At 53.1% G+C, this 57,671-nt stretch carries 45 protein-coding genes (1 of these 45 running past the window's edge); 23 read left to right on the top strand and 22 right to left on the bottom strand.

Annotated elements, in window-relative coordinates; translation table 11 throughout:
- Window positions 1-1,355, top strand: the 3' portion of a protein-coding gene (ftsH, locus tag CKL79_RS14145; protein WP_276300329.1) for an ATP-dependent zinc metalloprotease FtsH. It extends 688 nt beyond the left edge of the window; only the last 1,355 of its 2,043 coding nucleotides appear in the window; its start codon lies off the left edge, out of view; it ends in the stop codon at window positions 1,353-1,355.
- A gap of 118 nt (window positions 1,356-1,473) precedes the next feature.
- On the opposite strand, the gene CKL79_RS14140 is transcribed toward ftsH, so the two are convergent.
- On the bottom strand, window positions 1,474-2,127 hold the full coding sequence (locus CKL79_RS14140) for a M23 family metallopeptidase (RefSeq protein ID WP_121970228.1): 654 nt from the start codon (window positions 2,125-2,127) through the stop codon (window positions 1,474-1,476).
- 417 nt (window positions 2,128-2,544) lie between these two features.
- Window positions 2,545-4,944 carry a GAF domain-containing hybrid sensor histidine kinase/response regulator gene (locus CKL79_RS14135; protein WP_121970227.1) on the bottom strand — a complete coding sequence of 800 codons (2,400 nt, stop codon included), beginning with the start codon at window positions 4,942-4,944 and terminating at the stop codon, window positions 2,545-2,547.
- 311 nt (window positions 4,945-5,255) lie between these two features.
- Between CKL79_RS14135 and cobN the strand changes: the two genes are divergently transcribed.
- On the top strand, window positions 5,256-9,164 hold the full coding sequence (gene cobN, locus CKL79_RS14130; RefSeq protein WP_121970226.1) for a cobaltochelatase subunit CobN: 3,909 nt from the start codon (window positions 5,256-5,258) through the stop codon (window positions 9,162-9,164).
- 16 nt (window positions 9,165-9,180) lie between these two features.
- Here the strand turns inward: cobN and CKL79_RS14125 are convergent, their stop codons facing one another.
- The 10 genes from CKL79_RS14125 to CKL79_RS14080 all read right to left on the bottom strand — a co-directional run bounded on the left by CKL79_RS14125 (window position 9,181) and on the right by CKL79_RS14080 (window position 20,734).
- Window positions 9,181-9,798 (bottom strand): Uma2 family endonuclease, encoded by a 618-nt coding sequence (locus tag CKL79_RS14125; protein ID WP_121970225.1) that lies wholly within the window; start codon window positions 9,796-9,798, stop codon window positions 9,181-9,183.
- Between the two features lie 57 nt (window positions 9,799-9,855).
- Window positions 9,856-10,680 (bottom strand): DUF2993 domain-containing protein, encoded by an 825-nt coding sequence (locus tag CKL79_RS14120; protein ID WP_170944067.1) that lies wholly within the window; start codon window positions 10,678-10,680, stop codon window positions 9,856-9,858.
- Window positions 10,680-12,509 carry a proline--tRNA ligase gene (locus CKL79_RS14115; RefSeq protein WP_121970223.1) on the bottom strand — a complete coding sequence of 610 codons (1,830 nt, stop codon included), beginning with the start codon at window positions 12,507-12,509 and terminating at the stop codon, window positions 10,680-10,682. Before CKL79_RS14115 ends, CKL79_RS14120 begins: the two co-directional genes overlap by 1 nt.
- 335 nt (window positions 12,510-12,844) lie before the next feature.
- On the bottom strand, window positions 12,845-13,318 hold the full coding sequence (gene ybaK / locus CKL79_RS14110; protein ID WP_121970222.1) for a Cys-tRNA(Pro) deacylase: 474 nt from the start codon (window positions 13,316-13,318) through the stop codon (window positions 12,845-12,847).
- Between the two features lie 37 nt (window positions 13,319-13,355).
- A complete protein-coding gene (locus CKL79_RS14105) occupies window positions 13,356-14,918 on the bottom strand; it encodes a diguanylate cyclase (RefSeq protein WP_170944066.1) in 1,563 nt (520 codons plus the stop codon).
- Between the two features lie 356 nt (window positions 14,919-15,274).
- Window positions 15,275-16,546, bottom strand: coding sequence for a SufS family cysteine desulfurase (locus CKL79_RS14100; protein ID WP_121970220.1), 1,272 nt, complete (start codon window positions 16,544-16,546; stop codon window positions 15,275-15,277).
- A 42-nt stretch (window positions 16,547-16,588) separates the two neighbouring features.
- Window positions 16,589-17,947 (bottom strand): Fe-S cluster assembly protein SufD, encoded by a 1,359-nt coding sequence (sufD, locus tag CKL79_RS14095; RefSeq protein ID WP_121970219.1) that lies wholly within the window; start codon window positions 17,945-17,947, stop codon window positions 16,589-16,591.
- A 2-nt stretch (window positions 17,948-17,949) separates the two neighbouring features.
- Window positions 17,950-18,729, bottom strand: a complete 780-nt coding sequence (gene sufC, locus CKL79_RS14090) for a Fe-S cluster assembly ATPase SufC (protein WP_121970218.1) — start codon at window positions 18,727-18,729, stop codon at window positions 17,950-17,952.
- A gap of 125 nt (window positions 18,730-18,854) precedes the next feature.
- Window positions 18,855-20,294 carry a Fe-S cluster assembly protein SufB gene (gene sufB / locus CKL79_RS14085; protein ID WP_121970217.1) on the bottom strand — a complete coding sequence of 480 codons (1,440 nt, stop codon included), beginning with the start codon at window positions 20,292-20,294 and terminating at the stop codon, window positions 18,855-18,857.
- A gap of 74 nt (window positions 20,295-20,368) precedes the next feature.
- Complete coding sequence (locus CKL79_RS14080; protein ID WP_170944065.1) at window positions 20,369-20,734, bottom strand: ferredoxin-thioredoxin reductase catalytic domain-containing protein; 366 nt, start codon at window positions 20,732-20,734, stop codon at window positions 20,369-20,371.
- A gap of 256 nt (window positions 20,735-20,990) precedes the next feature.
- Here CKL79_RS14080 and sufR point away from each other — a divergent pair, with 256 nt between their 5' ends.
- The 5 genes from sufR (at window position 20,991) to CKL79_RS14055 (ending at window position 25,704) form a co-directional block, all read left to right on the top strand.
- Entirely contained in the window at window positions 20,991-21,686 is a 696-nt protein-coding gene (sufR, locus tag CKL79_RS14075) for an iron-sulfur cluster biosynthesis transcriptional regulator SufR (protein ID WP_121970215.1), read from the top strand.
- A gap of 57 nt (window positions 21,687-21,743) precedes the next feature.
- On the top strand, window positions 21,744-22,016 hold the full coding sequence (locus tag CKL79_RS14070) for a hypothetical protein (RefSeq protein ID WP_121970214.1): 273 nt from the start codon (window positions 21,744-21,746) through the stop codon (window positions 22,014-22,016).
- Between the two features lie 122 nt (window positions 22,017-22,138).
- The gene (locus tag CKL79_RS14065) at window positions 22,139-22,621 is read left to right on the top strand and encodes a carboxypeptidase regulatory-like domain-containing protein (RefSeq protein WP_121970213.1); all 483 of its coding nucleotides are present in this window, start codon (window positions 22,139-22,141) and stop codon (window positions 22,619-22,621) included.
- Between the two features lie 59 nt (window positions 22,622-22,680).
- Complete coding sequence (locus CKL79_RS14060; protein ID WP_240518862.1) at window positions 22,681-24,021, top strand: NACHT domain-containing protein; 1,341 nt, start codon at window positions 22,681-22,683, stop codon at window positions 24,019-24,021.
- A 36-nt stretch (window positions 24,022-24,057) separates the two neighbouring features.
- Window positions 24,058-25,704, top strand: coding sequence for a tetratricopeptide repeat protein (locus tag CKL79_RS14055; RefSeq protein WP_121970212.1), 1,647 nt, complete (start codon window positions 24,058-24,060; stop codon window positions 25,702-25,704).
- 176 nt (window positions 25,705-25,880) lie between these two features.
- Here CKL79_RS14055 and CKL79_RS14050 read toward each other — a convergent pair whose 3' ends face one another.
- Window positions 25,881-26,564, bottom strand: coding sequence for a methyltransferase (locus CKL79_RS14050; protein ID WP_121970211.1), 684 nt, complete (start codon window positions 26,562-26,564; stop codon window positions 25,881-25,883).
- 241 nt (window positions 26,565-26,805) lie between these two features.
- Here CKL79_RS14050 and CKL79_RS14045 point away from each other — a divergent pair, with 241 nt between their 5' ends.
- Window positions 26,806-27,276, top strand: coding sequence for a hypothetical protein (locus CKL79_RS14045; RefSeq protein WP_121970210.1), 471 nt, complete (start codon window positions 26,806-26,808; stop codon window positions 27,274-27,276).
- Window positions 27,277-27,307: 31 nt separating this feature from the next.
- On the opposite strand, the gene CKL79_RS14040 is transcribed toward CKL79_RS14045, so the two are convergent.
- Window positions 27,308-28,387, bottom strand: coding sequence for an ABC transporter ATP-binding protein (locus tag CKL79_RS14040; protein WP_121970209.1), 1,080 nt, complete (start codon window positions 28,385-28,387; stop codon window positions 27,308-27,310).
- A gap of 120 nt (window positions 28,388-28,507) precedes the next feature.
- Between CKL79_RS14040 and CKL79_RS23190 the strand changes: the two genes are divergently transcribed.
- Window positions 28,508-28,651 (top strand): hypothetical protein, encoded by a 144-nt coding sequence (locus tag CKL79_RS23190; protein WP_170944064.1) that lies wholly within the window; start codon window positions 28,508-28,510, stop codon window positions 28,649-28,651.
- Window positions 28,652-28,671: 20 nt separating this feature from the next.
- On the opposite strand, the gene CKL79_RS14035 is transcribed toward CKL79_RS23190, so the two are convergent.
- Window positions 28,672-29,589, bottom strand: coding sequence for a sulfotransferase (locus CKL79_RS14035; protein WP_121970208.1), 918 nt, complete (start codon window positions 29,587-29,589; stop codon window positions 28,672-28,674).
- A gap of 814 nt (window positions 29,590-30,403) precedes the next feature.
- On the opposite strand from CKL79_RS14035, the gene CKL79_RS14030 reads away from it, so the two are divergent.
- Window positions 30,404-34,321: an Ig-like domain-containing protein gene (locus CKL79_RS14030; protein ID WP_121970207.1), complete on the top strand. Its 3,918-nt coding sequence runs from the start codon at window positions 30,404-30,406 to the stop codon at window positions 34,319-34,321.
- Between the two features lie 78 nt (window positions 34,322-34,399).
- Here the strand turns inward: CKL79_RS14030 and CKL79_RS14025 are convergent, their stop codons facing one another.
- Window positions 34,400-35,140: a rhomboid family intramembrane serine protease gene (locus tag CKL79_RS14025; RefSeq protein WP_121970206.1), complete on the bottom strand. Its 741-nt coding sequence runs from the start codon at window positions 35,138-35,140 to the stop codon at window positions 34,400-34,402.
- A 165-nt stretch (window positions 35,141-35,305) separates the two neighbouring features.
- On the opposite strand from CKL79_RS14025, the gene CKL79_RS14020 reads away from it, so the two are divergent.
- The 3 genes from CKL79_RS14020 (at window position 35,306) to gndA (ending at window position 39,094) form a co-directional block, all read left to right on the top strand.
- Window positions 35,306-35,653, top strand: coding sequence for a translation initiation factor (locus tag CKL79_RS14020; protein WP_121970205.1), 348 nt, complete (start codon window positions 35,306-35,308; stop codon window positions 35,651-35,653).
- A 6-nt stretch (window positions 35,654-35,659) separates the two neighbouring features.
- Window positions 35,660-37,495: a glycoside hydrolase family 10 protein gene (locus CKL79_RS14015; RefSeq protein ID WP_121970204.1), complete on the top strand. Its 1,836-nt coding sequence runs from the start codon at window positions 35,660-35,662 to the stop codon at window positions 37,493-37,495.
- Window positions 37,496-37,684: 189 nt separating this feature from the next.
- Window positions 37,685-39,094, top strand: a complete 1,410-nt coding sequence (gndA, locus tag CKL79_RS14010) for an NADP-dependent phosphogluconate dehydrogenase (protein ID WP_121970203.1) — start codon at window positions 37,685-37,687, stop codon at window positions 39,092-39,094.
- Window positions 39,095-39,437: 343 nt separating this feature from the next.
- On the opposite strand, the gene CKL79_RS14005 is transcribed toward gndA, so the two are convergent.
- Entirely contained in the window at window positions 39,438-40,136 is a 699-nt protein-coding gene (locus tag CKL79_RS14005; protein WP_121970202.1) for a HEAT repeat domain-containing protein, read from the bottom strand.
- Window positions 40,137-40,153: 17 nt separating this feature from the next.
- Window positions 40,154-40,630: a hypothetical protein gene (locus CKL79_RS14000; RefSeq protein WP_121970201.1), complete on the bottom strand. Its 477-nt coding sequence runs from the start codon at window positions 40,628-40,630 to the stop codon at window positions 40,154-40,156.
- Between the two features lie 145 nt (window positions 40,631-40,775).
- Here CKL79_RS14000 and CKL79_RS13995 point away from each other — a divergent pair, with 145 nt between their 5' ends.
- Window positions 40,776-43,400: a DUF3536 domain-containing protein gene (locus CKL79_RS13995; RefSeq protein ID WP_121970200.1), complete on the top strand. Its 2,625-nt coding sequence runs from the start codon at window positions 40,776-40,778 to the stop codon at window positions 43,398-43,400.
- Window positions 43,401-43,484: 84 nt separating this feature from the next.
- Here CKL79_RS13995 and CKL79_RS13990 read toward each other — a convergent pair whose 3' ends face one another.
- The gene (locus tag CKL79_RS13990; RefSeq protein ID WP_121970199.1) at window positions 43,485-44,354 is read right to left on the bottom strand and encodes a peptidoglycan-binding protein; all 870 of its coding nucleotides are present in this window, start codon (window positions 44,352-44,354) and stop codon (window positions 43,485-43,487) included.
- Between the two features lie 122 nt (window positions 44,355-44,476).
- Window positions 44,477-44,659: a hypothetical protein gene (locus CKL79_RS13985; protein WP_121970198.1), complete on the bottom strand. Its 183-nt coding sequence runs from the start codon at window positions 44,657-44,659 to the stop codon at window positions 44,477-44,479.
- On the opposite strand from CKL79_RS13985, the gene CKL79_RS13980 reads away from it, so the two are divergent.
- Together CKL79_RS13980 and CKL79_RS13975 are read left to right on the top strand one after the other, a co-directional pair.
- Window positions 44,658-45,560, top strand: a complete 903-nt coding sequence (locus CKL79_RS13980; protein ID WP_121970197.1) for an ion channel — start codon at window positions 44,658-44,660, stop codon at window positions 45,558-45,560. The two genes, CKL79_RS13985 and CKL79_RS13980, sit on opposite strands and share 2 nt — an antisense overlap.
- Before the next feature lie 48 nt (window positions 45,561-45,608).
- The gene (locus CKL79_RS13975; protein WP_121970196.1) at window positions 45,609-47,243 is read left to right on the top strand and encodes a sodium:proton antiporter; all 1,635 of its coding nucleotides are present in this window, start codon (window positions 45,609-45,611) and stop codon (window positions 47,241-47,243) included.
- Here the strand turns inward: CKL79_RS13975 and CKL79_RS13970 are convergent.
- A complete protein-coding gene (locus CKL79_RS13970; RefSeq protein ID WP_121970195.1) occupies window positions 47,200-47,916 on the bottom strand; it encodes a TrkA family potassium uptake protein in 717 nt (238 codons plus the stop codon). The two genes, CKL79_RS13975 and CKL79_RS13970, sit on opposite strands and share 44 nt — an antisense overlap.
- Window positions 47,917-48,768: 852 nt before the next feature.
- Between CKL79_RS13970 and crtO the strand changes: the two genes are divergently transcribed.
- Together crtO and CKL79_RS13960 are read left to right on the top strand one after the other, a co-directional pair.
- Window positions 48,769-50,436: a beta-carotene ketolase CrtO gene (crtO, locus tag CKL79_RS13965; RefSeq protein ID WP_121970194.1), complete on the top strand. Its 1,668-nt coding sequence runs from the start codon at window positions 48,769-48,771 to the stop codon at window positions 50,434-50,436.
- Window positions 50,437-50,689: 253 nt separating this feature from the next.
- Complete coding sequence (locus CKL79_RS13960) at window positions 50,690-51,160, top strand: pentapeptide repeat-containing protein (protein ID WP_240518861.1); 471 nt, start codon at window positions 50,690-50,692, stop codon at window positions 51,158-51,160.
- 21 nt (window positions 51,161-51,181) lie between these two features.
- Here CKL79_RS13960 and ribE read toward each other — a convergent pair whose 3' ends face one another.
- Complete coding sequence (gene ribE / locus CKL79_RS13955; RefSeq protein WP_121970192.1) at window positions 51,182-51,871, bottom strand: riboflavin synthase; 690 nt, start codon at window positions 51,869-51,871, stop codon at window positions 51,182-51,184.
- A gap of 331 nt (window positions 51,872-52,202) precedes the next feature.
- On the opposite strand from ribE, the gene CKL79_RS13950 reads away from it, so the two are divergent.
- The 5 genes from CKL79_RS13950 to CKL79_RS13930 all read left to right on the top strand — a co-directional run.
- Window positions 52,203-52,694, top strand: a complete 492-nt coding sequence (locus tag CKL79_RS13950; RefSeq protein ID WP_121970191.1) for a bifunctional nuclease family protein — start codon at window positions 52,203-52,205, stop codon at window positions 52,692-52,694.
- A gap of 8 nt (window positions 52,695-52,702) precedes the next feature.
- The gene (locus tag CKL79_RS13945; RefSeq protein ID WP_121970190.1) at window positions 52,703-53,848 is read left to right on the top strand and encodes an aldo/keto reductase; all 1,146 of its coding nucleotides are present in this window, start codon (window positions 52,703-52,705) and stop codon (window positions 53,846-53,848) included.
- A gap of 115 nt (window positions 53,849-53,963) precedes the next feature.
- Window positions 53,964-54,617: a Uma2 family endonuclease gene (locus CKL79_RS13940; protein ID WP_121970189.1), complete on the top strand. Its 654-nt coding sequence runs from the start codon at window positions 53,964-53,966 to the stop codon at window positions 54,615-54,617.
- 315 nt (window positions 54,618-54,932) lie between these two features.
- Window positions 54,933-56,198 carry a ferrochelatase gene (locus CKL79_RS13935; protein WP_121970188.1) on the top strand — a complete coding sequence of 422 codons (1,266 nt, stop codon included), beginning with the start codon at window positions 54,933-54,935 and terminating at the stop codon, window positions 56,196-56,198.
- Window positions 56,199-56,287: 89 nt separating this feature from the next.
- Window positions 56,288-57,671, top strand: a 1,384-nt coding sequence (locus CKL79_RS13930; RefSeq protein ID WP_170944063.1) for an efflux RND transporter periplasmic adaptor subunit, incomplete at its 3' end; no start/stop codon positions are given.

Raw genomic sequence — 57,671 nt, 5'->3', positions numbered from 1 at the left:
TGACCTTTCTCAAAAATCCTGAGCGATTTACCGCAATTGGCGCGCGCATTCCCAAAGGTGTGCTGCTAGTCGGGCCTCCAGGCACAGGTAAAACGCTGCTGGCCAAGGCGATCGCTGGCGAAGCCGGTACGCCCTTCTTCAGTATTTCTGGCTCCGAATTTGTCGAAATGTTTGTCGGGGTTGGCGCTTCTCGCGTCCGTGACCTGTTCAAAAAAGCCAAAGAAGCTTCCCCCTGTATCGTCTTTATCGATGAGATTGACGCAGTCGGTCGGCAGCGCGGCACTGGCATTGGCGGCGGTAACGATGAGCGCGAGCAAACGCTCAACCAGCTGCTGACCGAAATGGACGGCTTTGAGGGTAACAGCGGCATTATCATCATCGCGGCCACCAACCGCCCCGACGTGCTCGACTCAGCCTTGCTGCGCCCCGGTCGCTTTGACCGCCAGGTGATGGTAGATCTGCCCGGCTACAACGGTCGCCTGGGTATTTTACGGGTGCATGCCCGCGACAAAAAAATTAGTGAAGAAGTCAAGATGGAGGCGATCGCCCGTCGCACCCCCGGCTTCTCAGGCGCGCAGCTCGCTAACCTGCTGAACGAAGCGGCCATTCTCACCGCCCGTCGCCGTAAAACTGCCGTCACCATGCTAGAAGTCAATGACGCCATTGACCGGCTGACGATGGGTCTGAGCCTGACCCCGCTGCTAGACAGCAAGAAAAAGCGACTGGTCGCCTATCACGAAGTCGGCCATGCCCTAGCAGGCACCCTGTGTAAGAATGCCAGCCCGCTGAACAAGGTGACGATTATCCCGCGATCAGGTGGCGTCGGCGGCTTTGCTAGCTTTTTGCCTAAAGAAGAGCAGGTAGATGACGGCCTGATCTCCTACGGTGAGATTGTCGATCAGCTGGTGGTCGCGCTGGGGGGTCGTGCCGCTGAAGAAGTGATCTTTGGCCATGACGAAGTCACTGTTGGCGCTAGCAGCGATATTGAGCAGGTGACTCGCATTGCCCGGCAGATGGTCACTCGCTACGGTATGTCTGAGCTAGGGTCTTTTGCCCTAGAAAGCGCTAACTCCCAGCCCTTTTTGGGCCAGTCAAACCTGATGGGCGGCGGCCATGAGTATTCCGACCAGCTAGCCACCAAAATTGATGAAAAGGTGCGGGCGATCGCGCAAGAAAGCCTGGAAAAAGCGATCGCCATTATCAGCAACAATCGCACCCTGGTTGACCGGCTGGTAGATACGCTAATCGAAAAAGAGACTATCGATGGCGACGAGTTTCGTCACATTGTCAGCGAATACATTCAGGTACCCGACAAAGATACCGTCAAACTCACTGAGTCAATAGTGGGTCAATAGCCGAGCCCTGTCAGCTACTGAACAGCCACTGAAAAATTAAGGCCGCTGCTTCTTGGAGATAACACCCAGAGAGCAGTGGCCTTTTTACATGATCTGCTGAAATCTAGACTGCCTGATGTTACTGAGGCAAGGCGGCACGGCGCTGACCATCAGCCATGGCCTGAAGAACCAGCGCGGGGTCTACCCAGTTGCCCTGATAGCGCATTCCCCAGTGCAGATGAGGCCCCGTTGTGCGGCCCGTCATACCAACCCGGCCAATGCGATCGCCGGTCGCTACCCCTTGTCCTTCAGCCAGACGCAGCCCGCCGCCGCTATCAACAAACACCCGGGTGCCGCCCTCATAGGTAACGTAGCCCTGCATGTGACAGTAGACATGCGTCCAATCGCCAGACTCAATGATCACCGAAGTACCGCAGGCGCTGTCATCAGACACCTCTACAACGCGGCCCTCCCACCAGTTGCGGATGTAGCTACCTGAGGGCGAAGCGATATCAAGGCCGTAGTGAAAAGAAGAGCCGCGATAGCCAAAAGCCGAAGTGTAAGCTTGAAACCCTTCTACCGGGAAAGAGGCTATCTGCCAGGGCTCACCCGCGCGGGCAATTTGGGCATCAGGCGTAGCCGTAGCGGCTTTTCTAAAGGGCTGTGGAGCCACTTCGCCCAGCCCAGCCACCAGCAGGCTACCGGCTACTAGCAGGCCGCAATAGACCCGGCTACGCTGACGAGCATGAGGGGCTAACCGCTGACGCAGCGAGGGAGAAAAAAATCGCTTCATACAAATAACACAGTTTGTCGAGTGAAGAACTAAACTAAGTACCATCACTGAGCGGAAGCTAGTTTTTGTGTAGTTTCTGTCTAATTTTTATAAACTACTGGCCCATTTTAGGCGCAACAAAAGACGGTTTCTTCTCAGCACAAGCGGGGCGTTTGAGGTAATGTACCCCGAAATCCTGCTCAGGATAGAGATGAAGCCGTCTTTGATAAGTATTGCTGATTTGAATTAATTTGATTGATTAACAAACGCTTGTCAAAAAAGAGGAAAACTGTTTTTCAGAACACAAATATTGCACAAAAGTCTGCAGGTATCAGCGAAATTACGGAGAGTGCAGTTGATCGGCTTTAAAGAAGCCATAAAGTCACCGCCGAGAGATTCCTGCAGCAGCGGAGCAGTTCTGTACTAGTCAATCCCTGCCTATTTCTGAGTAGTGAGCTGCCGCACTTTGGCCAGCAGTGCCTTAGGATCAATCGGCCTGCTGAGAATATCGTGATGAGCCATAGGAGAAGACGGTGAGGACTGCTGATTGACCAGCGCTAGCACCTTAGCGTTAACTGCCGTCACCGCTAGCTGAATGGCTTTGACTGCGTTGATATCCTGACCTAGCAAAGACAGATTGGCAATCAGCATGACCGGGCGCAGCGAGTCTAGCTGAGCAGCTAACTGGTCGGCCTTAATCAGCCACAGCACCTTGTAACCAGCCGCTATCAGCATGTCGCAGGCGATCGCCGCACTCTCTTCACTGTCTTCTAGCAAAATCACCCGCTCTGCCGTGTCTTCTAAGGTAGAGGGCACCTGGTAATGGCGCGGCAGTTGAGGATCGCGCTGCACCGGTAGCCGCACTGTAAAGGTAGAGCCTTTACCTACTTTAGAGTTGACCTGGATTGACCCGTCGTGCAGTTCTACCAGGCGCTTAGTCATCGCCAACCCCAACCCCGTGCCTGAGTACTGGCGCTGAAAAGGAGATTCTAACTGCTTGAATTTTTCAAACAGAATGCTCTGCTGAGAGTCAGGAATGCCGATACCGGTATCTTCTACCTGAAAGATGACCATCTGCGGCTCTCGCCAAACGCGCAAAGCAATCTGACCGCCTGCTGGCGTAAACCTGATCGCGTTGTGCAGCAAATTAGAAACGATCTGCTGCAGGCGTTTGTCATCGGCTCTGAAGCGATCGCTTTGAGGGTCAGTTTCGGGGGCAATTTGAGAAGCAAGCGATAGGGTAACGCCTTGCTTTTTAACCAGCGCTTGATGGTGGTCGGCAACCGTATTGACTAGCTGAGTAAGCGAAAGGTCGCTAAACTCTAGCAGCGATCGCCCTGCCTCAACCTTGGCAAATTCGAGAATATTGTTGATCAGATCTAACAGCTGCTCGCCACTCTGGTTGATGGTTGTGAGGTAGCTGCGCTGGCGATCGCTCAGTGCGCCAAACGACCAGCGCAGCAGCGTTGCCGACATGCCAATGATGTAGGTGAGCGGCGTTCTTAGCTCGTGGCTCATGGTAGAGAGAAATTCGTCTTTGGTCACATTAGCTGATTCGGCTGCCGCCAGTGCGTCGTGCAAATTCTGCGTGCGCTCAATCACGCAGCTCTTTAAGCTGACAGACTGCTGGCGCAACTGCTGATAGAGCCCGGCCTGACTCACGGCCACAGCCAGATGCTCGGCCACCTGCTGCAAAAATACGGCTTCGTCTTCCTGCCAATGACGATAGTGACGGCACTGGTGGGCTATCAGCAGCCCCCATAGCTGATCCTGAACAATAATAGGAGCAATAATTTTTGATTTGACCTGAGCCTGGTGCAAAAAATTGAGTAGACAGTCCGCATGGGCATACCGCTGATCGACATTGTCCACAGCGATGGGCTGGCCCATCAAATAACCGGCTCGCGCGGGCAGCGATGGCTGAAAGCAGGCCACCTCTGAGGCATGTAAAACTGAAGAAATCTCCGGTGAGAGGCACGACTCGTAAGTGACACTGCCCGACCGAACCGGCTCACCGCTAGCGGCGGGACTTGTCTGGTCTAGATCAGACGACGCAGGAGTCGCTGCTGCACCCTCTGGCTGCTCAAGCTGCTCAAACTGATGGAGCACCAGACGATCAGCGGAAATCAGCGATCGCACCTGATTGACGGCAGACTCTAAAATCTCAGGTAAGTCCTGACTATGGCGAACCTGCGTAATAATTTGATTGAGGAGTTGGCTCTGCTTGAGCTGATGATCAATCGGTGCCTGAGTCGCTGAGGGCTGCTGTTCGGGCTCTGCTGGCGAGGCGGTCAGGCGCTTGGCCCAGCTCAGCATAAAAGCTGCCTGGGGGGTGGCTTCAGCCGCTGTCTCGCGGACACTCGCCGCAGTAAACGCCTCTGCTAAGTGGGCGGCTGGCCCCTGATTTAAAGTCCGGCGTGAGGTGATCTGACGAGGTTCTCGATGCTTGTTTGGGGCGAAGCTGGCGACATTGCTCTGCACCTGCTCGACAAATCGGGCGATCGCGTTTTCATCAAAAGTCAACGTCACCTGGTACTCATCCGCCGCTGTTGTCTCCTTGCGGCCTGCCTTCTTGCACCTTCCCCGCCGCCGAGGCTGACCCACTGGCGCAGCCGTCAACAAAACATTCAGCGCCGGAGAGCGCATCAGCACAAAGCTGCTAATGCCTGAGTGCTCTGCGTCTCCGCTAGCGACCTTTTGAGACCAGCCAGATGGCTGAGACTCTGTCGTTACTGATGTGAATAGGTGCGCCTGCTGCATCAAACCTTCTCTCAGCCGTTGATAGGCTTGCAGAGAGAACGTTTGGGAGGTAGTGAGGCGTTCAGAAGTTGATATCATGGGGGACTTGCGCAAAACGTAGAATGCTTTGACCAAGCTCAAAGCTGTGACGGAATAAAGGCAGCGATCACTTGTCAGCTATTAGCTACGTCATAAAAAATTGTCGAAGGAGGCTTAGTTTGACAGCAAAAAAGTTAAAAGTTTCTTAAGTTAATCAAGCAATAAAATCAGCGGCATCATGCCAGCGGCTGTTAGCTCTTGTAGAGTTTTCAGACAGCTTAATTGATAGTTTTAATTTTACTTTGATGATCGTAACCCCCACTGATCTCTATCTGCCGTTATCTCAATAGTTCTTTTATGTTTCCGACTTTATGCACCGTTTAGCAGCCACACCCGGCGGATGGGACAGCAGCGCAGAAGGCGTCGTTTTCATTGAGCAAACGCCCGCGCCCATCGTTGTATTAACAGCCGCTGATACAGACATCTCAGCCCTGAGCCAGGCGCTGACCGGCTTGCCCGTGGGCTTTAGCGATCTGCGCAGCCTCAATCTATTGCAGCTCCAGCAGCAGCTCACTATTGATACCTACGCCGACACAGTGCTGCGCCATGCCCAGCTGATTGTTTTAAGAGTGTTAGGCGGACGAGCATACTGGTCTTACGGGCTAGAAGTGGTGAAGGCGATCGCCGCAGAAACCGGCGCAGCGCTGGTCGTCATGCCCGGAGATGACCGCCCCGATCTTGACCTGATGGGTCACTCCACAGTGCCGTTAGCGGTGGTCAATCAGCTGTGGCAGTACTTTACCGAAGGCGGGGTCAATAACTTACGCAATGGGCTGCTTTATATCAGCGATCGCACCCTCGCTACTCACTATCAGCCGCCTGTGCCACAGCGCATTCCCCGGATAGGTACATTTGCCACTTCTGAAATTGAAAATGATCCTTTATTTAGTTCAGGGTCCTCACTTCAAAGCATCGAGAAAACGCGATTTAGCAAACAACTTAATGAACAGATATTAAGCTCCCAGCAAAATCACTTACCCGCTTTAGTAGGCGCAAAAGTTGGCATTCTTTTTTACCGGGCGCATTATCTATCGGGCAACACAAAAGTCATTGAAGCCATTGCCGCTGCATTGGCTCAGCGGGGACTGCAACCTGTGCCTATCTACGTGTCTTCTCTAAAAGAAACTGAAATTCAGCAGTCGCTCTTGCACTATTGTCAGGCGGATAGCGATCGCCCCATTGAGCTATTGATCAATACCACTAGCTTTGCTGTCGCCAACCTTACTCAGCCCGCCGCTGGTGCTACTGCATTCGACCTGTGGCAAGCCTTAGATATACCCGTATTGCAAGCTATCTGTAGCGGCAGCCCCCGCGAACAGTGGCAAAATCACCCTCAGGGACTGACGCCGCGCGATATTGCCATGAATGTTGCCTTGCCCGAAGTAGACGGGCGCATTATCACGAGAGCAGTCTCTTTTAAGGCGGCGCAAACGGCAGCGGGGAGCAAACTACAAACTGATGTGGTGATGTACGAGCCAGAGGGCGATCGCGTGGCCTTTGTCGCCGACTTAGCGGCCCGCTGGATTCGGCTGCGGCGCACCTCTCCTGAAAACCGTAAGATTGCCCTGGTGCTGGCTAACTATCCCAACCGCGATGGTCGCATCGCCAATGGCGTCGGGCTCGATACGCCTGCTAGCTGTCTCAACATACTGCAGGCGCTGAAGCAGGCAGGCTACACCGTGGGTGATTTGCCCAAAACCGGCGATGACCTGATGGCACAGCTGGCGCAGGGCGTCACCAACGATCCTGAAAGCTACGGTTTGCGGCCCAGCCATCAAACGCTCTCTGAAGCCAACTATCAGGCATTCTTTGACACTTTGCCCGCAGCGGTAAAGCGCGGCGTGACTCAGCGATGGGGCACTGCCGCCGCAGAATGGCAGCGCTTTTCAGCCGGAGCGCCAGGGCTATCTGAACGCTCAGCACTACCGATTTCAGGCCTCCAGTTTGGCAATATTTTTGTCGGCATTCAGCCTAGCCGGGGCTACGATCTCGATCCGAGTTTGAACTATCATGCCCCCGATTTAGAGCCCACTCATGCCTACCTGGGCTTTTACCACTGGCTGCGCCATCACTTTGCCGCCGATGCCGTTGTCCATGTCGGTAAGCATGGCAATCTAGAATGGCTGCCCGGCAAGGGCATTGCGCTCTCAGCCCAGTGCTATCCAGAAGCCGCTTTTGGCCCAATGCCGCATTTCTACCCGTTCATCGTCAACGATCCGGGTGAAGGGGCTCAGGCCAAGCGGCGATCGCAAGCCGTCATTCTCGACCATCTCACCCCACCGATGACCCGCGCCGAACTGTACGGCCCCTTACAGCAGCTAGAAAGCCTGGTCGATGAATACTACGAAGCCCAAAACCTCGACCCGACGCGCCTACTGATCATCGCCGACAAAATCATCACCCTGCTCAACAACACCGACTTGCAGCAGGACTTGAACTTAACAGCTGCCCCTCAAGCTCAGTCCGACCATTTACAAACCTGGCTACCCCAGATCGACGGCTACCTCTGCGAACTCAAAGAAGCCCAGATTCGAGACGGCCTGCACATCTACGGCCAGTGTCCTGAAGGCAGGCAGCTCAGAGATCTGATCGTCGCGATCGCCCGTCACCCCAGTTCAGCCCCCAGTTCAGCGCACATGGGTTTGAGCAGAGCGATCGCCCAAGCCTGGCAGCTCGACCTCGACCCCCTCACCGCCGACCTCAGTGAGCCTTGGCCAGCCAAAACCCCACCCGACTGCCGCACCGTTGGCGACGTTGTAGAACGCATCGAACAACAAGCCGCCACCTACATAGGCACCCTTCTTGCTTCCCCCCTTCTTTCTTCTCCTCTTCCCCTTCCCCTCCAACCTGTTCTTACCTGGGTCACTCACACCCTCATCCCCAACCTCACCCGCACCACCGACGAAATCACCCATCTCCTCCACGGCCTCAACGGTGGCTACATTCCTAGCGGCCCATCGGGAGCCCCTACCCGCAATCGCCCCGAGGTTTTACCGACCGGACGCAACTTCTACTCCGTCGATATCCGCGCCATCCCCACCGAAAGCGCCTGGGACGTAGGCCGCAAAGCTGCTGAAATTTTGGTTGAGAACTACACGCAAGAAAACGGTGAGTATCCGCGCACGCTCGGCCTGTCAATGTGGGGCACAGCGGCCATGCGCACAGGTGGCGACGACATGGCAGAAGCATTGGCCCTCCTGGGCGTCCGCCCGGTGTGGGATGGCCCTAGTCGGCGAGTGGTTGACTTCGAGATTTTGCCTGTGTCTCTGCTGGGTCGCCCTCGGGTCGATGTGACACTGCGGATCTCTGGCTTTTTCCGTGATGCCTTTCCTAACTTAATCTCTTTGTTTGACCAGGCGGTGAACGCTGTTTCTGCTTTAGATGAACCACCCGAGCAAAATCCGCTGGCCGCTCAGGTGCAAAGAGACTACGCCCATTGGCAGCAGCAGGGGCTAAATGATCAACAGAGTTTAGAGCGATCGCGCTATCGCATTTTCGGATCTAAACCTGGCGCATACGGAGCCGGGCTCCAGGGCCTGATCGAAGCGCAAAACTGGGAGAGTGACGCTGACTTAGCTCGCGCTTATATCAACTGGAGCGGTTACGCTTACACCGGCCAAGCTGATGGCCACAGCGCCTCAGAAGCCTTCAGTCAGAGGCTTTCGCAGATGCAGATTGTCTTGCAAAATCAGGACAACCGCGAACATGACCTGCTCGACTCTGACGATTATTATCAGTTCCAGGGTGGGCTAACTGCAGCGGTGAAGGCGCAGCGAGGAGAGTCGCCAACCACTTACTTCGGCGATAATGCAGTGCCCGAAAATCCGAAGGTGCGATCGCTCAAATCTGAAATTGCCCGCGTCTACCGCTCCCGAGTTGTAAACCCTAAATGGATAGCAGGCGTGATGCGTCACGGCTACAAAGGCGCGTTTGAAATGGCCGCTACGGTAGATTATCTATTCGCTTACGACGCAACAACCGGCTGCGTAGAAAACCATATGTATGAAGGCGTCGCCGATGCCTATGTGTTTGACCCGGCAGTGCGCAAGTTCATCGAAAAATCTAACCCTTGGGCGCTGCGCGATATGGCTGAGCGCCTGCTTGAGGCCAATCAGCGAGGTCTTTGGCAAGGCGCGAGTGAGGAGAAAGTGGATGGGCTGAGAGCGATCGCCCACACTGCCGAAGGCCAAATAGAAGCAGGACTATCCGGCATCGGATGAGGCTTTATCTAAAGTTCTAAATCTGCCCGGTCAGAACGTCTTTAGCCGCTTCTCTAAACTCTGGAAAGACAACAGACTCAATCTGACTATCTTCTTGATACACTTTCTCCTGGTAAGTCTCGTTGACGAGCGTTAGCACCGTCACCTGATCGCGATGCGGATCGATAATCCAGTATTCGGGAATGCACCATTCTTGATATTGCTCACGCTTCCAAACGTAGTCACGCTGGTAGTTAGCGCTACTCTCTGGCCTACTCTCTGGCCCCGGGCTCACCACTTCTGCAACAAATAAAGGCGGTGTCATGCCTAATAGAATAGCCTGCCTCGCCATCTCTAAATGCTCAGGCTGCATTACCATCAAGTCGGGCTTACGATTCACCTGCTTATCACCCACGGGCCGCACCTGAATCTCTTTATTGCCATTGCGAATTCTACTCAGAAGCGCCCTATTGTTCATAAGAGAAAAGCAAACACCTAATACAACAGAAGCCAGTCTCAAATTGATATCATCTTCTGAAGACACTTCAATCAGTTCTCCGGTGCTGAGCAAGCGATAGTTCCGTTCAGCAGACAGCTGATCGTCATCTAGATACTCTTGAGAGTCTTGGTAGCGGCGAGAGACGGCGTAAGTCATGGGCTGCCCTCTAATTTGGAGATTAAGTGGCCTAAGTAAACCGACAGGTGAATGAACTTATTCTAAGTCGGCTGCGCCGGCTGCTGCTACTGCTGGTGCTGTGACGCTCGGATCTACCCGTATCCATAGGGCAAGTTCTAGAGCTTCATCTTGTAAGGCAAAGTCGATTACCCGCGCAGTTAAGCCGCGTCGGTCTAACTGCTGCAAGCTCAGGCGTTCGTTGACAGCGCCTAGCAGGGTGTCTACCAGGCGCTGAGGGGCGGGTTGACCGTTGACGATGAGCGTGGGCTTAGTAAGGGTGAGGCGATCGCCTGCCGTAATCATCAGCCCCGTCTCTGCTTCTAAAAACAGCGTTTCCGACTGAACTAAATCTTCAAGCTCTACGGTAATCTTCAGGCGATCGCTTGCCAAAAACTGAATAGATGGATTGTTAATACGGTAGCGATCGCGCTCCCTCGCCTGGGCTGCATTGAGCCCACCGATCCTAATTTGGCTCAGGCGTTCTGCCACAGCAGGAGACGCTAAAAAAGTATTCAGATCGGCTTCGGTCAGCACTAGCCGCACCGCTCCCTGCAACGGCTGATCGAGCACTACCTGCCCCTGGCGCAAGCTTTTAAACTCCAGGTCAATCGGGTCAGTCTCTAGCTCGGCCACTGCCAAACGCAAACCCGGTACTGGCAAAACTCCCCGACCGGCAATGCGCACCCGGTCAACCCGGCCCTGCAATAATTGCAGAGACGAGCCATTGTCTATCCGCACGTCCAAGCTCTCAACGCCAGATAGACGCGAGCGAATGGCATTTTCAGCCACCTGATCAAGCACGATGCCAACCGGCGAAATCAGCAGCAGCAAACCAGAGAGTAAAACGGTGAGGAGTTCCACTAGCGCACCGCTGCCTCGACCCAGTCCTTGAGCGTATCGACGACTGCCTCTAGCGCTATTTCTTCAGCGTCACCGCCAGCACGTTTGACGACTTCTACCTTGCCGTTCTTGAGCGATCGCCCCGTCACAATCCGAAAGGGAATGCCAATCAACTCGGCGTCTTTAAACTTCACCCCGGCTCGCTCTTTGCGGTCATCTAGGAGGGTTTCAACGCCCGCTGCGTTCAGCTCGTCGTGTAGCTTTTCGGCGGCGGCCATCTGGTCGGCATCACCGATATTCGGCACGACGACAATGGCATGGTAAGGGGCGATCGCCACCGGCCAAATAATCCCGTTTTTATCGTAAGACTGCTCGACGGCTGCCTGCGCTAGCCGTGAAACGCCCACGCCATAGCAGCCCATTTCTAGCGGTACTTCAGTCCCATTTTCAGCGGTATAGGTGGCTCCCATCGCTGTCGAATACTTGTGACCTAGCTGAAAGATATGGCCGATTTCAATGCCCCGAGCAGTTTGAATGGTCTGATTGGGATCGTGGACGGCCCGGTCGCCAGCGATCGCCTTCCGCAGATCCATCCGGTGTGACGGCAGCGTAAACTCCGCGCCCCAGTTACCGCCAACGATGTGATAGCCACTCTCATTTGAACCCGTCACAAAATTTTCTAGCGGTGCCGCCGTTTCATCTACCAGCCGCAAAAACTTGGGCGCTATTCCTGCCGCCTTGGCTTTTTCTGGAGAAATATAGTCATCGGCTAAATTGGGCGCGATGTAGCCCAGCGGCAGCGGTTTCGCCGCCCACTTTGCCTGATTCTCTGCGTCAGGAACTTCCAGAGCTAACACCGTCGCGGCCCCATAGTCAGCCGCCAGATTGGTCAAAGCATTTTGCAGCTTCACCTCATTCACATCCTGATCGCCGCGAATGCTCACCAGCACCAGCACCGACTGCTCACCCTCAGGCTCACGGTCGTAGGTCACCTGATACAAAACGTTTTTAACGATCTGCGTGGGCGAGCAGTCTAAAAATTTGGCCAGCGAAGCAATTGTCGGCGTGTTGGGCGTATCTCGCTTTTCGTAAGTCTTAAACGGCGAAGGAACTGCCTCTGGCGCTAGGGAAACGGCTTTTTCAACGTTGGCAGCATACTTACCATCGGCGGTATAGAGCACCTCGTCTTCACCGGCTTCTGCCAGCACCATAAATTCTGTTGAGCCAGAGCCGCCGATCGCCCCAGAATCCGCATCAACCGCGCGAAACGCTACGCCGCAGCGCCGCAGCATATTGCTGTAGGCCACATACATATCGTCATAGGTTTGCTTCAGGCTATCGGTATCGGTATGGAAAGAATAGCCGTCTTTCATAATAAATTCGCGCCCGCGCAAAAGACCAAACCGGGGGCGTATCTCGTCACGGAACTTGGTCTGCAGCTGGTAGAGATGCAACGGTAGCTGGCGGTACGAGCGGATCATGTCGCGGGCGATCGCCGTGATCACTTCTTCATGCGTCGGGCCAAGCGCCAGCTCTTGCTGACGGCGATCGCCCAGGGTAAACATAATCCCCTCAGCCTTGGTGTACATATCCCAGCGGCCTGACTCCTGCCAGAGAGCAGCCGGTTGCAGCTGCGGCAGCAGACATTCTTGAGCGCCCGTCGCGTCCATTTCTTCGCGCACAATCGCCGATATCTTATCGAGCACGCGCAGCAGTAAGGGCAAATAAGCATAGAGACCGCTAGAGATGCGGCGTATGTAGCCCGCCCGCAGCAGCAGCTTGTGACTTGGAATCTCTGCCTCTGCCGGATCTTCTCGCAGCGTGACAAACAGCATTTGAGACAGTCGCATAAGCCCCCTCTAACCTTAAATACCTGATATGGACAATAATCATCGAGCCGCCCAGCCTGAGCGCTCATCTCAGTCGCGTCTAGCGCCATCAATCTCAGATCAGTCTAGAGCATCCGGCCACGACAAACCTACCCGGTCTCAAACTCCAGCGCAAGACGAAGGGCGACTCAGCGCATTTGACAAGTATCTGCTCACTCAATGATTTTTGTCAGCGCTATATAGCGTTGGTCACTTGGCTTGAATACAGCAAGCAACGCAGGCAAAACCTTTGCATAACAACAGGCCAAGTAACTAGCGTCACCCGAATGCATCCGGGTAACGCTATAGTTCTGAAGCTAGTTCTCATGAGAAATTGCGCCGATAACGGCCCCCGTTGCCCTGATGTAGTCAGCGGTCGATAGCTGGATCATCTGCCCCCGCATTCCGGCGGAAACGGCGATTCGCTCATAGGCCTGAGCCCATTCATCTAGATAGACAGGGTAAGGCTTTTTGCAGGCGATCGCAGTGACCCCGCCGCGAACGTAGCCCGTTAGTGGCTGTACCTGCTTGAGCGGGACGGTATCTACTTTGCGATCGCCACTCAGCCGGGCTAGCGCTTTGAGGTCGAGCTGATAGCCGCCAGGGATGACCGCTAGCGCAATGCCATGCCGGTCGCCTTTCAGCACCAACGTCTTAAACACCTGATCAACGGGTAGCCCTAGCTTTTGAGCGGTTGACGTTGCGGTGAGGTCTTCAAGATCGACTGCATAGGTCAGCAGATCATACTCAATGCCGAGGGTGTCTAGTATGCGAGCAGCATTGGTTTTCATCGGCTCTATCTGAATCTATCTGAACGGATCACAGGTGTCATTGTGATTGATGAGGCCCGATCTCGGTAAAGCAGCAGCGATCGCGACCTTCAAATTTGGCCCGATACAAGCCCCGATCAGCAGCCGCTATCAGCATCTCAGGATGAACCTCCTCAGTAGAGCTAACCGACGAGATGCCCAGGCTCAGGGTAATCTGATTGCTCACCTGTGACTGACTGTGAGGAATAGCCAACTGCCGCACCTGTCGCTGAATTTCCTGAGCAACCCTGGTCACCCCAAGCTGATGGGTATTCGGCAAAATAACGGCAAACTCTTCGCCACCATAGCGAGCCACCAAATCATTAGAGCGTCTGGCAGATTGCTCAATTGTTTTGGCTACCCGTTTCAAGCACTCATCGCCCGCTTGATGACCGTAAGTATCGTTATAGCTTTTGAAGTAGTCGATGTCACACAAGATCAGCGACAGTGACGAGTGCCCCTGGCCAACGTTTTGCCATGCTTTTGCCAAGTAGTCGTCAAATGAGCGACGGTTGGCGACCTGGGTGAGTCCGTCCATATGAGCGAGTCGCGTGAGCTCCTGATTGAATGCCTGTAGATTGGCTTCAGCCCGCTTCAGCTTAGTGATATCGGTGGCCGTGCCAAAAATCTGAGTCGGGTTGCCCTGATCGTCTCTTTGAAATATGGTCTCCCGGCAGAGGAGCCAGCGCCAATGGCCCTGACGATGGCGGAAGCGGTATTCATTTTCTACGACCTCCCCGTCGCTGATAGTGGCCAGTTTGCGCCGCTCTAAGATCATTTTGGCCTTCTCTTCCCAATGAACCAGCTGCTCTAGATAGTGCGCACCTAGCTTACGTAAGTCTTCGGGTTCGTAGCCTAAAACATTGGTCAGCCAGCGACTGATATAGACGTTGCTGCCATCGGCAATGCTATCGACGTAGAGAATATTGGTGCTGGCATCAATAATGCCGTGAATAAAGCGCTGGCTTTCCTGCCACGCCTGCTCAGCTTGCTCACGCTCAATGGTCTCTCGCTTGAGCTGCCGCTCATGAATCTTGACTGCGGTCAACAGTGCCTGCTGCTGCTGGGCCTCAATAGCGGTGGTCATATGCAGAGCGATAGAAAGTACGAATACTCTGTCTAGCGCGGTCCACCGCCTAGCTAGGGCACACTCGCACCACAGCGCGCCAACGACCTTGCCATGACGGCGAACGGGCATTTCTAGCAGGGCACCGGGATGGTGAAGAACGTAGTTTTGCCGGACCAGAACGCCTATCAACCCGTCTGAGCAGGATGCCGCCTCGGCAACATTTTCAACGACTAGCCCAGAGCGATCGCCCAACTGCTCAAAGTACTGGGCGCAATCGGCTACTGCTATCACCGCGCCCGCCACATGGGTATCTTGATCCCGACGATAGCTATCTATTTGCTGAAACTGAGCATCAGCGGTATACATCCAGAGCGTGACCCGGTCTACCGCTAGCACCTCAGCAGCCGTCTGAGTAATCGTAGCGGCAGCGGCAGCTAAGTTGCTACCGTAGAGCGATGGATGCTGTGAGAGTAACTGTAAGCGCTGCTGCCTATCGATTAGCGGCAGCTGCATGAGCGCTTCAGGGGGGGGCGAAACTTCGGATATTAGATCTGCTGACGTGCAACCAGCTTTGATCGTACATTCGTCAGCTATTGGCTCCAGCATCTGAGGCACCGTTTTTTCACCTAAATGGGTTGCCTGGGAGCGGATCTTCAGATGATCTTTGGGGGATGTTTTGAAAGAGGTCTTGAAGAGGCTACGTAACAGATTTCTCCTAAAGCACTGACAGTTTATTTATCCCCGAAGCGACTCTGCCCAGAATTAATCGCATACGGTTAAGGTTCCCCCAGAGACGACTAAATGTTCAAGTTTAAATTAGAGGTACAACTAGCGTCTGGGCGACAAAAGCAGTCTGGTGATTTTATACCTCACTCAAAAATATTGCCAAAAAAGTCGATGGTTTCTTTAAGCGCTGTGATAAAAGCGTCGATTTCGGCGGGCGTATTGTAAAAGTACAGGCTGGCTCTAGCAGTGGAATTGACGCCTAGCAGTTGATGCAAAGGCTGGGTGCAGTGGTGCCCTGAGCGAATGGCAATGCCTGAATGATCTAAAAACGTAGAGAGGTCTTGAGCGTGGACGCCCTCAACGGTGAAGGTCGCGATCGCTGCCCGCCCGCTGCCGTCTGCCTGAGGCTGAGGCCCATATAGTTTGACCTGAGGAACCGTGCTGAGCTGCTCGTACAGGTAAGCAGTTAGCTGATGCTCATACTCAGCAATCCGATCCATGCCGATTTTGTTGAGGTAGTCTACCGCTGCGCCCAACACCACAGCTTCACAAATGGCCGGGGTGCCCGCCTCAAACTTATGGGGCAACTCTGCGTAGGTAGAGTGGTCTAAAGACACATCTTGAATCATCTCACCACCGCCCATAAAAGGCGGCATGGCCTTCAGCACATCGAGTTGGCCGTAGAGAAAGCCTGCGCCGGTCGGCCCACACATTTTGTGACCAGAGGCGACTAGCCAATCGCAGCCAATCGCCTGCACGTCTACAGGCATATGCGGAACGCTCTGGCAGGCGTCAATCAGCACTTTAGCGCCAAATTGATGGGCGATCGCCACAATCTCACTCACCGGATTAATACAGCCCAGCGTGTTAGAAACGTGGTTGACCGCAACCAGCTTAGTTTTGTCTGTGACCAGATGCTTGTAGGCATCCAGGTCAAATTCTTCAGTGGCCGTGAGCGGCACATGCTTGAGGATAGCGCCCGTTCGCTGCGCGATTAGCTGCCAGGGTACCAGGTTGCTGTGGTGCTCCATCACTGACAGCACAATCTCATCGCCGCGCTCTAGCTGGCTGAGGCCCCAAGCGTAGGCAACCAGGTTGATCGCTTCGCTGGCATTGCGGGTAAAGACAATTTCGTCACGAGAAGCGGCGTTAACAAAGGCGGCTACCTTGTCGCGGGCTCCTTCATAAGCTTCGGTTGCTCGGCCACTGAGCGTGTGTACGCCGCGATGTACGTTGGCATTATCTGCCTGGTAGTAATGCACCATGGCATCAATGACGGCCTGCGGCTTTTGGGAGGTCGCAGCGTTGTCTAGATAGACCAGTGGGTGGCCGTTGACTTCCTGATGCAGGATGGGAAAGTCAGCGCGAACCTCGTCGGCCAGGGTGAGGGTGGTTCTTGGGGCAGTCAGCGTCATGGTCTGAAGAGTGAGGGTTAGGGGGGAAGGGGAAAGGGAGGGTTAGCGGGTCCACCGGGTGAGGCGATCGCTCAGTGACTGGCGCAGCGGCGCGAAGGTAATCTTTTCGACAATTTCCATCGCAAAGCCATAGAGCAGCAGTCTTTGAGCTTGTTCAGCAGAGATGCCCCGGCTCTGGAGGTAGAATACTTCGTCGGCCTGGAGCTGGCTGACGGTTGCCCCGTGGGCGCATTTTACGTTGTCAGCGACGATGTCTAGCTCGGGTTTGGTGTCTACTCGGGCTTTGCTGGAGAGCAGCAAATTGCGGTTGAGCTGTGAGGCGTTGGTCATTTGCGCCGCCTGAGAAACCAGTACCCGACCGTTAAAGACGCTGTGCGCCCGGTCATCGACAATGTTTTTCTGAATTTGAGTGGCTTCGCTGTGGGGGTGCGTAAGCGCGATCAGGCTGTGGGTGTCGGCGAGCTGGCGATCGCTCAGTGCGCTCAGTCCGTACAGGTGAGTGTCCGTCTGAGGGCCAGTCTGATAGACCTCTAGATGGTGGCGAGATAGCTTTGCCCCCAGATCGATGGCCGTACATTGGTAACGGCTGTCTGCGGCCTGAGAGACGGCTGTCTTGGCAATGTGAAAGGTCTGTGCGCCTTCGTTTTGCAGGCGAATGTGGTTGACCTGGGCACCGGCTTCTAGCCAAATTTCGGTGACGCTGTTGTTGCAGCGAGTCTGCTCGTCATCGCCCCAGAAAGATTCTACTAGGGTGAAGCTAGCATGGCGTTCGGCAATCACTAGCGTGCGCAGGTGAGCGATCGCCCCTGCCTGAGAAGCCCTGACAATATGAACCGGCTGATCAAGCACCTGATCGGCCCGCAGCCACACGACCATCACATCTGCAAAGCCAGCGGTATTTAGCGCTGTAAACACCTCGCCACCGCCCTGTATCTGGGCCAGTCGCGCCGAGATGCTGCTGCCTATCTGCCGGCTGAAGTCAGGATGGGCCATCAACGCTGAGAGTGGGGCAACCACTGCGCCTTCTGGCAGGTTCGTCGAAACCTGATTATCGCGACTAGCTAGAGACAGCGCTGGCGCATAGTGACCGTTAACACTGGTCAGCCGGCAGTCGTCGCTGTTTAACCAGGGGAGCCCAGACTCCAACGCATCTGCGGCTAAAGTCTCCTCTGCTGCCGCTGGGAAAGGAACGGCCAGCATTTCAGAGAGGTCAGTAAATCGCCACTCTTCGTCTCGGCCCGAAGGAAAAGACTGTTCGCTCACCAGAGCATGCGCCCGGCTACGCAAAGATTCCAGGTCTAGCTCAGATTTTTCGGCGACGGCGATCGCCTGCCCTAACAAATGCTTCAAATAAGCTTCGCGGTCTGCTGTCCGAGTAGATGTTGCGCTTGTCGTACTCACCTTTAAACCACAGCCTCCTCAGCAACAATCCAGTCGTAACCCCGAGACTCTAGCTCTTGGGCCAGCTCTTTACCGCCAGTCTTCACGATTCGGCCCTGAGCCATCACATGCACATAGTCCGGCACGATGTAATTCAGCAGTCGCTGGTAGTGAGTGATCAGCACCGTCGCGTTCTCAGGCTGGCTCAGCTGGTTGACACCATCAGAAACAGTCTTCAGTGCGTCAATATCTAGCCCTGAATCGGTCTCGTCTAGAATGGCCAGCGTCGGCGTTAGCAAAGCCATTTGCAAAATTTCGTTGCGCTTTTTCTCGCCGCCTGAGAAGCCCTCATTGACGTTGCGGTCTAGAAAACTGATGTCCATTTTGACGATTTGCGATCGCTCCTCAACGAGGTCGTCAAAGTCAAACACATCTATCTCTTCTGCGCCATTCGCCTTGCGGTGAGCGTTATAGGCCACCCGCAAAAAGTCGCGATTGCTCACCCCCGGAATCTCCAGCGGATATTGAAACGCTAAGAATACGCCTGCATTTGCTCGCTCGTGGGGCTCTAGCCCCAGCAAATCTTGCCCTTGAAAGACCACTTCGCCCGCCGTAATTTTGTAGTCAGGGTGACCAGCGATCACCTTTGAAAACGTGCTTTTACCCGAGCCATTGAGCCCCATCAGCGCGTGGATTTCTCCCGCCCTCACTTCAAAATCGACGCCCTTAAGAATCTCCGTGCCCTCAACACTGGCATGAAGATTACGAACAGAGAGAATTGTCTTGGCGTTTTCGTTAATCATTTCGCTGAATAGTCAAGGTGTAGATAGGCCAATAAAAGCCGAAGGGTAAAGCAAAAAGCGGACAGCACAGGCATCCGTAGATCGCATCTGATACTGAAAATCGGTGACACACAGCCATTAAAGCCTTAGCCCACTGAATTTTCTAGCTTGAGACTCAGCAGCTTATCGGCTTCAGCTGCAAACTCCATTGGCAGCTCATTAAAGACATCGCGACAGAAACCGCTGATAATCATCGAGACCGCATCTTCAGGCGAAATACCGCGCTGGGCGAAGTAAAACAGCTGATCCTCACCAATTTTCGAGGTCGAGGCTTCATGCTCTACCTGAGCGCTGCTGTTTTGCACCTGAATATAAGGAAAGGTATTGGCGTTTGAGGTATCGCCTAGCAGCATAGAGTCGCATTGCGAATAGTTACGAGCGCCCTCTGCTTTAGGATTAATCTGCACCAAGCCGCGATAGCTATTCTTAGACTTACCCGCCGAAATCCCCTTAGAGATAATCGTGCTGCGGGTGTTTTTGCCGACGTGGACCATTTTGGTGCCCGTGTCGGCCTGCTGGTAATGGTTCGTGAGGGCAACTGAGTAGAACTCGCCCACCGAATTGTCGCCTACCAGCACACAGCTCGGATACTTCCAGGTAATCGCCGATCCCGTCTCTACCTGAGTCCAGGAGATTTTAGAGTTGACGCCCTTGCAAAGGCCGCGCTTGGTAACAAAATTGTAGATGCCACCTTTGCCGTTTTCGTCGCCTGCAAACCAGTTTTGCACTGTCGAGTACTTGATCTCGGCATTATCTAAGGCGACTAGCTCTACGACCGCTGCGTGCAGCTGATTGCTGTCATACATCGGCGCTGTGCAGCCCTCTAGATAGGTCACTGAGCTGCTCTCTTCGGCGATGATCAGCGTGCGCTCAAACTGCCCCGAATCGCCATTGTTAATCCGAAAGTAGGTAGACAAGTCCATCGGGCACTTGACGCCTTTGGGAATATAAACAAAAGAACCGTCGGTAAAGACTGCCGAATTGAGCGCTGTAAAGTAGTTATCCGCAGCCGGAACCACGGTACCGATGTATTTCTTAACCAGCTCCGGGTGCTCTTGAATGGCTTCTGAAATTGAGCAAAAGATAACGCCGTGCTTGGCCAGGTCTTTCTTGTAGGTAGTGGCGATGGAGACGCTGTCAAAGATAACGTCTACCGCTACGTTGGCCAGCCGCTTTTGCTCGTTGATAGAGATGCCTAGCTTGTCAAAGGTGTCTAGCAGCGTCGGGTCAACCTCATCGAGGCTGTCTAGCTTTTTCTCAGCCTGCTTGGGCGCAGAGTAGTAGACAATCTGGTTGTAGTCGATGGGCGGATAGGCGACGTTTGGCCATCTGGGCTCCTCTAGCGTCAGCCAGCGACGGTATGCCTTCAGCCGAAAGTCCAGCATGAAGTCAGGTTCATTCTTTTTGAGCGAAATGGCCCGAACGACCTCTTCACTGAGGCCACGGGGGAAAGCATCGGCTTCAATGTCGGTAATGAAACCGTATTTGTAGGGTTGGCTAACGACAGACTGAACGCTAGAAGTCATTGGCGGTAAAAGTTCTGCTTGGGCAGTAGAGGGGGGCAAAGATTGAAGCTGACAGCGCTGAAACCTGACGGGGTTTAAGACTTGGGGGTGTTAGTCTCTGCGCGAATTTGCTCGAAAGTGATGCTCTGATCTTCACCGGAGAACGGATTGTCTTCGGTGAGAAACAGCATGCAGTGGCACTCCTGGCGCTCCTGCATAGGAACACAAGGGCAGTTCCAATAGGCGGCTTTGACCTCGGCCTCTTTGTCTTCGTAGTGGCGGCAGGGGCACAGGGGCGCACCCAGGTCATCTTTATGCTTGGCTAGCCCTTCAATCACGACAGCGGTAACACCCAAATCTTGACAAAAATAGGTGCCCGTACGCTTGGCGTAACTCTGGGCAAAATTTCGCATGATTTCAAGGCTTTTATCAGAGCCCTGATTGGGATTGCTTGCGCTCATGATGGTTCTAAGGGTGAAGGAGTGCTAAAACGGCTAGGTGAATTTAGGCTGATATTGGCCTAAGATGGGGTAAAGCAACACGAATGTTGTTTAACTAACTTAAGATTACTGTAAGAATCATACTTTAGCAACCAAAGTGTTTCTAAAGTATTGTAAATCAGCTATTGTCAATTGCTCCCTTAAGTCCATAGAAAAATAAGTTCAGCGCTGTAGCCACCTTTCGATATCGCCGTATTCACAGACATTTCGCCAGAAAATGACTTCTCGACAGACATCTTCTCAGCAGACATCTATGCAGCAGACATCTATAAGAGAGGACATTTTGCGCTTTTTGCTGAAGCGCGGCACAGCGACGGCCGGGGCGATCGCTGACCATTTGCAGGTCACGCCGCAAGCCATTCGCCGCCATCTCAAAACGCTGGAAACCAGTGAACTAATCGAGCATCAGACCAGTCAGGAAGGCATCGGGCGGCCCAACCATCTCTATCAGCTCAGCCGCAAAGGGCGAGAGCATTTTCCTGATCAGTACGATCAGTTTGCGCTGTCGCTGCTAAATACGGTGGCGGATACGCTGGGGCCAGAGCAGGTGAGCAAACTGCTGAAGCGGCAGTGGCAGAGCAAGGCAAAGGAATATCGGGCTAAGCTCGGCGATGCACCGCTCAAAGAGAGAATGCAGACCCTAATAAAGCTGCGCCAGGCTGAGGGCTATATGGCAGAGTGTCATCCGACAGAGGGGGATGGGTCAGCGGGGCAGTCTGCTTTTGTGATTACGGAATATAACTGTGCGATCGCCCACATTGCCGAATCTTACCCGACGGTGTGCGGACATGAGTTGGCGATGTTTGCGATCGCCCTGCCTGACTGCTCAGTGGAACGAACGCACTGGCTGGTAAATGGGGAGCATCAGTGTGGCTATTTGGTGGAGGCGAAGGGGGCGATCGCCGAAGACTGACCTACAACCAACTGAGCAGACGCATTAAACTGAACGAAAGCTACCTTTTTCTATGCTATGTCGCCACAGTTTTTAACCCCCGAAGACTCTGCTGCCGTAGACGCAGCGCTGATGACCACGCCCGAAAAGTTTTTGACCCGGCTGACGCTCTCTACGGCCAAGCTGCTGGTCTACATTGCCAAAGACCTGGATACCTCGGTAGAGGCTCTCACCACTGAGCAGATTATCGCCTGGTTTGAAGCCGACTCTAAGCGCAAGCGCACTGAAGGGGTCGAGGCGTCTGTCTTAAACTGGGAAGCCAAAGACCTGACGGATGTGCCCTCTGCGTAGTCTCTTTGCGTGGTCTCTAAGAGTAAATATCTAAAAGCTGATACCATTTGTTTGGTTTCGTCGTCAGTCATCTGCCAAAGATTAGCCATGCTTCAATCCTCCTAATAAACGAGGGCCACGTTATGAAACAGCTACCGTTTTTGATGCTTATGGCTGCGGGTATGGCCGCCATGCCGACCGAGGCATTTGCCCATCAGGTACAGACTAACTACGTCATCGACGCACAAACCCGCAACACGCTAGAAGTACAGTCAGTTTTTAGCAATGGCGAACCGCTCAAAGGGGCTAACGTTACTATTTATTCTCCCGAGCAGCCACATCGCCCCTGGGCCAAGGGCATGACCGATGCCCGAGGACGCTTTACATTCACTCCAGACCAATCCATCAGCGGCGACTGGGAGATTGACATTCAGCGGGAAGGCCACGGCGATATTTTGGTAGTGCCGGTGGACGCAGCGGGGATCGATGCGGATCGGGTTTCTCAGACTGAGGCGAGAGATGTGCACTACGCAGGTTCCTCGCCGTGGATGGCTGTGGGAGGAGTGGCGATCGCTGCTGCCTGCCTCGGCTTCGGTCGGTTTGCGATTAAGCATAAAGCTGAGTAGCTGCGCCTGAAAATATCTGAAGGAATCCCTGGCTCGAACATTTGAGCTAGGGATTTTTGATGCGGGGCTCTACCATTGACCGTGGCGGTATGATGGGGCATGGTTCGCAGGCAATGAACATGGATCGCATGGAGCAGTTTACCAGGGCATATCGAAACCTGAGCCAGTTTCCTCTGTTTTCAGAAAAAGACGTTGAAAAATTTCGGGTGACCTACGGACAGGCAACGCTCGGATTGCTGAGACGTAAAATTTTGGCCATGGCGGACAACGACAAGCTTATTTTTACCGGGCATCGGGGCTGCGGTAAATCTACGTTGTTAGGTCAGCTAGCTCAGCAGATGCGGCAGGATGGGCTTTTTGTGGCGGGATTTTCTATTGCCGCTATGGTGGAGATGTCGGATGTTAACCACATCAATCTTTTGTACTCAATTGCGCTTCAGCTTTTGGAGCAGGCAAGTAGCAAACAGGTTTCTATCCCTGAAAGTACTGCAAATAGGTTGCTTAATTGGTTTACACAGACCAAATCTCGTGTTTACACCGATCAGCTTAAGCAAGAGATATCTGTCGGGGCGAACATCTTTGACTTTTTCAAGGCTAAGCTGCAAAAAGAGGGAGCTTTTAGAGAAGAAATCAAAGAAACTTTCGAGAATAAAGTTTCTGACCTGTCTCAGCAGATTGACTTAATTGCGGGAGAAATTCAGGCGGCGACTCAAAAGCAGGTTTTGGTCATTATCGATGACTTGGATAAACTAGACTTGCCGGTGATTCGATCTGTCTTTCAAGAAAATATTCAGTCACTCATGTCACCCAATATTCGGGTGGTGTTCACCATTCCAATCGCGGTAGTGAGAGAGCCTGGCCTGATGACTACTTTAGATCCTGAAAGGACTGTGCTTTTGGGTGTTCCTAAGTTCTTCCCTAGAGAGACCGCTCATCAGCCGAATGCAACACCTATTGAGGCCAATGTCGAGGTATTGAAAAAGGTGTTAGAGAAGCGCATTCCTGAAGATTTGATTGAGCCAGATATTAAGCGACAGATTGTGCTGTTAAGCGGCGGTGTGCTCAGGGAAATGGTGCGATTGGGGCGGGAGTGCTGCTTAGAATGCATGGTGCAAATGGATGTAGAGCCTGAGACTACCAATATCAAGATAGACAAAGATATTTTGGCTAAGGCAGTGAAGTCGATCCGCAATCAATACGCTCGCCCTTTGGGGAGTAATCTCTATAGTTTGCTGGCTCAGACCTATCAAGCGTTTTCTCCGCCAGATGCGAAGAGTGCAGATTTTTTAGAGATGTTGCATGGGCTATATGTATTGGAGTATGAGAATGATGAGCTTTGGTACGATTTGCATCCTTTAGTTGTTGATCTGCTGCGCCGTCGGGGGCTAATTGATGCGTGAAGAGTTTTGGTAGAGATACTGTGAGAGACTTTAAAGATGCCTGATTCTGATTTAGAGGCTCTGAATCGAAGGGCGCTGCGAAAGCTATTAGTCACAGTAAAGGCAAATGGGCAGACGCTGGGGTTGCTAGTGGCGATCTGTGATGATCGCAATTTACAAGCGTCTATTATCGGTGAGTATGAGGCGGAGCTAAAATCGCAGGGGATTACGCCTTTTCAGGCGCGGCTAGATTTTAAGCGGCCAAGTTTGCGGGCGACTTTGGAGGCGTTGGTGGCGCAGGAGCCGGTGCTACAGACGGGAGAGCCAGCGGTGGTGACGGTGCTGAATGCGGAGGCGCTGTTGGGGGTGCGGCTGAGTGAGGAGAAGTCGGAGCAGGAGAAGTTTTTCTTTTCGTTGCAGTGGACGCGGGAGGCGCTGCTGCGGTTTGAGTTTCCGGTGGTGCTGTGGGTGCCGGATGCGGTGGCGACGCGAATTGGGCAGAGAGCGCCAGATTTTTGGAGCTGGCGGGGCGGCGTGTTTGAGTTTGTAGCGCGGCCAAAGGTGGTGACTGAGGCGGGGCACCCGATGCCGAGGGTTCGTGAAGTGGATACGACGGACAGTCCAGGCCAGCTTTCTATTGCTGATTTGCAGCGGCAGATTGAAGGATTGGAAGAGGCTTCACCAGAGTCTTCGTTATTGATAACGTCGTATAACTCGCTTGGTGAGGCTTATGAGCGGGAGTATGCTCGTGGTGAGGCGTTAGCACTGTACGAGAAAGCGTTGGCTTTGGCACGAGCAAACAACAACTTGGAAGGGCAAGTGAGATCGCTTATAAATTTAGGTAATGCGCTGGAATATAGCGGGCGATCACAACAAGCCATTGAATATTATGAACAGTCTTTGAAGATTGCGCGGGAGATAGGCGATCGCAAAGGTGAAGCCAGTTCACTCCACGGACTGGGCAATGCGTACTTTTTACTGGGCCAGTATCAGAGGGCGGTTGAGTTCTATCAGCAGTGGTTAGAGATTGCGGGGGAAACAGATGATCGCAAAAGCGAAGCTGATTCCCTCAGCAGACTGGGCAACGCATACGATTCACTAGGCCAGCCTCAGCGGGCAATTGAGTTTCATCAGCAGTCGCTAGAGACTGCGAGGGAGATAGGCAATCGCCAAGGCGAAGCCAATTCTCTCGGCAATCTAGGCAACGCATACGATTCACTAGGCCAGCCTCAGCGGGCGATTGAGTTCCACCAGCAGCAGTTAGAGATTGTGAGGAAGATAGGTGATCGCCAAGGCCAAGCCAATTCTCTTGGCAATCTAGGCAACGCATACGATTCACTAGGCCAGCCTCAGCGGGCGATTGAGTTCCATCAGCAGTCATTAACAATTAAGCGGAAGATAGGTGATCGCCAAGACGAAGCCAATTCTCTTGGCAATCTTGGCAATGCGTACTATTCACTGGGCCAGTATCAGCGGGCAATTGAGTTCCATCAGCAGTCATTAGCAATTACGCAGGAGATAGGCGATCGCCGCGGAGAAGCCATCACTCACTTCAACAAAGGCAATGTACTCGCTAGAATCGACCAAAAGTGGAAGGCTCGATCATCCTACGAAGCGGCAAAGACTTTGTTTAAAAGCTTGGAGCTACAAGAGCTGGTTGAGCAGTGCGACCAAGCCATTCGTAACCTGGGCCAAATGATATAGTCGCAGTGCCCAAACAAGCGCCAGCTATTACGCCCTCAAAGCCGCATCACAGGCAGCGGATGCCTCTCATCATCTGGTTCTTGGCAGGGCTGATACTTGTGTTGCTCATCTGGTGGCTGCTCCAGTAGGTTACAGGCGGTTGTTATTATATTGAGTGGAGAGTTTGCGATCGCAGCTCAGCCGTCCTGGCACTCTCGTTGAAATACACCCATCTGAGTTGGCGTCCCCAGATCGTAAAATTCATCGCCAATGCCTTGAAAGGTGACTGTGTAACCGTATTGCTGAGCGGCTTGCTCAGCCCAGGCTCGAAATTCTTGCCGGGTCCATTCAAAGCGGTGATCGGGGTCGCGCAGTTGACCAGGCGGTATGGGGTACAAAATGTTGTATTCGATATTCGGCGTCGTCACAATGACCGTTTTTGGTTGAGCAAAGTTGAAAACGGTCTGTTCCAATGCAGCGATGCCGTCGGGCTCTATGTGTTCGATGACTTCTACTAAAGCAGCAGCGTCGTAACCCCGAAAACGCTGATCTGGGCAGACGAGAGAGCCCTGTATGAGCTGAAGGCGGTTTTGCTGATGGGCGGGCAAATCGCCTTTGAGCTGGCTTTTGGCTGTCTCCAGAGCCTGATCAGAAATATCGACGCCGGTTAACTGTGTAAATGCGGGGTCTTTGATGAGCGATCGCAGCAAATTTCCCTCACCACAGCCTAAGTCAATCACGCGCCGGGCCCCGCATTGCTTCAGTACCTGAGTAACCGTTCTCAGCCGTCGCCGGTTTAAGTTATTCGGATTTTTCGCTGCAATCTTTCGCCAGTCGTTTTCTTTTTCTGGCTCGGAGAGGTTTGAAGGATTACCGGTCATGGCAGGAAAATGCTGTCAATATCAGCAGCAGAGCAGATTAGGCGGCAAAAACCGTATCACTGCCATCTTAAAGGATTCTGGATTGACGGCTTCGGCGTATCAGGTAAAACGAAATGCCGCCGCGAGATGCTGACTAAATCTATCAAGCTATAGATCCAAAAAGGTCGGTGATTAGAGACGATGAAAAGTACTGATCGCAATCGAGAAAACCAAATGTCCATTATTTTAGGAAACCACCGCCGTGACTGAGGTAGAACATAAGCGTATAGCCGTAGGCTTTAAAACAAAGCAGGCACTACAGCAGGCAAAGCGCGCTTTAGAGGCTAAATCGCTCTCACATGTAGAAATGGCTGAGGTGCTAGCGTCTGAGGAAGCGACGACACCTGAAGAGAGAGAACCCAAATCGGGAATTTCTAGCGCTGCGGCGACAGGTGGGCTGGTCGGGGCGATCGCCGGTAGCCTCATTGTCACTATTGCCCTCAGCGTCCCCAATCTGCTCTCCATTCAGGGCAACGAAGTTCCATTTTTCGTTTTAGTGCCGCTGCTCGGGGCCGTGATCGGGGCGGCTGCTAGCAGCTTTATGGTCTTTATGTCGGGTGCTGCGCCGACGCGACTAAGGGTAGAAAAATACCAGCTAACGGTTGAAGCACTGCCCGAAAATACTCAGCTCGTGACAGAAATCTTGCTAGAGAAAGGAGGCCGTTTGCTTTAACGCGGGGTTGTACAGTTGCCCTCCTTAAGGCTTACTGAGCGCTCAGCCTACCAAAAAGTCGCTTTTTCTTTGATCGCTTCCGCTCCGTCTGCTCAGTTGCCGCCCGATCCGCATCTTCTCGGCGCAGACGAATCTGATCCATAAAGAATTCTTCCAGAGTGGGTTTAGCGACCTCTAGCTTGGCAATATGGGCATTCATCAGCCGCGCCGTTGCCATAAATTCAAACGGGTTTTCGTACAAAACGCCTTGCCAGTAGCCGCCTTCAAACGTAATATTGCTCAGCCACTGATCCAAAATGTCTAAGCTACCGCCGTTGCCTTTAACCCGGTAGTAGGTAGGGTTGCCCAGCAGCTTGTGAATGGAGCCCATACAGACCAGTTCGCCCTGATCGAGAATGGCAATGCGATCGCAGATCATCTCCACATCGGAAAGCACATGGCTGTTAAAAAATAGAGTTTTTCCCTGTTCTTTGAGAGATAGGATAATCTCGCGCACCTGAAACCGCCCGGTGGGGTCCAGGCCGGACATCGGCTCATCGAGGAAGACAATTTCAGGATCGTTAATCAGCGCCTGCGCCATGCCGACTCGCTGTAGCATCCCCTTAGAATAGCGGCGCATCTGTTTTTTGTTAGCCGACTGCCGGTCTAGCTGCACTAGATCTAATAGCTCGTTAATCCGCTGCTTTTGGGCCTTACCCGTAATGCCAAACAGACCCGCCGTATAGCTCAAAAACTCCCGGCCCGTCAGATAGTCGTAAAAGTAAGGATTCTCAGGTAAATAGCCAATGCGCGCCTTAACGCTGCGATCGCCAGCAGGTTGACCCATCAGCGTCGCCGACCCAGCCGTTGGGCGAATAATGCCGAGCAGTAGCTTTAGCAGAGTCGTTTTACCGGCTCCATTGGGCCCTAGCAGGCCAAAGGTCTCTCCTTTGTAAATTTCTAGCGAGCACTGCTTGAGCGAAGGGGGCGCGGCCTTTAGCCAAAAGCCAGTGCGATATACCTTGCGCAAATCGTGCGTGGCAATAATTGTGGGCCGATGCACAATCGTCGAAGCGGCGATTGGAGAAGCGGGCAGACTGGCGTTAGCGCTGGGAGGAGAAACCACATTCATAGAGAGTCACGTTTACCTTAGGTATATACAGACGATAAGATGAAGGTGTCTACCGCAGAAATACTAGAGATTTCTATCCGGGTCAGACGCTGAGGTTAACTACTAGCGGGTCGTAGGCTAATGGATCGCTCAAAAATCGTGGCAATCATTACCGGAGCGGTGTCTATTCTGCTGGCGATCGCATACCTCCTACTGGTGCAAATACTCGATTTTCGCGGTGAAATGATTCCTGCGCCAGTGAGTTTTCTAGGATCTCTCATGTAGCAAATGTCACCAGCAGGCGTCTATTCTTTGAGCCAGCCTGACAGGTCGCGCCCGATCAGGTCTTGTAGCCGGAGGATATCTTCACGGTAGTAATCTTGCAGCAGCAGCCGATCTTCATCTGAGAGCGGTAGACCTTCTTTCCCTTGAGAGTTGGCATCAATCAGGCGCGATCGCAGTTTCTGCCGATTTTCTTCAGAAACGACCGTCCTCAGCACCGTTCCAACCGCCGCTCGCAAAGGGTTTTGAGTCTGCAAAAGCTTATTGACAGACTGGTTTTTAGGCACCTGCGCAGTTTGCCCGCGCTCGCTAGTATTAGCCTCAAAGCTGCTGTCTACCCCAACAAAATTGTAGATGTCCCGCATCAGTTGCCCGGCATCTTTGCGCAGATCGTCATATAAAAAGATCTTTACCTGCTCTGAGCCAAACGTCTCTATAAAGTGCTTAGTTCCTTCGTAGTAAAGCCCCTTCAGCAAAGTATGTGAAGAATTCGCGCTGGTTTCTACCTGCTCAGACAGCGGCTTTAGATTGCCCACCACCTGGCGCACATGCATCAAATAGTCCGAATAAGCCCGGCTAATTGGGTTGCGCAGCACAGCAATCAGCTTGGCCTCAGGCACATATTTTTGAATGTTAGGAACAGCCTGCTGATGCAGAAACAAATAGTTAGGTGAAGCTTCCCCAATAGCGACCTCATCAGTCACCCCTTCAAACAGCGCCTGGTAGTCTGCTAGTAACAAAATCTGCTGCCGCCCGCCCCGAGTCAGCTGAGGCACTGCCTTCCCCTGACTGGTGGCGACGCCATCTACCAGTTCACGCCCGAAAAAATCAGTCTCTTTACGCGGACTAACATATACCTGAGGGTGCTGATTTAAGTAGTTATAAATAGAGGTCGTCCCAGCTTTTTGGACGCCAAAGATCAAAAAATTGGGAAGAGCCATACCAAACACTCAAAAAGTAACGCTTTACAGTATAAGCACCCCATCTCCGTACCAATGCCGCGAAGCTACGGAGATTATCAAGACATACATCGTTTGGTCATAACTTGATAAAGCTTCAGCTACAGACGCCCTCGCAGTCCAAATCTTCAAAAACATTGGCGTCATCTACAAACAAACTTCACCTTATTTTTTTGGACGGATTGCTAGTATTACTACCGACGGGCAGCATCCATCCTCATTATTCCCTCCAGCGTACAGGAGTACACCCAGTGCTTTGTGCTTATGGGCCTGAGTAAAACAGGTCAATACTCTACCGGGCCAACACTCCGACTGCGCAGGATGTCAGTATTCAGGATTCTAATAGTTCAAGTCAGCACAGCATCTCTCAGCCAAGACCGCTTAGTGTGACGGCAAGGTGTTGACTTCGTTTATTTCTATTCAGCTATTTATCACCATACAAATCTCAGATTTCTTAGCGCCGGTACGTAGTTCCTGACGGTTTTAGCTGCTTTAAGGCTTTTGGGCTTCCATGAAGCTTTGATCTGCAAACGCCTGCCCAAGTTTGAAAAGACTTCATACTCGACCTCCTGTTATCAGCAGGATGCAGCGGGATAAGTTATCAGAAATCAGTTCACCCAGCATCATTCTTATTTCATCTAGCCGACCTGAAGGGAGATGAGAGGTTTTTCCACGTTGCTTTTTGTCCGGTGGCTATCGAGCCAAACACATAAGCCGAAAACCCGACCCCATCCTCTACTCAGACGGCCAAGCTGACCATCAATTTCTAATCCTGAACTATTTACATAGACTCTCTATGGCTAACATTCGTCTCGAAGCAGAATCGCTAACCTTAGAAAACTACGCCGTTGAAACACAGAATTTTGCCTCGTCAGGCGCGCTAGCTAGAATCACTGACGATACGGGCTCTATCAAAACCACCCTTGGTAATGGCGTAACGGCTGGCAACTACAGCATCGACATCGCCTACTTCGACGAAAGCGATGGGCAATCAAGTATGGAGCTGTGGATCAATGGCACTCGTCAAGATTCCTGGAAGTTTGACAATAGCCCCGGCGGTACTAGAGCTTCTAGTAGCAATCGGGTAGTACGCAGGGTTCCGGTTGATATCGCCCTTAAAGCTGGCGACACCATCGAACTCAGGGGCACTTTAGACGCAGGAGAAGTCGCTCGCGTCGATTACATCGAGCTAATCCCTAAAGGGACGACAACACCCACACCCACACCGGCTAACAGAGTACCTGTGGCCGGTAATGACAGTGCCACCACCCAAGCAGGTACGCCAATTATTATCAACGTTATGGGTAATGATAGCGACCCTGATGGCGACTCGCTCAGCATCGCTGGCGTCAGCGGCGCGGCCAACGGTACGGTCAGCAGCAATACCAACGGCACTCTGACCTACACGCCCAAGGATGGCTTTAGCGGTAATGACAGTTTCAGCTACAGCATCAGCGATGGCAAAGGCGGTAGCGCAACTGCGACCGTTGGCGTAGTAGTCAATCCTGCACCTTCAACCAGCATTACTAGCAACAGTGCTACTAGCGGCAGTGCTGCCACCAGCAGTAGTACTGCTAGCGTCGTGCGTATCGAGGCTGAATCGATGACGCTAGTAGGCTATCAGAAGGAGAGCGCTAGCTTTGCCTCAGGCGGTCAGCTGATCCGTGTTCCCAACGAAGGGGGCAAGAGCACGGCCACCACTCAGTTTACCGGCGCAGCAGGCACCTATGACCTGAAAGTGGTCTATCACGATGAGAGCGATGGTAAGTCAACGCTCAAGATTACGGCTGGTACAGCCTTTAGTACGAGCTTCGTCTTTGATGAGAACACAGGTGACTCGCGCGCCTCATCCGGCAATCGGCGCGAGCGGACGTTCTCAGGGATACAGCTCAAGGCCAACGACACGATTCAGCTTGAAGGCTTCCTGAACGTAGGCGAAGTTGCTCGCGTTGACTACATTGAGCTGATACCCCAGGGCGGAACTGGTGGAACTACGACACCTCCAGCACCGACTAACAAGGCACCTGTAGCCGGTAACGATAGCGCCACTACCCAGGCAGGCACGCCAGTCGCTATCAATGTGTTGAGCAATGACAGCGACCCCGATGGTGATTCGCTCAGTATCTCTGGCGTCAGTAGCGCAGCCAATGGCACGGTCAGTAGCAATACCAACGGCACTCTGACCTACACACCTAAGGCTGGCTTTAGCGGTAACGACAGCTTCAGCTACAGCGTCAGCGATGGCAAAGGCGGCAGTGCGACCGCAACCGTTGGCGTAGCAGTCAATCCTGCGCCTGCAACCGGCGGCACTGGCACCGGTAGTACTGGTGGCGGCACTGCTAGCGTCGTGCGCATCGAGGCTGAGTCGATGACGCTAGTAGGCTATCAGAAGGAGAGCGCTAGCTTTGCCTCAGGCGGTCAGCTGATCCGCGTTCCTAACGAAGGGGGCAAGAGCACAGCGACCACCCAGTTTACTGGCGTATCAGGCACCTATGACCTAAAAGTGGTCTACCACGACGAAAACGACGGCAAATCAACGCTCAAGATCACGGCTGGCACAGCCTTTAGTACGAGCTTCGTCTTTGATGAGAACACGGGTGACTCGCGTGCCTCATCTGGCAATCGGCGCGAGCGGACGTTCTCAGATGTACAGCTCAATACCAACGATACGATTCAGCTTGAAGGCTTCCTGAACGTAGGCGAAGTTGCTCGCGTTGACTACATTGAGCTAATACCCAAAGGCGGAACGACGACGACGCCAACACCGGTCAACAGAGCACCTGTGGCCGGTAATGACAGTGCCACCACCCAAGCAGGCACACCAGTCGCTATCAACGTGTTGAGTAATGACAGTGACCCCGATGGCGACTTGCTCAGCATCGCTGGTGTCAGCGGCGCGGCCAACGGTACAGTTAGCAGCAATGCCAACGGCACTCTGACCTACACCCCCAAAGCTGGCTTTAGCGGTAACGACAGCTTCAGCTACAGCATCAGCGATGGCAAAGGCGGCAGTGCGACCGCAACCGTTGGCGTAGCAGTCAATCCTGCGCCTGCAACCGGCGGCACTGGCACCGGTAGTACTGGGAGTGGAACTGCTAGCGTCGTGCGTATCGAGGCTGAGTCGATGACGCTAGTAGGCTATCAGAAGGAGAGCGCTAGCTTTGCCTCAGGCGGTCAGCTGATCCGCGTTCCTAACGAAGGGGGCAAGAGCACAGCGACCACCCAGTTTACTGGCGTATCAGGCACCTATGACCTAAAAGTGGTCTACCACGACGAAAACGACGGCAAATCAACGCTCAAGATCACGGCTGGCACAGCCTTTAGTACGAGCTTCGTCTTTGATGAGAACACGGGTGACTCGCGTGCCTCATCTGGCAATCGGCGCGAGCGGACGTTCTCAGATGTACAGCTCAAGGCCAACGACACGATTCAGCTTGAAGGCTTTCTGAACGTAGGCGAAGTTGCTCGCGTTGACTACATCGAGCTAATACCCAAAGGCGGAACCACAACAAATCCGGACTCTGGCAGTGGCGGCTCTGGTGGTGGCGATACACCAAGTGGCAACAGCACCGCGGGCGGTGTCATTCTCAATCTCGATGCAGGCGTTGGGCTGTCACCCGAGTTTGGAGCCTTGAAAATGCCTCGGCTGATACCCTTGGGCGACTCGATCACGGCTGGCCAGCATAGCAGTGGTGCTGTACCAGGTGGATATCGCATGCAGTTAGAAGATAGGGCGATCGCTGATGGCCTCTCTATTGACTTTGTCGGTAGCCAAAGGAACGGCGGCTCAGACTTAGCAGACAAAGACCACGCCGGTTTTCCCGGTCGGACAATCTCGCAGACGACCGAGTGGGTTCGCAACGGCAATCTCTCTCAGTATCCAGCCGATGGCATTCTACTGATGATTGGCACTAACGATGCTAACGGTGGAGCATCGGGTACTGCAATGCGCGATCGCCTCAGCACTCTAATTGATGAAATTAGTAAAGCTGCGCCTGCCGCCTACATATATGTCTCTTCAATTCCGCCAGTAGACGCGCCTCGGGGCACTCAGGCAAAGAGAGATAACATCAATGACTACAACTCCCGCATTCCACAGTTAGTAAGCGATAAAGTAGCAGCGGGCAAGAAAGTCTTTTTTGTCAACGCGGGTGGCAGTCTTGATGTGGGAGACATCAACGGCGACAATAGCTACACCACTGACTTCGATGATGGCCTGCACCCTACTGCTGCTGGCTACGACAAGCTGGGCGATGCCTGGTACAAGGAAGTTTTCAATCCGAAATCTCTATCAGGCAGCAAGCTAGTAGGAACTGAGCATGACGATTGGCTGATTGGCAACAGCGGCAACAACGTGATCGAAGGCGGCAATGGACGAGATGAGCTGCTCGGCGGCGGCGGCGCGGATATCTTTGTCTACAAAGACCCCACTCACGGCAAAGACAAAATCGTCGATTTTAGCAGTAACGACATTCTGCAAATCTCAGCAGCCGGGTTTGGCGGCGGTCTATCGGCCGGTATGACGCTCGATAGCTCGTCGTTTATCAGCGGCAGCAACCCTTCTGCCACTAGCAATAAAGCTACCTTCTTGTACAACACCAGCAGCAAGATGCTCAGCTTTGATCGAGATGGAACCGGTGGTGCTTCAGCCTTTGAGATTGCTACCTTCACTAACGGCTTCAGCTTGCAGTCTAACCAGATTGATATTGTCTGAAGTTTGAGGTGAACGCGACAAAGCCCGCGCTGTAATAGTGCGGGCTTTTTTGTTGATTACCGTGTTGACTACTATTCTTTATTCGGGCGGTTCGTTCAACGCTTTTTCTGTGACGGTTTCTGCCGGATAGCCCTGCTCGTCGTTAAAGAGCCCTAGCAGGTAGCCCAAAGCTGCCCCAAAGACAAAGCCACCCGCGTGTGCCCAGTAAGCCACGCCACCATTCATGCCGACATCGGCAGAGACACCTAGGCTGGTAATGCCATAGAATGCCTGCTGCAAAAACCAAAAACCCAAAAACACCAGCGCCGGAACTCGAAAGGCAGTAAAGAAGATCGGAATGAAAGTCAACACTCGCACTTCAGGAAAGCGGAAAATGTAAGCACCCATGACACCAGCGATCGCTCCACTTGCCCCTAGCGACGGCACCGTCGAATCTGGCGAAACATACCACTGACAGAGCGAAGCCAGCACGCCACACACCAGATAAAAAAGCAAAAACTTCAGGTGCCCCAGCTGATCTTCTACATTATTGCCAAACACCCACAGGTAGAGCATATTGCCCCCTACGTGGAAAAAGCCCGCGTGCAGAAATTCAGCGCTAAGGAGCGTACCCCATTCAGAAACATGTGGCGCGCCAAAGCCGGTGTGAAAGCTGGTGCTCAAATCTCTAGGCACCACCGCAAACGTCTCAAACAGAGTTTGCAGATTGGGAGCGCTCAGCGTCGCCTCGTAAAAAAACACCAACACGTTCAGGGCTATCAGCCCGTAAGTCACGTAAGGCGTGATAGTGACGGGATTATCATCACGAATGGGAACCACAGCGGTCGTCTCCGGTTATAGGCAGTAAAGAAGTAAGCCGATTAGCTCGGCCATGAGGGCATCAGCACCTCTTCTAGTCAATTTACTAGATAGCGTAAATAAAGACATTCCCTCTACGGGGCAGTAAACTTGCTCTGATGGAGATTTAAAGATTTACTCAGACTTATGACAAAGAAACACACAGGTCACCAGGCGACCGACCGAGTGGTCTATTCAGAATTTGGCACTGCTTCAGCCGCCACAGAGCGAGCCGTTCCGGATTTGCCGCCGGGCCAGCAAGACCTGCGGGTACAGGTTTCTCGCAAGGGACGGAAGGGCAAAAGCGTCACCATCATTAGCGGCTTCACCCATCGGCCCGAGACAATTGAGGCACTGGCCAAACAGCTCAAAGCCCAGTGTGGCTCGGGTGGTACGGTCAGAGAGAACACAGTCGAAATTCAGGGAGAGCACGCAGCTAAGCTTGTCTCCCTACTGATAGACAAAGGCTATAAAGCTAAAATTAGCGGAGGGTAAAGGGCAATGGGGCACAGGCGGCGTAGGCAGATAGGTGTAGCGTTTTTATTAGGAATTGTTTGTTCGGCACTGCTGGGCAGCTTCAGCCAGTTTGGTTTCAACCGGGCACAGGCAATTACCACTGGCTTTGCCGGTCACTGGGCTGAGCCTTGTGTTCAGTCGCTAGTGGCGCAGCGAGTATTTGACCAGCGCACGGTGAATGGTCGCTATCCGAGCAGTTCGCTCACCCAGGCCGAATTTGCGGACGCTGTGCTCAAGGCATTCCCCGGCGCGTTTGCCAGCGCGAACGAAGCGTTAGGACTCACTTTTGACGAGGCCAGCTCTGAGACAGAAGCGCTGCTGATGGCTGCCCTCGGTCAAGATGCTCGCCTACAGCGACCCGTAGGCCGGGCGCAGGCACTGGCCATTCTAACCTCAGGCTCAGCTACGCCCTATCAGGCGGATGCCACCCGTACCCTTTATGCGACGTTTCGCGATGCTCTGTTGATTCCCCGCAGCGCCCGTGAAGGGGTAGCAGCGGCGCTGGCGGCTGGTTATGTCGTCGATGCAGAAGGTGACTCCAGTAGCCGATCGCAGCTGCGCCCTCGCCGAAATATGACGCTGGCTGAGGGGGCCGCGTCGATTTGCCGGGCCAGTTTAGACGCGCGGACAGCGGCAACTGTCCCCGAGCCGCTGTCTGTTGTGGTTGAACCCCCGCCTGCTGTCACTGCTCCCACCAGTGAACTGCGCGGCGTCTGGCTCACCAATATTGACAGCAACGTGCTTTTTTCCCGGGCCACATTAGAACCTGCCCTAAACAGACTGGCGGACCTGAACTTCAATACGGTGTACCCAACTGTATGGAACTGGGGCTACACCTTGTTTCCTAGTCGGGTAGCCGAGCGGGTGACTGGCTACCGGCAGGGGCTATACCCCGACTCAGATTTCACCGGACGACAGGCAGCCTTAGAAGCCGCGCAGGGCGATCGCGATATGCTGCTAGAGCTCATCGAAATTGCCCATAGCCGCAATCTCAAAGTGCTCCCCTGGTTTGAGTTTGGCTTTATGGCCCCTGCCGACTCAGCCCTAGCCCGCCGCCATCCGGAGTGGCTAACTCAAAAGCAGGACGGTAGCTTGACCACCCCCGAAGGCGAGCACGAGCGGGTCTGGCTCAATCCATTTCATCCTCAAGTGCAGTCATTCATCTTAGAGCTGATTGCGGAGCTAGCAGCCAATTACGACATCGATGGTTTTCAAGTCGATGATCACATGGGACTGCCCTCTGACTACGGCTATGATCCCTTCACGGTAAATCTCTATCAGCAAGAGCACCAGGGTCAATTGCCGCCCGAAGATACTCAAGATGCCGAATGGACACGCTGGCGTGCCGACAAAATTACTGACTTCATGGGCCAGGCCTTTGCCACGCTCAAAACCTATCGCCCTGGGGCCATCATGTCCGTCTCCCCCAATCCGCACGTATTTGCCTACGAGTATTACCTGCAAGACTGGGATACCTGGGTAAAGCGAGGCTACGCCGAGGAAATCATCATTCAGCTCTACCGCAATGACCTAGGTCGCTTTGTCTGGGAAATGAGTCAAGATGCAGCAGATTTTGCTCGCAGCCACGTCCCTACCAGCATTGGAATCTTAAGCGGGTTGCGAGGACGCTCTGTGCCGATGGCCCAGATTGCTGAGCAGGTAGAGGCGGTGCGCGATCGCAACTTTGCGGGCGTTTCCTTTTTCTTCTACGAAACCCTGTGGAACCTCAGCCCCCAAGAGACCCCAGCCGCACGCCAGGCCGCTCTACAGGAAATCTTTCCCAACCAGGCCACTTACCCCAGAGGAAAGTACTCCCAGTAGTCCCATAGACATAGATTTTTCTATTTGCCAAAAACTTTCCCTCTCCTTAATAGGAAAAACTGACAGCTTTGTTTAAAGTCTTAGCAGCCTCTGAGGATTGAATGAGGATTCGGCATTACTGCAATTGTCAGGCCGAATACAGATAGCTATACAAAATGGCTATACAAAAGACTAAGTAATGGAGAGTTTATGGCACAGAGTTTTGGTGTAATTGGCCTGGCGGTCATGGGCGAGAATATTGCGCTCAATATTGAGCGCAACGGTTTTCCGATTGCGGTTTACAACCGCTCCCGCGAGAAAACTGATGCCTTCATGAAAAACCGCACCGAGGGCAAAAATGTAGTCCCCACCTACTCCCTGGAAGAATTTGTTGCTGCCCTAGAGCGTCCCCGACGCATCTTGATGATGGTACAGGCCGGTAAACCGGTAGATGCTGTCATTGGGCAGCTCAAACCTTTGCTGGACCCAGACGATATGATCATCGACGGCGGCAACTCCCTCTACGAGGACACCGAGCGCCGCGTGAAAGAACTCGAAGCCGCTGGCTTTAACTTCATCGGCATGGGCGTTAGCGGCGGCGAAGAAGGCGCCCTCAATGGCCCTAGCCTCATGCCCGGCGGCAGCAAAGCCGCCTACGACGCGATTGAACCAATCGTCACCAAAATTGCTGCCCAGGTAGACGACGGCCCCTGCGTTACCTACATCGGGCCAGGCGGCTCCGGTCACTTTGTCAAAATGGTGCACAACGGTATTGAGTACGGCGATATGCAGCTGATTGCAGAAGCCTACGATCTGCTCAAAAACGTGCTAGGGCTCGGTCATAAAGAGCTGCACGAGATTTTTGCAGAGTGGAATAAAACCGAGGAACTCGATTCATTCCTGATTGAGATTACCGCCAACATCTTCACCAAAATGGATGATGAAACCGGCAAGCCGCTAGTTGAGCTGATTGTCGATAAAGCCGGGCAAAAAGGAACTGGTCGCTGGACGGTGATGAGTGCGCTAGATATCGGTGTGAGCATTCCCACGATTACCGCGGCTGTGAATGCGCGGATCATGTCGGCGATTAAAGAAGAGCGAGCAATAGCCGCGCCTCAGCTCAATGGCCCCTCGGCTAGCTTTGACGGCGATACCAAAGAATTTGTCAACAAAATTCGTGATGCGCTGTACTGCTCAAAGATCTGCTCGTACGCTCAAGGTATGGATCTGCTCAGTAAGGCTTCTGATATGAATGGCTATAGCCTAGATTTGGGAGAAACCGCCCGGATTTGGAAGGGGGGCTGCATCATTCGAGCGGCCTTCTTAAACAAAATCAAGCATGCCTACGATCAAGATGGCAAGCTGCCCAATTTGCTGCTAGCGCCTGAGTTCAAGCAGACTATCCTAGACCGACAGAGCGCGTGGCGCGAGGTAATTGCTACGGCAGCCAAAGTCGGGATTCCGGTGCCTGCCTTTAGCGCTTCTCTTGACTACTTCGATAGCTATCGCCGCAGCCGCTTGCCGCAAAACCTCACCCAGGCTCAGCGCGACTACTTCGGCGCTCACACCTATGAGCGCACCGACAAAGATGGCTTCTTCCATACCGAGTGGATGGAGTAGCTGATCAAGCCTGAGTACTGTAGCGACTTCTAATTTGCGTAAAGGCACTTCGCACGAGCGGGGTGCTTTTTTAGTCTACAGAGAATCTCTAGCTGTACTGGACGCTGTCTCTTTGAAGGCAACGGCTTCTCTAGTCGTCATGTTGAGCTAGCGTATTTAGATTGACCAGGCTCAGATAAATACTCCCGACCAATAGACAGCCACACCCCATTGATAGCCTGGAGCACCTAAGGGAGAAAACGACTCGATCGGTAGAAAACGAGTGAAGGCGGGCCATTGAAGTATAAAAACCTACTTTGTTTGGCTCTATAGTACTCAGGCGGCAGCTGATTTTGGCTGGGGTTTAGGGTTGGGCTATGTCGCCCTGTTCTCCCATAACACTATTCAAATGCTCCAGTGAGATCCGAGCCGCTTCAGCAACTTGGGAATGGTCGTCTTTTGCTAAGTAACGCAGGGCGGAAACACTTTTTTCGGTGGGTAGATTCCCTAACGCTTCGGCTAAGCGCTGACGAACCAGCCAATCGTCTGCTTGGGCAAAGGCCAAAATGTTATCTACAGCAGAGAGGTCTTTGATTTCTCCGAGAGCGGCGATCGCTGCCTGCTGGATCACCACTTCTTTACTGCCCAGTGCAGCGATCAGCACATCATGGGCCTCAGGGTTTTTGAGATTACCCAAAGATACCGCCGCACTGAAGCGCACCAGCCAGTCAACATCTTCGTAAAAAGCCCGCACCAGCGGATCAAAAGCACGAGGATCTTCTAGATAGCCCAGCGCACCAGCGGCATCGGCGCGAATGCCATAGTCCGGGTCGCCCTCTAAGATATTGATCAGCAGGTCATAGCACTCATCTGTTTGCTTGATCCCCAATGCAAAAATGGCCATTGAGCGCACCTGATCGTTTTTATCTTTCAGTACCTTTTTAATCAAAGGAACTGCCTCCTCAGCCGGGACATTGCGTAGGGCTGCCAGCGCCAGCTTGCGATCTTTAAGGTCGCCGGTTTCTAGCTGCTGGGCAAGGGTTTCGAGGTCGGGCTGCGTCATGGCGTCCTGAAATAAGGCTACCGCTCTATTATAAGTTCGCTGGCTGACGCTGTGAGTGTAACCTGGCTGCCGCCAGCGATCCCCGGCACTAGAGGCAGCAGCAGCTCTAAAACAGCGGGATCTTGAAAGTGATTAATTTTAGTTTCGGGGTGAGGGTAATAAACTAAGCCGCGATAGGTTTGCTGCTGCCAGGTGAGACCAATCGGCACAAATGAAAAGCTCTCAGCAGCATGTTCGGGCGACCATTTGACTTGATGCAGGGTTTGCTGAGGCACCAGCTGAAAGCAGGAAGGCGCAATAGAGACATTCAAAGTGCCTGGATAGAAAGGTGAAAGATCAATGCCAAGTGCCTGAAAGTAGGGCATTTGCATCTCAATTGTCCCTTTGGGATAGGGGCTGTCTGAAGCCTGTCCAGACGCCACTCTATGGCCAGAGACAACCGTCCCGCTCAAAGCAACGGTCTCAGCAGCAGCCCTTAGCGAAAAAGAGTTCATGACGGTTCCTTTATTTTTTATAAATATGCAGCTACACTAGCGCTAGTTCGCTTGACAGTTTTGCCGGTAGTTTGACTGTCAGTTTGCGCAACGGCTCGTCTCTAAAAAGTTGTTGTCGATTCATCTTCTCAACCTTTGACAATTTATGATTAAGCCTCAGTCAGTCTCTACTGTAGAGAGCGTGGATGAGCCTACTCAGTCGGTAGCCACAGGGGTCTATATCTGCGTCCATGGGCACTTTTATCAGCCGCCTCGGGAAAACCCCTCTCTAGACGCAGTAGGTAGGCAGTCGAGTGCGGCCCCGTTTCATGATTGGAATGAGCGGATTCTACACGAGTCCTACCGGCCCAACGCCTTTGCCCGCATCCTCAACGACCAGGGCGAGGTCGCCAGCATTGTCAACAACTATGAGCACATCAGCTTTAATATTGGCCCGACGTTGATGAGCTGGTTAGAACGCCACGATCTAGAGACCTATCAGCGCATTTTAGAGGCTGACCGGCGCAGCTGCGATCGCCATTCAGGTCACGGCAATGCGATTGCGCAAGCCTATAACCACATCATCTTGCCGCTGGCTAATCACCGCGATAAAGTCACCCAAGTTCGCTGGGGGATCGCTGATTTTCAGCGGCGGTTTGGCCGTGATCCTGAAGGTATGTGGCTGGCTGAAACGGCGGTCGATAACGACAGCCTGACGGTGCTGGTCAGTGAGGGCATTCGGTTTATTGTGCTAGCGCCCTCTCAGGCGGCTCGCTGTCGGCGATTTGGCCGGGCCGATGGCTATGATAACTGGCAGATGGTAGAGCATGGCGAGATCGATCCTAGACGGCCCTACCGCTGCTTTTTGCCAGAGCAGCCCAATGGCCGCAACTATATAGATATTTTCTTTTACGATGGCCCCATCTCTGGCGATATGGGGTTTGACGATATTTTGCATTCCTCGCAGCAGTTTGCTGACCGGCTGAGCCGAGCCGTCAGGCCAGACGCGGGGCAGGATGAGCATTCTCATCAGTCCGAGCACTACAGCGGGGGAGATCAGGAGCGATCGCAGCTCGTCTCCGTCGCCACCGATGGCGAGACCTTTGGCCACCATCGTCAGGGCACCGAAAAGACCCTGGCCTATGCGCTAACACATGAGTTTCCTGCCCGAGGCTGGCAGGTGACCAGCTACGCCCACTATTTGAGTTTGCAACCACCGACTTGGGAGGTGCAGCTCAAACCTGTTACGGCCTGGAGCTGTTCTCACGGCGTAGATCGCTGGCAGCACGACTGTGGCTGCGGTGGTGGCGGTGGCTGGCAGCAGCAGTGGCGTGCTCCCCTTAGAGAAGCTTTAGACTGGCTGCGCGATCGCCTTTGCCGCCTCTATGAAAAGGCCAGTGCCGATCTGCTGATAGACCCTTGGGAAGCTCGCAATGGCTACATCAGCGTAGTGGGAGATCGCAGCGCGCGATCGCTTAACCAATTCTTTGCCGACCACCAGCTGCATCTGCTTACCAGCGCCGAGCGCACAGCCGCCCTCAGACTGCTAGAAATGCAGCGCCATACCCTGCTGATGTACACCAGCTGCGGCTGGTTTTTTGATGAAATCTCACGGCCCGAAGGGACTCAGATTTTGTGCTATGCGGCTCGGGCGATGGAGCTGGCTGAAGCCGTATCGGGGATCAGCCTGGAAGCAGAATTTATTGGCCGACTAGAGCAAGCGCCAAGTAACGTAGATTATTTCAAAACCGGGGCGGGTGTATACCTCAAGCAAGTGCAGCCCGCCAGCGTCAGTCTGGAGCAAGTAGTCGCCCACTATGCGATGGGATCACTGTTTAGCACCTACCGAACTGAGCAGCCCCTCTACTGCTACACGCTGCGCCGCCAGGACTACTATCAGCAGCCTTTAGGAACGCTGACGATGGCTATCGGCCAGGTGCAGGTGATTTCGACGATGACTCAGGATCAGACCACGCTGGCCTTTGCAGTTTTGCACCTGGGCGGCTGGGACTTTCACTGCGGCATTCAGGCATTTCCTAGCCGGGCGGCTTATAGCAAAGCCAAGGCCGCGACCATTGCCGCTTTTACCAGCAACAGCATTGCCCAGAGCGTACTGGCGATCAATCAGCAGTTTGGCCGCACCTATACGCTGCAAGATCTGTTTGCCGAGGAGCGTCAGCGGATTATGCAGCAGCTCAGCCAGGAAACGCTGCAGCGTCTCGATCAGCTTTACGAACAGGTCTATCGGGAAAATTACGGCGTGCTGATGGCTTTTCACCGCGATCGCATTACCGTACCCCAGGCGCTGCAGGTCGCAGCCGATATCACCTTGAGCCACCGGGCGCTGGAGATTATCCGCTCTCTAGAGCAAGACATCACAGAACCTGGCGGTGACCTGCTTAAGATTACCGTCGGTCGCGTTGCTGAGTTAGAGGGCATCGCTACCGAGGCCCATCACTTCCGCTGCGAGCTGAAATTGCCTGGGAGCCAGCCGATCTTAGAGCGACTGATCTGGCAGGGGCTCTCGCAGACGTTACAGATTGCCGCTCCTGACAGACACCGTGAATTAGAAACCGCAGTCGAGGGGCTAGAGCGGCTGATTGTGTTGGGCTACCAGCTCAGATTGCCGCTGGCTCTCTACCGGGTGCAGGAGCTGTACTACGACTTCTTGACTCGCGTTCGGTCCGACCAGGCAAAGATTGCGACCGATCAGACCACGCCCGTTTGGAACTTGCTGATGCGACTGGGCTACGCTCTGCGAATGGATGCTAAAGCCATCGGGTCAGTCTAGTGAGCAAATCAAGTGCCACTTAGCGCCCGCTGTGCCCACTATGCCCATTGACGCACTATTTGCCCATTGACGCACTATTGCTCATTAACGATAGAGTACCCGAGTCGAAAACCCTCTAGCCGTAGCGGCATTGGCTCGGGCTTCGGCTGGGAAGCGATCGCCAAAGCTGCCAATATTAATAAACCGGCCCCGGCGATTGCGATCTACAAAGGCATCAGGGAAGAATTCTCGTACGCTAGCCAGCTGAGATTCGTCGGCGATGACAGCAGCGACATAGGGGTAGTTAGGCGCGACAAACCCCATCCTCTCTAGCGTTGCGCTATCAGCATTGCCGGTAACGTTCAGCCCCTGCACCCGCTGATAGGTGCGCACACCCTGCTGCGTTTCAAACCCATAGACGCCATCTACAAAGACAGGAATGCCAAACCGATTGAGCCGCTGCTGCAAGGCAATCACATCGCTGCCAGTACTGCCGGGCACCAGATTCCCCGATAGCAGAGAAGGCGACTGGCTAGCTGCTGTCGGGGTTGCTACGGCAGTCGGCGTTGCCGCCGGTAAAAAATCAAAGTCCATATCGGCGAGAGTTTCTTCGTCGGCGATGCCCGTCGCTGACAGGCCGCGAATGCGCTGATAAGTCGCTACGGCCTCAACCGTGTCTTGTCCGTATTTGCCATCGACTGCAAATGGGTAGAGTCCGTTGCGGCCTAAAAAGCGCTGCAGGCTGCGAACATCTGTGCCAAAATCGCCCACGCGCAGCGTGCGGCTGCTTAGGGCAACTGCCAGTAGCTGAGGCTGATCTGGCAGCGATCGCCTGACGGCAGTGTGCTCCAAAATCAGTGGGTCTATGGCCTGTTGAGCATCGGCTGACGGGGGGTTGCTAGCCAGCACGGGGAGCTGAGCAATGGCTAGGATGCCGACACCCCAACCCAAACTGCGAACAGCAAACTGCTTCATAGTGACTAAAAGCCTCCATCAGAATTTTAGTCATTATCACCTATTCGCGCGTCAAACTATGGACGTTCTATGCCAGTACGGCTACTGAAGTCGGCCTCAGAGCATAGCCTGCCTGTAACAAATCAGGCGCAGTTGCTATCTTTAGAGTAAGCTGCGGCTTTGTCAGTAGCCTCAAAGGGTGCAGTTGAATAGAGCAACTTTGTCAGCGAACTAACGTTGCCAGCCAGCTTACGAAGATTGGTACGTTCAAGGGCTAATTTCGCAGTATTTTTTTTGCTTAACGCATCTGCTTCAGGAGAGACCATGTTTCGGCCTCAGCTTCGACGCGCCTCAAGACGCTTTTTTATCGGCGATCGCGCCTACCCAGAAATCGAGCGGATCGGCGATCCGCATTCCTGCTGGGATGATGTGTACCATCTGCTGCTGACAATGCCGTGGCCAGCCTTCGCCAGCCTCACTTGCATACTCTACTTATTGGTAAATGCGCTATTTGCCCTGGCTTATAGCATTGGTGGCGGCATTGCTACCGTCGGCGAAAATGAGCCAGGGTATTTTTTAGACCTGTTTTTCTTTAGCGTGCAAACCATGGCCTCTATTGGCTATGGCGCGATGTATCCGACAAACTTGTACGCGCATTCGCTGGTAGTCATCGAAGCGCTGGTAAGCCTGTTTTTTATTGCGACGACAACAGGGCTTGTGTTTGCGCGCTTCTCGCTGCCTACGGCGCGCATTCTCTTTAGCAATGTGGCGGTGATTGCCCCCTTCAATAGCGTGCCGACGCTGATGTTTCGCACGGCCAATAAGCGTAAAAACTACATTTTAGAAGCCCAGCTGTGGGTGACGCTGGTGCGCGATGAATATAGCGACGAGGGTGATTTTATGCGGCGATTTCACGACATTTCGCTCATGCGATCGCACACACCTGTATTCAGCCTATCCTGGACGGCAATGCACCAGATCTTTCCCGGCGGACTGCTCGATGGCGATACGGCTGAGACCCTAAGACGCGATCGCGCTGAAATTATTGTCACGCTCACGGGTCTAGATGAAAGCCTGGCCCAAACCATTCACGCCCGCCATACCTTCACCGCCGAAGACATTTACTGGGGCTACCGCTTTGCCGACATTTTGCTGACTGGCTCCCACGGCAGGCGCGTTATCGACTTCAACGTTACACCTACTAGCGAAGCGAGCCCTCTCCTGTAGACTCAAACGGTAGTTAGTCTCTTAAATTCCTTTAAGAAAAGCAAGTTTATGGGAGGAGTATCGATGATGAACTGGATCCTAGTCCAGCAAACGCCTTTGGGCAATAATCCCTCTCTAGAGAGCCAGGCGACAGGCCCCGTTCCGGAAATAGTCATTATCTTAATCGTGCTGCTCATGATTGCAACGGTTGTGGCCCTTGTGACCCAGCGACTGCGAATTCCCTATGTGGCAGGGTTGGTTCTAGCCGGTTTACCCATTACAACAGACCTGCTATCACGCCAACTTGGGTTAGACCCGTCTCTGGTGTTAAATCTCTTCCTTCCTATTTTAATTTTTGAAGCCGCAATCAATACTGATATCAGCCGTCTTCGCAGCACCTTTAAGCCGATCGCGCTTCTAGCAAGTCTAGGCTCAATCCTTTCCGCAGCAATTATCGCGGCTCTAGTCAAGTTTGGGCTAGGAATAGCCTGGATTCCCGCGTTGTTAATCGGAGTTATTCTGGCAAGTACAGATACTGTTTCAATGATTGCCGTCTTTAAAGACATCCGTGTACCCTCTCGTTTATCCACTATTGTCGAGGGAGAAACTCTGTTCAATGATGCCGCTGCGCTGGTTTCTTTCAATTTAATTTTGATTGTTTATGCAACAGGGTCTCTCACTGTCGCAGAAGGAGTAAAGGAGCTACTGACAGTCGCTTTAGGGGGAGGACTGGTGGGGGCCATCTCAGGCTACTTGAGTTTGCCAATATTTATCCGTCTTCATGACCCTTTGAGTAGTCTGTTGCTGACGGTTGCCTTAGCACTAGGAACATTTCAGGTCGGCCAGTTTTTAGGGGTGTCAGGGGCGGTGGCTGTCGTCATTGCTGGACTCATTTTTGGCAATCTTGGGCTTCCTCGTAGTTCCTCGGCTTCCGATCACATTACTTTAGTAAGTTTTTGGGATTATGCTGGCTTCGGGGTCAACACGTTCATTTTCCTGTTAATCGGTATCGAGATTAATCCAGTTATGCTGTGGGGCAGTTTGCCATCTATCTTGCTGGTTATTCTGGCGTGTCAATTGGGACGAGCGCTCTCTGTTTACTCCTTGTTAGCAGGGTTACAATTCTTTGATCGCCCCGTTCCTTTGCGCTGGCAGCATGTTTTGTTTCTAGGAAATATAAAAGGCTCTTTGTCCATGGCCTTAGCGCTCAGTATTCCGCTGGCCTTGCCTGGACGGAATGACATCATTGAACTGGTTTTTGGCACAGTTCTGTTCTCTCTAGTAGGACAAGGATTAAGTTTGCCCTGGTTGATAAAACGGCTAAAAATCAGCCGCGTTTCAGAGGTGACGGAACAATCAGGGAAGCTACAGGTTCAGTTGATTGCAGCAAAGGCAGCTCAAGACGAACTGGATAGTTTACTAAAATCGGGCGTACTCCCAAAGGCTATTTATGAGGAACTATGGGCTTCCTATCAAGCACGAGTGGCTGAGTCTGAAAGGGTGCTGCGTGATTTTTATAATCAATATCGAGCAGGACAACTGAAAAGCGATCGTAGCGGGCTAGAAGCAATTCGACGGCGATTGCTTCTAGCAGAAAAGGGAGCCATGAACGATGCGCTCCGCAAACGCATTGTTCCAGAAGATCTGGTGCAGCCTTACATCAAAGATTTGGATGAGAAACTTCTATCGTTGGAAGATGACTAGCGTGAATGCCCATGTAATCAATAACTTGATGGACTAGTTCAGGGCGAGTGACAACTAGAATAGTCGAGTTAGCTTCAAGCACGGTGCTACCATTGGGAATCTCTAGGTTGGCACAAACATGGCATTGATAGCCAATGATCAGAGAACTGTTGGGGAAACGCGGGTCTTGAGAAATCTGGGCAACGGTGCGACCTGCTACATAGCAATCGCCAGGGACAGGGAGTTTTAGCACTTCCACTTGCCCTTGCTCAAAGTGCATCATTGACTCAACTTCGGGGTATTCAATGGCATTTGCCATGGTTGTGACCGCTAAGTCAACTGTGTTGATGATGTGGCTAGCTTGAGCCAAACGATAGGCTTCTATAAATTCACGATTGCGCATCCGCACAACAATATGAGAAATACCATAGCTTCTAGATAAGGTAGTCAATGCCAGATTTAACGCATCATTTCTCAGAGTTGCAACAACCGCATCGGCTTGGCGAATGCCTGCTTCAAGAAGAACCGTAGTGCTAACTGCACTACCCTCAAATGCCATCACTCCGATTTTTTCGCGTGCAAAGCGACAGGCGAGCGGGTCTATATCAATGATTGCAACCGTATGATCGAGTTTTAATAACTGCTGAGCTAAACCCAATCCCATCAGTCCAGCCCCGCCAATTAAAATATACATACCTGACTATCAACCTCAGAACAAACATCACAGATTTATCACTATAAGCATTCCAAATAGTTAAGGGTGCTTATAAATAAGGATTGAGGGCGCTTTTAACTACTAAATTGGCTTTCTTAACTAGTGTGACATTAATTGACTCACGCCCCAATTCTTGCAAGATTGGGCCATAACGCTGAAAGTGTGTTGTGACGGATAGGTTATAACCCGATTAACTGACAAAAGTTTAGTCCGCTAGTCGCTATCTAGGTCGCATCTGGCTTACAGGAGCAGATATGCCCCCTTCTATGTCCACCGCATCTGCTTTTTCTGACCATCCGCTTGCTAGTCACCTGCTTGATAGTAGGCCCGAACAAGCAGGTAGCTGTTCGGGCCTTAGTTTTTTCAGCAACCTTTCTTGTTCAGGGTTGGTTTTCTGGGTGTCCAGAAAGAACGTCAGCGACTCAGCGACTCTATTCCACTTTTGCAATACAGCCCTCAGACAAACTCTGCAAAGCCACTATCAAGCAGTCGTTGAAAGGGCATTGTCAAGTTAAGCCTGACTAGTAAATTTTAACTCAATATTATTCACCCGTTTAGTAAGTCGCGTCAGTCACCGGGTACTAGCGAACTGAGCAGCGGCCTGGGTATGGGAAATGGCAAAGTTCACGATCACGCCCAGATAGACGAAAGCCATAGATAGTTGAAGCACAAAGCGACAGCGATTGCCTGTCGCTTTGCCGGGTTGATAAGCACTGGCCCAATGATTGACAACATCTATACACCGCGACAGACTCTAACGCCAAAGAGTTTTTGTTAAGAAAGCATAAGCGGCTTCGAGCCTGCTCTTCTCTACGCTTAGGAAGCTCTGCTATGCAAACTTACGACGTTGTCATTATCGGGGCCGGGCACAATGGCCTGGTCTGCGCGGCCTATCTGCTAAAGGCGGGCTATACGGTTGCCCTGCTCGAAAAGCGATCAATTCCAGGCGGTGCGGCCACGACTGAAGAAACGCTGCCTGAAGCAGCCCCTGGATTTAAATTCAACCGCTGCGCAATTGACCATGAATTTATTCACTTAGGCCCTGTCGTCGAAGAGCTAGAGCTGGAGAAGTACGGCTTAGAGTACCTGTTTTGTGACCCTACCGTATTCTGCCCGCATCCCGACGGTAAATACTTTTTAGCTCACCGTTCACTCGAAAAAACCTGCGCAGAAATTGCCCAGTTTAACCGTCGCGATGCTCAGAAGTACGAAGAATTTATTGACTTTTGGCAGCGCTTTACCAAGGCGATTCAGCCCGTATTCAACGCGCCGCCTCAGGCCATCTTCGATATCTTGGGCAACTACGACGTTAAGAGCATTCAAAATCTACTGAGCATTCTGGGCGGACCTCACAAATCGCTCGACCTGATTCGGACGATGTTGACTAGCCCAAAAGACCTGTTAGAGGAATATTTTGACTCTGAATTCATCAGAGCACCACTTGCCCGGCTGGCCTCCGAATTTGGCGCGCCCCCTTCGCAAAAGACTATTTCAGTAGGCGGCATGATGATGTCGATGCGGCACAATCCGGGTATGGCCAGGCCACGAGGCGGTACCGGGGCGCTGGTACAGTCCCTTTTAAACCTGGTGAAGGCCAAAGGCGGCGTTGTCCTTACCGATCAAAATGTGAAGCGGGTACTGGTTGACAACAAACGCGCCGTTGGCGTTGAGGTAGAAGGCGGCACCGAATACCGGGCCAAGCTAGGCGTGATTTCTAATATTGACGCTAAGCGAGTGTTTTTGCAGTTAATGGATGCAGGTGATGTGGCCGCTGTCGATAAAGACCTGAGAGAGCGCCTAGACAGAAGGATTGTCAATAATAACGAAACCATCTTGAGAATTGACTGCGCCCTCTCAGAAGCGCCGCGCTTTGAGCATCACAACCATAGAGATGAGTATTTGATTGGCTCTGTGCTGATTGCCGACTCGGTACGACAGGTCGAAATCGCCCACCAAGAACCTGCCATCGGCAATATTCCGCTCGACGACCCTTCTTTTTATGCGGTGGTGCCCACTGTGCGCGACCCAAGTATGGCCCCTGAGGGCAAGCACACGCTCTGGGTGGAGTTTTTTGCGCCTTATCAGATCCATGGCGCTGAGGGGACAGGCTATGCGGGCACCGGCTGGACCGATGAGCTGAAGAATAAAGTTGCTGATCGGGTCATGGATAAGTTTGCGGACTATGCGCCGAATATCAAGCAGTCAATCATCGCTAGAAATGTGGAGAGTCCGGCTGAGCTAGGCGATCGCCTCGGCGCTTATAAGGGCAACTACTACCACGTCGATATGACGCTCGACCAAATGGTATTTTTCCGGCCGCTGCCAGAGATTGCCAACTACACAACGCCTATCGACGGACTCTTTCTAACCGGGGCAGGCACCCATCCTGGCGGCGCTATTTCTGGTATGCCAGGCCGTAACTGCGCTCGCACTTTTCTAAATGTGCAGCGGCCTATTCTTAACCGACTGCAGGAGCTGGGGAAACCGTTTTTTGGTTAAGAGGAGGTAGGAGACAGGAAGCAGGAGGCACATTTCTGGGTACTGTCTCCTGTTGACTACCTCCCTCCTGTTAAGGTCTCACTTACAATTGTGTCAATCTGCTGAATATTTGACTAAGTGATCCCTTTTCTTCGGTAGGATTGGCTTTACGGTTGAGTAGCACAGGCAGCAGATGATAAAGATTCAGCAGGCTCTCAGAGGCAGTTGGGCAGCGATAAGGCACCTGGCTCAGGCGCGGCGTCTCTGGCAAATCGTGACCATCTTGATAGTGGTGTTAGGGCTGACGTTTGGCGCGGTTAATGACGGCCAAGCTGCCTACGCTACCAATTTTGATCGCAAGAACTTGCGGCAGCAGGATTTTTCAGGACAGGACCTCACTGACAACGACTACACCCGCGCTGACCTGACAGAAGCAGATCTAAGCCACACAAACCTACAGGGGGTGCGGCTGTTTACTACTCACCTCGACCGGGCGAACTTAGAAGGGGCCAATCTTAGAGGTGCGACTTTAGACGGTGCGACGCTGATTAAAGCTAATCTCAAAGATGCCGTTCTAGAAGGGGCTTACGTTATCAGCGCTAATTTTCGTGATGCCAATGTAGAAGGGGCTGACTTTACAGACGTACTGTTTGACCCTCGAGTTAACAACATGCTGTGTGAAGTCGCGAGTGGGACTAACCCAGTCACAGGTCGAGACACCCGCGAGACGCTGTATTGTCCTTAAGCTGCATTGTCCTGAGTGGGATTAAGACAGGTAGCCGTGCTCTGCAAAGAATGCCATAGACAGTTCTTCTGAGGGTTCGCCAATGCCGTCTTGAAGATGATGGGGGCTGAGAGTGCGATCGCCCATAAATTTCTCCACATACTTACCCAGCACATCGCCCTCCAGATTCACCCAGTCACCAGGACGCAAGTACGGCAAATTAGTCTCGGCATAGGTAACCGGGATCACAGCGGTAGAGAACCAGTCACCCGAGGGGCTGCATGCGGCGACCGTCAGGCTGATGCCATTAACGGCCACACTGCCCTTGTTGACAATGTATCGAGCCACCAGCGGGCTGACTTGCTTGAAGCTAATCTCCCAGGCATTAGCCACCCGCTCAGCGCGGTCTAGCTGGCCGATGCCGTCTACATGACCCGTGACAAAATGGCCACCGATTTTGCTGCCAACCCGCAGCGAAGGCTCTAAGTTGACTTTGCCGTTATCCAGCACCTTGCCCAGCGTTGATTTATCTAAGGTTTCGGGAGAAGCTGAGGCGATGAATCCCTGGGGGAGTATTTTCTCAACCGTCAGGCAAACGCCGTCAACTGCGATGCTGTCGCCCAAAGCGATCCCGACTAAAATCGGGGCGTTAGCCGTAGGGCAGGTAATCTTTAACTGGTATTGACCCAGGTGCTGCAATTGACCCAGACTTTGAACTAACCCTGTAAACACGATAAATAACTACTCAATTTGTTCGGTCGGTTGGTAGCGTTACGAATGTCTGGTCTTCGATAAAGATTTTTTATCTTACGCTGAATTCTGACAAAAATCGCTTTAGCCTAGACTATATAAAATGCTGCCTGTGGCTTTAAATACCAACACCGCAACCAAGCGCCATACCGGCTCCTAGCTTAGCTGTGTTGACACTGAATTAACAGATACGGATTTAAAGGTTACCTGAAAGTAAGATTATTGGTAGGGCTTTTGAGCATAGAGGAGGCAGGTCTGCTGAGTATGCGTCTGTTTAGTGAAGGTTTCTCTGGCGAATCTAAGGGGCTAGGCAATGATTGAGATGACTGTGGCTGGGATTGCCGTCGATGCGGGAAGTCGTAATCCAATCGTTTTGCTGCGGGATGGTTCGCAGCGGCGGCAGCTACCTATTTTTATTTCCCCAGAGCAGGCTCGGGCGATTAACTCGGTGCTAGAGGGGGAAACGCCGACTCGCCCCATGACTCACGATCTCCTGGTCAACCTGCTAACGGCCTGGGATATGACCTTGCAAAGGGTCGTTATTCACGCGCTGCGAGACAATACCTTTTACGCGGTGATGACCGTTGGCAGAGGCAAGAAGAAGAAGGAGCTAGACGCCCGGCCTAGTGATGCCATTTCGGTGGCGCTGCGGGTGAATGCACCGATCTGGGTAATGGAGGAGGTGGTGGTCGATGCGGCGATGCCGGTCGATCAGGAGGCCGACGCCGCCGAAAAAGAAGCCTTTCACGCTTTTCTTTCTGATATTAGCCCCGCCGACTTTGCCGAGCGGGGCCATTCTATATAAAAAAGCCGATGCGCGATTTTCCAAGGGAGAGGCTTCGCCAACGCCGATTTGGCAAAACTGAGCTGCGGCTGTCTGTCTTTTCTCTGGGCACGATGCGATTTGCTTCAGCGGCAGCGGCAGCGGATGTGCTGAAGGCAGCCATTTCGCAGGGCATCAACCACGTAGAGACCGCACCTGCCTATGGTGACAGTGAGTCATATATGGGCCGGGCGATCGCTGCTCATGATCGCCGTCGGCTAGTCATCACCAGCAAGCTCACCCCGACGCTCACTGCCGACCAGGTTGACAGAGCGATAGACGGTTCCCTCTCTCGCTTAGGCGTTGGCTACCTGGACTGTCTGGCGATTCACGGCATCAATACGGCGGCTCATCTGGAGTGGGCGCGATCGCATATGTTGGGGGCGATCGCTCGCGCTCAGGCTGACGGTCGTATTCGGCATCTAGGCTTTTCGACCCACGGGCCGCTGGACGTGATTCAAGCGGCGATCGCCACTCAAGCCTTTGCCTTTGTCAATTTGCACTACAGCTATTTCTTTCAGCGTAATGCCTCAGCAATAGAGCAGGCCCACCAGCAAGATATGGGCGTTTTTATCATCTCCCCAGCCGATAAAGCTGGGATGCTCTACACTCCGCCTGAGAAGCTAAAAGCGCTGTGTGCGCCTTTTGACCCGCTGCTGCTAAATTACCGCTGGCTGCTGAGTGACCCGCGCATTACTACGCTCAGCGTTGGCCCAGCAATCCCTTCAGAGCTAGACTGGCCGCTGACAGTAGCCGGTAATGATGGGCCGCTGAGTACCGCCGAGCGGCAGGCGATTGAACGGTTAGATCACAGCCAGCGAGAGGCGTTGGGAAGCGATCGCTGCGCTCAGTGTCACCAATGCCTGCCCTGCCCCGAAGTCATCAACATTCCAGAAGTGCTGCGGCTGCGCAACCTGGCGGTGGCCTATGACATGAGCGCCTTTGGCCAGTATCGTTACGGCATGTTTGAAAAGGCGGGGCATTGGTTTCCGGGTCGGCGGGGCGATCGCTGCACCGACTGCGGCGACTGCTTGCCGCGCTGCCCCGAGCAGCTAGATATTCCCGCCCTGCTGCGAGACACTCACCAACGCCTGCAAGGAAAGCCGAGAAGACGCCTCTGGGAAGAGACCGATTAGCCAGATAGTCTTAGCCAGATAGTCACTCGTCAGATTGGACTAAAATGATAGAAATTTCTTTTCGTCGCTCCGTGCCTCTTCATCGCTCCGTGCCTCTTCATCGCTCCGTGCCCTTATGGTTAGCGCAACGCCCCTTGTCTCGCAGCCTCTCCCTCAGCCTGTCGGCGAAAAACGCTTCGTCTTTCGCTCGCTCGACTGGCAGCGCTATCAAACGCTGCGAAAAACGCTCAGCCACGACCGCAACATCCGTTTTGCCTACGCTCAAGGAACGCTAGAAGTTACAATGCCGCTTGAGATTCACGAGTTCTCAGCGAGACTGATCGAGCTGTTCATTCGGATTTTGGTGATGGAATCTGGCAGGGATCTCAAAACAATGGGCTCTACCACACTGAACCGAGAAACTTTAGATAGGTCGGCTGAGCCAGACAACGCTTACTACATTCAAAATCAGCCGTTGGTAGCTGGACGCGACGTCGATTTTGACCAAGACCCACCGCCTGACCTGGTTGTAGAAGTTGATATTACTCACACCGATATTGATAAGCTGCGACTTTATGCAGCGCTGGGCGTTCCAGAATTTTGGCGGTACAACGGTAAAACCTGGCGGGTTTATTGTTTGCAGAATGATAATTACGAGGAAGTGGCTGTGAGCCCTACCTTTGCAACCGTGCCAAAGGCAAAGCTGTATGAGTTTTTGGCAGCAGCTCGTCAGAGTGAAATGCAGGCAGAACGGGATTTGCGGGAATGGGTACGGTCTGCAACTGATTAGCAGGCGGGTAATCGCTGAAGCTTAGGAATTTCCTACCATCGCTGTATAATCGAGCTTGCAGCGCCGAAAACCTGGGTCGTACAGGTGATCGCCTGCATAAACTACAGATTTTTTTCTACCTAATAGCGGTATCATCTACCTTTTGAGTACGCTATGATACTTTTGCTTTCTGAGTGTCAGCTTGAATGTAATCCTTTTTAACTATCGTCATGAGAGATGAGTCTGTAAGCATGAAAAAAATATCAAACGTATATTAAAAGCAGAACCATCAACATTAGCTAGACCTAGATCCAAGACAACCATCGAGACAACTATATGACTGCTATTCAAACCCAGCGCCCGGCTGATTCGACTACTGCCTCTGACGACCGTGTAGCCGTCCTACTCATGGGCTATGGTGAAGTCGAAAGCTACGAAGACTTTGCCAACTACAATGAGCAAGCGCTGAACCTGCTGACGGCAAAATTTGCCCCGGTGCCGACCTGGATATATCCGCCGCTGGCCAAGCTGCTAGCCGTCTTTGATCTGCATGAGTGGAGCCACCAGCACGACCAGTTTATCTCTCCTCACAACGCCATCTTTGAGGGGCAGCGGGCAGGCGTAGAAGAATGTTTGCAGCAGCGCTGGGGCGATCGCGTCAAAGTATTCAAAGCCTTTAACTTCTGTGCGCCGCATCTGCCCGAACAGGTGCTCACTACGATCAAGGCAGAAGGCTTTAGCAAACTGCTGATCTATCCGCTGCTGGTAGTCGATTCTATCTTTACTAGCGGCATCGCCGTTGAGCAGGTGAACGACGCGCTGACCAAGCTCGCAGGCAGCGGTGAGCACTGGTTGAAAGGCACTCGCTATATTCCTTCTTTTTACAATCGCGATCGCTACATCAGCCTGCTAGCTGACATGGTTGAAGAAAAAATCGAAAAGCAGCTGGCAGTGGCTCATTTACCGTCGCAAACGGGCATTGTGCTGATGAACCACGGCTGTCCTCACAAGGCCAAGGGCTTCACCTCCGGCATCGACGAGAGCCAGAAGCTCTACGACGCGGTGCGCGAAAAGCTCACCTACAAGTATCCGCTAATCTCCATCGGCTGGCTCAACCACGATACGCCGCTGATTGAGTGGACTCAGCCCAATGTGACGCTAGCCGGTAAAAATTTGATTGACCTGGGCGCGACTTCGCTGGTATTTATGCCTATTGGCTTTGCCACCGAAAATCACGAGACCCTGCTAGATGTTGATCACATCATTCATCAGCTGCGACGCAAGCACCCTGAAGTCACTTACGTGCAAATGGACTGTGTCAACGACCATCCCAAATTTATGCAGATGGTCGCAGACTGGGCCGATAGCCATATTCAGGCGCTTTTAGACGCTGAGCCGATGACGGTGAATCCGCAGCTCAGAGGCGCTGAGCCCGCTGATCACGACCACGCGCATTCGCATTCTCACCACCATGCAGGGCACAGTCATGGGGAGCACAGTCATGGGGAGCACAGTCATGCCGGTCATAGCCACGAGGCTAACGGGCATCACGCCGAAAAGAGTCATGCTCATGCGGCAGCAGAACCTAGCCATCGTCACTAAAGGCGATCTCTGTTCATAACCGATATCCTAAGAAAAGGCTTGCTAGGTCGCTAACCGGCAAGCCTTTCTAATTCGTGCGTTTATCTCTCATGCGTTTGCCTTTTTTCGGTCGGATCAAGCGTCCTTTGCCCTGGCTAATCGGTTTGGGATTGATCGGCTTAGCCGCTGCCGGCGCGATCGCCTTCACCCTCTCTCGTCGTGGCCCCAACTATGACCTGGAAGCTCTGACTGTCCCGGTTGCCTCTACTGAACTCACTGTTCGGATTACCGCTAGCGGCAGGGTTGAGCCCGAACGGACTGTCAACCTCAGTCCCAAGTCGGCAGGGACTGTTCGAGAACTCTATGTGGAGCAGGGCGATCTCGTCACCCGGGGCCAGCTAATTGCCCAGATGAATCGCGAACAAGTTGACGCTCAGCTAACCCAGAGTCGAGCTGGCGTCGCCGAAGCCCAGGCTCAACTTGACGAAGCGAGAAGAGGGGCTTCCACCACTGATATTGCTCAGGCCGAAGCCTCCGTCTCGGCAACTCGCGCTCAGCTTGACGATGCCCGGGCCCGCCTTTCCCTTTCCCAAGCAGACAATGCTCGCAGCCAGAGCCTCTTCGACCGGGGGGCAATTTCTCGCAGTGAACTAGACAGTGCTCTGAGCGATCGCCGCAGTGCCCAGGCCGGGGTTGATCAGGCGATCGCCCGCCTTGCCGAAGCCGAGCAGCGCCTGATCGATCAACAAAACGGCAGCGATGTCGAAACCATTGCCCAGGCCGAAGCCCGATTACGCAATGCCCAGGGCCAGCTAGCGGCGGTGCAGTCTCAGCTCGATGACACTCAAATTCGCGCCCCGTTTGACGGTATTGTCACCCAGCGATTTGCTTCTGAGGGCGCCTTTGTGACGCCGACGGCCACCGCTTCAGAGGTAACTTCTGCCACTTCGACAGCGATTGTCGCGATCGCCAGCGGTCTAGAAGTGGTTGCCGAAGTTCCTGAGGCCGATATCAGCCGCATAAAAGTTGGTCAGGCTGTCGAAATTCAGGCCGATGCTTTTCCAGAAGAGACCTTTAAAGGAGAAGTGCAGCTGATTGCGCCAGAAGCGATTGAACGACAAAACGTCACTGTTTTTCAAGTGCGGATCGAGCTACTGACGGGCACCGATCAGCTACGCTCGAATATGAATACCACTGTTGCCTTTATTGGTGAGCAGCTAGCCGATGCGCTTGTCGTACCCGCAGTCGCCATTATCACTCAGGGCGGAGAGACGGGCGTGCTTGTACCGGGAGAATCTGGACAGGCGCAGCTCGAACCGGTGGTTTTAGGATCTCAGGTGGGCGATCGCATTCAGGTGCTCGATGGGTTAGCGGCAGGCGATCGCGTCTTTATTGACCAGCAATTCCAAATTCCAAGATACGGACAAGCTCATCAGCGCTTCGTAGCTGATGAGCCATCAGCGAGGACAGCAATCAAGAAGTGTTTCTCATCTG

This window comes from Leptolyngbya sp. BC1307, assembly GCF_002286735.1.
Classification (GTDB): Bacteria; Cyanobacteriota; Cyanobacteriia; order Phormidesmidales; family Phormidesmidaceae; genus Phormidesmis.
Note: the sequence above shows the minus strand (reverse complement) of the source record. Positions and strands in the feature narration are given on the sequence as shown.

Bases quoted from the DNA above. Each gene is read 5' to 3' on its own strand.
- CKL79_RS14140 (WP_121970228.1), bottom strand. From the start codon at position 2,127: ATGAAGCGATTTTTTTCTCCCTCGCTGCGTCAGCGGTTAGCCCCTCAT.
- CKL79_RS14135 (WP_121970227.1), bottom strand. From the start codon at position 4,944: ATGATATCAACTTCTGAACGCCTCACTACCTCCCAAACGTTCTCTCTG.
- cobN (WP_121970226.1), top strand. From the start codon at position 5,256: ATGCACCGTTTAGCAGCCACACCCGGCGGATGGGACAGCAGCGCAGAA.
- CKL79_RS14125 (WP_121970225.1), bottom strand. From the start codon at position 9,798: ATGACTTACGCCGTCTCTCGCCGCTACCAAGACTCTCAAGAGTATCTA.
- CKL79_RS14115 (WP_121970223.1), bottom strand. From the start codon at position 12,509: ATGCGACTGTCTCAAATGCTGTTTGTCACGCTGCGAGAAGATCCGGCA.
- ybaK (WP_121970222.1), bottom strand. From the start codon at position 13,318: ATGAAAACCAATGCTGCTCGCATACTAGACACCCTCGGCATTGAGTAT.
- CKL79_RS14105 (WP_170944066.1), bottom strand. From the start codon at position 14,918: ATGCAGCTGCCGCTAATCGATAGGCAGCAGCGCTTACAGTTACTCTCA.
- CKL79_RS14100 (WP_121970220.1), bottom strand. From the start codon at position 16,546: ATGACGCTGACTGCCCCAAGAACCACCCTCACCCTGGCCGACGAGGTT.
- sufC (WP_121970218.1), bottom strand. From the start codon at position 18,729: ATGATTAACGAAAACGCCAAGACAATTCTCTCTGTTCGTAATCTTCAT.
- sufB (WP_121970217.1), bottom strand. From the start codon at position 20,294: ATGACTTCTAGCGTTCAGTCTGTCGTTAGCCAACCCTACAAATACGGT.
- CKL79_RS14080 (WP_170944065.1), bottom strand. From the start codon at position 20,734: ATGAGCGCAAGCAATCCCAATCAGGGCTCTGATAAAAGCCTTGAAATC.
- sufR (WP_121970215.1), top strand. From the start codon at position 20,991: ATGACTTCTCGACAGACATCTTCTCAGCAGACATCTATGCAGCAGACA.
- CKL79_RS14070 (WP_121970214.1), top strand. From the start codon at position 21,744: ATGTCGCCACAGTTTTTAACCCCCGAAGACTCTGCTGCCGTAGACGCA.
- CKL79_RS14065 (WP_121970213.1), top strand. From the start codon at position 22,139: ATGAAACAGCTACCGTTTTTGATGCTTATGGCTGCGGGTATGGCCGCC.
- CKL79_RS14060 (WP_240518862.1), top strand. From the start codon at position 22,681: ATGCGGGGCTCTACCATTGACCGTGGCGGTATGATGGGGCATGGTTCG.
- CKL79_RS14055 (WP_121970212.1), top strand. From the start codon at position 24,058: ATGCCTGATTCTGATTTAGAGGCTCTGAATCGAAGGGCGCTGCGAAAG.
- CKL79_RS14050 (WP_121970211.1), bottom strand. From the start codon at position 26,564: ATGACCGGTAATCCTTCAAACCTCTCCGAGCCAGAAAAAGAAAACGAC.
- CKL79_RS14040 (WP_121970209.1), bottom strand. From the start codon at position 28,387: ATGAATGTGGTTTCTCCTCCCAGCGCTAACGCCAGTCTGCCCGCTTCT.
- CKL79_RS23190 (WP_170944064.1), top strand. From the start codon at position 28,508: ATGGATCGCTCAAAAATCGTGGCAATCATTACCGGAGCGGTGTCTATT.
- CKL79_RS14035 (WP_121970208.1), bottom strand. From the start codon at position 29,589: ATGGCTCTTCCCAATTTTTTGATCTTTGGCGTCCAAAAAGCTGGGACG.
- CKL79_RS14030 (WP_121970207.1), top strand. From the start codon at position 30,404: ATGGCTAACATTCGTCTCGAAGCAGAATCGCTAACCTTAGAAAACTAC.
- CKL79_RS14020 (WP_121970205.1), top strand. From the start codon at position 35,306: ATGACAAAGAAACACACAGGTCACCAGGCGACCGACCGAGTGGTCTAT.
- CKL79_RS14015 (WP_121970204.1), top strand. From the start codon at position 35,660: ATGGGGCACAGGCGGCGTAGGCAGATAGGTGTAGCGTTTTTATTAGGA.
- gndA (WP_121970203.1), top strand. From the start codon at position 37,685: ATGGCACAGAGTTTTGGTGTAATTGGCCTGGCGGTCATGGGCGAGAAT.
- CKL79_RS14005 (WP_121970202.1), bottom strand. From the start codon at position 40,136: ATGACGCAGCCCGACCTCGAAACCCTTGCCCAGCAGCTAGAAACCGGC.
- CKL79_RS14000 (WP_121970201.1), bottom strand. From the start codon at position 40,630: ATGAACTCTTTTTCGCTAAGGGCTGCTGCTGAGACCGTTGCTTTGAGC.
- CKL79_RS13995 (WP_121970200.1), top strand. From the start codon at position 40,776: ATGATTAAGCCTCAGTCAGTCTCTACTGTAGAGAGCGTGGATGAGCCT.
- CKL79_RS13990 (WP_121970199.1), bottom strand. From the start codon at position 44,354: ATGAAGCAGTTTGCTGTTCGCAGTTTGGGTTGGGGTGTCGGCATCCTA.
- CKL79_RS13980 (WP_121970197.1), top strand. From the start codon at position 44,658: ATGTTTCGGCCTCAGCTTCGACGCGCCTCAAGACGCTTTTTTATCGGC.
- CKL79_RS13985 (WP_121970198.1), bottom strand. From the start codon at position 44,659: ATGGTCTCTCCTGAAGCAGATGCGTTAAGCAAAAAAAATACTGCGAAA.
- CKL79_RS13975 (WP_121970196.1), top strand. From the start codon at position 45,609: ATGGGAGGAGTATCGATGATGAACTGGATCCTAGTCCAGCAAACGCCT.
- CKL79_RS13970 (WP_121970195.1), bottom strand. From the start codon at position 47,916: ATGTATATTTTAATTGGCGGGGCTGGACTGATGGGATTGGGTTTAGCT.
- crtO (WP_121970194.1), top strand. From the start codon at position 48,769: ATGCAAACTTACGACGTTGTCATTATCGGGGCCGGGCACAATGGCCTG.
- CKL79_RS13950 (WP_121970191.1), top strand. From the start codon at position 52,203: ATGATTGAGATGACTGTGGCTGGGATTGCCGTCGATGCGGGAAGTCGT.
- CKL79_RS13945 (WP_121970190.1), top strand. From the start codon at position 52,703: ATGCGCGATTTTCCAAGGGAGAGGCTTCGCCAACGCCGATTTGGCAAA.
- CKL79_RS13940 (WP_121970189.1), top strand. From the start codon at position 53,964: ATGGTTAGCGCAACGCCCCTTGTCTCGCAGCCTCTCCCTCAGCCTGTC.
- CKL79_RS13935 (WP_121970188.1), top strand. From the start codon at position 54,933: ATGACTGCTATTCAAACCCAGCGCCCGGCTGATTCGACTACTGCCTCT.